This is a genomic window from Roseococcus sp., assembly GCF_965227005.1.
Classification (GTDB): domain Bacteria; phylum Pseudomonadota; class Alphaproteobacteria; order Acetobacterales; family Acetobacteraceae; genus Roseococcus.
This window is the reverse complement of sequence record NZ_CBDDFJ010000017.1, coordinates 392,999-433,398: the sequence shown is the minus strand read 5'-3', so window position 1 is coordinate 433,398 and position 40,400 is coordinate 392,999. Positions and strand designations below refer to the sequence as shown.

Here is a 40,400-nt window from a genome sequence, read left to right as displayed (position 1 = left end):
CCCCGCCTCGGCCGCGACGTTGCGCGGCATCGAGGAGAGCTGCGCGATCTTCCGCAGGCTGGGCGCCGAGGTCAGCGACGTCACCCTGCCATCGATGGGTGAGTTCAATGCGGCCGGCTGGGTGATCCTGCTGGCCGAGGCCTGGGCCGTCCACGAGGCATGGATGCGCGAGCGGCCCATGAAATACGGCGAGCTGCTGCGCGCGCGCCTCTCGCTCGCGAGCCTGCTTTCCGCGGGCGACTACATCCAGGCGCAGCGCAAGCGGCGGCAGCTGATCGAGCGCAGCTTCGCCGCCGCCGCCGGCTATGACCTTCTGGTCACGGCGGCCGCGCCGGCCGAGGCGCCGAAGATCACCGAGGTGTCGAAATGGTCCTCGCTGGAGCGGGCCAGCTTCACCATCCCCTTCAACGTGCTGGGATGGCCGGCGCTCTCGGTCTGCACCGGCCTCGGCCAGGGCGACCTGCCGACCTCGGTGCAGCTTATCGGCCAGCCCTGGACGGACGGCTTCGTGCTCGCGGCCGGCCATGCGCTGGAGCGCGAGAACGGCACGCGCTCGCGGCGCCCGCCCGGCGCCTGATGGAAACCTCCTACGACCTTCTTGTCGTCGGTCACGGCATCGTGGGGCTGGCGCATGCGCTGGCCGCCTCGCGGGCCGGGCTGCGCGTCGCGGTGATGGACCGCGACGCGCAGCCCAACGGCGCCTCGATCCGTAATTTCGGCTTCATCACCGTGACGGGGCAGGGGCCGCCGCACACCTGGCGCCGCGCGCGCCGCTCGCGCGACGTCTGGGCGCGGGTTTGCGAGGAGGCGGGCATCCCCGTCCTGCAACGCGGCCTGCTGATGGCCGCGCGACGGCCCGAGGCGCTGGCGGTCCTCGACGAATTCCGCGCGGGGCCGATGGGCGAGGGCTGCCGCATCCTCACCCCCGGCGAACTGCCCGCGCCCTTCTCGCGCGATCTGCTCGGCGCACTGCATTCGCCGCATGAGCTTCGCGTGGAAAGCCGCGAGGCCGTGCCCAGGCTCCGCGCCTGGCTGGCCGAGCGCCATGGCGTCACGCTGCTGCCGCGCGTGGCGGCGCTGACCGTGGAGAGCGGGCGCGTGGTCACGCCTCGGGCGGTCTTCACCGCGCCGCATATCGTGGTCTGCCCGGGGACGGATCTCGTCTCGCTCTTCCCGAAGAGCTTTTCCGCGCGCGAGACGACGCTGTGCAAGCTGCACATGCTGCGCCTTGCCGATCCGGGCTGGAAGCTTCCCGCCCCGGTGATGAGCGACCTCGGGCTGCATCGCTATCGCGGCTATCACGCGAGCCCGTCCCTGCCCGCGCTGCGCGCGCGGCTGAAGGCCGAGCAAGGCGCGCATCTGGACCACGGCGTGCACCTGATCGTGGTGCAGGCCGCCGATGGCAGCCTCGTCGTCGGCGACAGCCATCATTATGCGGACACGCCGGACCCTTTCCAGCCCGAGCATGTGGACGCGCTGATCCTGGACGAATTCGCGAAGGTGCTGGGCCCGCCGCCGCCCGCCATCGACCGCTGGATCGGCGTCTATCCCTCGGGCCCCGACGACGCCTTCTTCGAGACGCCGCTGCCCGGCGTGCGCCTCGTTTCCGTCACCTCGGGCACCGGCGCCTCCACGGCCTTCGGGCTGGCGGAAGAGGTGCTTGCCGACCTCATGGGACTGGAGGCTCCTGCATGATCCGCGCCGTGATCTTCGACTGGGCCGGGACCGTGCTCGATTTCGGCAGCCGCGCGCCCATGGCCGCCTTCCAGGAGGCCTTCCGCCAACTGGGCGTGGCCATCAGCATCGACGATGCGCGCGGGCCGATGGGCATGGCCAAGCGCGACCATATCCGCCTCGTCGGCACCGCGCCGCACATCAACGCGGCCTGGCGCGCGCGGCATGGGCACGACTTCGGCGCGGCCGATATCGAGGCGGTCTTCGGGATTTTCGAACCGCTGAACGTCGCCGCGGTGCAAACGGCGGAGCATTCCACGCTCATCGCCGGCGCGAAGGCGACGCTCGACTGGTGCGCGAGGCGTGGGATCCGCATCGGCTCCACGACGGGATACACGCGGCCGATCATGGAGCGCCTGGCGCCCCTTGCCGCGACGCAGGGATTCTCGCCGGAGGTGATGGTCTGCGCGGGCGATCTTCCGGCCGGGCGTCCGGCGCCGCTGCAGATGTGGTGGGCCATGGCCACGATGGGCATCTGGCCGGCCAGCGATGTGGTGAAATGCGACGACACGCCGCCGGGCATTGGCGAGGCGCGCCAGGCCGGCGCCTGGGCAGTGGGCTTCGCGTTGTCGGGGAATATCGCGGGGCTGTCCGAGGTCGAGATGGCGGGAGCGAGCGAGACGGAGAAGGCACAGATGCGGGCACGCGCGACGAAGGAGTTGCGCGCCGCCGGGGCGCATGTGGTGGTGGATTCCATCGCCGACCTGCCGAGGGCGATCGCGGAGATCGAGGAACGGCAGGCGAGGGGGGAGAAGCCCGGGTCGCTTGGCGCGTGATGCGCGCTCTGCCCGAGCCGGAAATGGCCTAGAAGGCCCGCAACGACGACATCGAGGACACGACGGCTTGGATACCCTCAAGGACATCCGGCTTCTCGCCAGGGTCTCGCGCACCGGCAGCCTCTCGGCGGCGGGGCGGGAGACCGGAATGTCCGCCGCCACGGTCTGGCGCCATCTGAATGCCCTGGAGGAGCGCCTCGGCTCGCCGCTGCTGTTACGCAGCAGCCGGGGCATCAAGCTGACGGATGCGGGGACGGCATTCCTGGAACGGGCCGAGACGATCGCGGATCAGTTCGACGAGGTCGTCGAGATCATGGGTTCCTTCCAATCGACGCCGCAGGGGCTGCTGCACCTGCATTCGACGGTCGCGGTGGGCATGAACCGCATCGCCCCGCAGCTCCCGCGCTTCCTGCGGCGATATCCGGAACTGCGCGTCAATCTCTGGATCTCGCAGGAAACGCCGAACCTCACCGAGCAGAAGATCGATCTCTCCGTGCGCTTCGGGCGGCAGCCGGATTCAAACCTGACCGCGCGGAAGCTGGCTTCCCTCCCGCGCCTCGTCGTGGCGAGCCCCGATTATCTGGAGCGGCGCGGCGATGTCGGCTCTCCCGAGGAACTTCTGAGGCACGACTGCCTCGTCTACCGCTACGGCCCGCTCGGGACCTCGTGGTCGTTCCTGAGCCGGCAGGGGCTCGTCGAGGTGCCCATCCCCGCGCTGCTGCAATCCAACACGGTCGAGCCCCTGCGCCTCGCCGCCCTCGAGGGGCTGGGGATCGCGCTGCTGCCGTCCTGGTGGGTCGAGGACGACATCGCCGCCGGCCGCCTGCGCGTCCTTCTGCCGGACTGGTCGGCGTCCGCGACGGATTTCGATTCCAACATCTATGCCGTCTGGCATCGGGGGCGGCAGTCCACGCCCAAGATGCGCGCGCTCATCGATTTCCTGGTCGAGGTCTTCGACGATACGACGACCACTCCGGCGGATTAGCCCGTCAGTTCCCGGGCTGCCCGTCCAGGCGCGCGAGCTCCTCGGCGAGAATCGACGCGCCGAGCGTGCAGCTCTGGATGCCGATCAGGCTGGTGAGCTTCAGCACCTCGAAGATCTCGTCCACGCTGGCGCCGAGGCGAAGCGCGTTGCGGTAATGCACGCGCAGGCCCGGATCGTAGAGATGCGTCGTCGAGGCATCGATCGCGATGTACAGGAACTCCCGATCCTTGGGGGCGAGCGTCCCTTTCTGCCAGGGATAGGAGGAATAGGCCCCATAGGCCTCGAAATAATCGGGATCGAGGCGAAGCAGCGTCTCCCACCGCTCGCTCCAATAGCCGCGATCGCGCAGGAAGGCCGCCTTGATCGCCTCCTGCCGCCCGGACAGCGCGCCGCCGCCCAGCAGGCCGAGCGGAAGGTCAGCGCGCTGCAGCTCGTCGGTCAGCGAGGTGATGCCGAGGCTGCAGCTGTGGATGCCGAGCACGGAGATGAGCTGGAGCACCTCCATGATCTCGGCGGAGGTGGCGCCGCATTGCAGCGCGGCGCGCATGTGCAGGCGGATCGCGGGGGCATGGAGATGCGTCACCGCGGCATTGGCCGCGAGGCCGACCAGCTCGCGCATCTTCGGGCTGAGCAGGCTCCGTCCGGCCGCCGCGGTGGAGAGCTGGAGATAGCTGCGGAAGAAGTCGGGATCGCGATCGAGCAGATGCTGGTGCGCCGCGTCCCACACGCCGTTCCGGTCGATGAAGTCGCGCTTCAGCCCGTCCTGCGCCGTCGGGGTTGGTGCTTCCTGCTGCATCGGGATTTTCCCTGTTCGAATGTCGCGACAGGTCTTCATACGCGCCGATGCGGGCGATCGCCTTTTCGATATCTGAAAAGCGGATTGTCGAATCGCGCCATTCCCCGAAGGCGGCCCCCGTGCTGCCTTCCTGAAGAGAAGAGGCCGTCGGGCCGAAGAATGCGGAGGAAATGCCATGAAATTCGGCTTGTTCTACGAGCATCAGCTTCCGAAGCCCTGGGGCGAGAATGCGGAACTGCGCCTGTATCAGGAGGCGTTGACTCAGGTCGAAACCGCCGACCGCGTCGGCATCGACATGATCTGGGAGGTGGAGCACCATTTCCTCGAGGAGTACTCGCATTCCTCGGCGCCGGAGGTCTTCCTGGGCGCCTGTTCGCAGCGCACCAAGCGCATCCGCCTCGGCCACGGCATCGCGCTCATGCCACCCAGGTACAACCATCCCGCCCGCGTCGCCGAGCGCCTGGCCACGCTGGATCTCGTCTCCAACGGCCGCGCCGAATGGGGCACGGGTGAATCCGCCTCGCTGATGGAGATGGAAGGCTTCGGCATCGACCCGGCCGAGAAGTCGGCCATGTGGGCGGAGGCGGTGGAGCAGTCGGCCAATATGCTGGCGATGACGCCCTATCCCGGCTTCAAGGGCGAATACTTCGAGATGCCCTGCCGCAACCTCGTGCCCAAGAGCGTGCAGAAGCCCCACCCGCCGATGTGGGTCGCCTGCTCCAAGCGCGAGACGATCCATCGCGCGGCCCGCAATGGCCTCGGCGCCCTGGCCTTCGCCTTCGTCGAGCCGGAAATGGCCGCGAAGTGGGTGGAGGAATATTACGACATCATCAAGTCGACCGAATGCGTGCCGCTGACGCACCGGGTCAATGCGAATGTCGCGCTGGTCTCGGGCATGATGTGCCATCCCGATGCGGAAGAGGCCGTCACGCGCGGCCTCGATGGCTTCAAGTTCTTCGGCTACTCGCTCGGCTTCATCGGCCTCTACGGCGCCATGAAGCCCGGCTACACCGACATCTGGTCGAGCTTCAACGAGGTGAAGCACACGCTGGAGGACAATGCCGGGCGGGGCGGCATTGGGACGCCCGACCAGGTCCGCAACCACCTGCTGCGCTACGAGAAGGCGGGCGTCGACCAGATCATCTTCGTCAAGCAGTCGGGCATGAACCAGCACCAGCACATCTGTGAATCGCTGGAGCTCTTCGGCGAGGCCGTGCTGCCGGAATTCCGTGCCCGCGACATCCTGCGCGAGGAGGCCAAGCAGCGCGAGCTCGCGCCCTATATCGAGGCGGCGCTGCAGCGGAAGAACTGGATGAAGCCGCTCGCCGAGCACGAGGTGCCGGTCTTCCTGGCCCCCGGCAAGCGGACGGCGGCGGTCGGCAATGCGCGCCGCGCCGCTTTCGCCGACCGCGCGCTGCCCATCCCGGCGGTCGATCCGCATGCGCCGAAAACGCCCGTGGCGGGCTGAACGGATCCTCGTTGGCGGGTCGCTTCCGGCCCGCTTCTGGAGCATCGAGTGACGACGATTTCAAGCGGCTTCACCACGACGGAGTCCTCAGGACGGCGGGCGATCCTCGGATCGCCCGCCAATCGTGCTTGGCGCGCCTCGAACCCACCCGTCGCGGAGGCTGTGACGCCATGACCCTTCAAACCAGATACCTGACGGTCGTCAGCCCGATCGCGCCCATCGACGCCGACGCGCTGCGCGTGCTGGAGATGGCGCGCGCTTCCGGCCGCCCGCCGATCCAGGACCAGACGCCCGAGGAAGCGCGCCAGGCCTATGCGCGCGGCCGCAAGGCCGTGGCCGCGGCGCCCCAGCCGGTGGCCCTCAGCCGTGACATCCGCATCGCGGGGCCCGATGGCTCGCTCGGGCTGCGTCTCTATCGCGCGCAGGGCTCCACGGAGGCCGAGATGCTGCCGGTGCTGCTGTATTTCCATGGCGGCGGCTGGGTGCTGGGCGATCTCGAATCCCACGACGCCGTCTGTCGTGGCCTTGCCAATGCAGGGCGCTGCGCCGTCGTTGCCGTGGACTATCGCCTGGCACCGGAACACCGGTTTCCGGCCGCGCTGGAGGACGGCATCGCCGCTTTGCGCTGGCTCCATGATCATTCGGTGGAGTTTCGCGTGGATCCGCGGCGCATCGCGGTCGGCGGCGACAGCGCGGGAGGCAATCTCGCGGCCGTGCTCGCGCTGCTGGGCCGCGACAGGGCGGTGCCGGCCTGCTGCTTCCAGGTGCTGATCTATCCCAGCACCGACCTGACGCTCGGGCATGAGGCCCATCGCCGTCCCATCGAGGATCTCGCTCTGACGGCCGAGGCCATGCGCTGGTTTCGCGCGCAGTACCTCGGCAGCGCGGCGGAGAGCCTCGACTGGCGCGCCTCGCCCTTGCATGCGCCGACCCTGCGTGGCGCGCCGCCGGCCTTCGTCGTGACGGTCGGGCATGATCCGCTTTCCGATGAAGGCGAAGCCTATGCCACCCGCCTGCGCGACGAGGGCGTTCCCGTCATCCACCGGCATCTGCCCGACCAGATCCACGGCTTCCTGGCCATGGGCGGCGTCATCCGGCGGGCGGGGGTGGTGATCGAGGAGATCGGCGCGAGCCTCGACGCCCATTGGGCATCTGACGCCGGGCCCTGACAGCCTACGACGATGAAAAGACTTGGGAGTGAACATGCCACAAGAACATAGCAATATCGGCCGCCGGGCCTTGCTCGCCGCCGCGGCCGTCACCGCCGCGACGGGCGGCCGGGCGGAGGCCCAGGGCCTCGCGGGGGGAAAGCCCGTCTCCATCATCCTGCCCTATGCGCCGAGCGGGGGTCAGGAAGTGCTCACGCGCCTGCTGAGCGAGACCTTCATGAAGCGCTTCGGCGGCACCTATGTCGCCGAGCACCGCCCCGGTGCGGGGACCACGCTGGCCGCGCGCCATGTCGCGCGGGCGCGGCCGGATGGGACGACGCTGTTCCTCGCGACCAACGTCACCTTCAGCCAGGCGCAGTTCGCCTATCGCAATCCGGGCTTCGAGCCGGATACCGACTTCACCCATATCAGCCTCCTGGCCGAGGCCCTCTACTTCATGGCCGTGACGCCGCAATGGGAGAGCATCGGGCAGCTGGTGGCCGAGGCCCGGCGCCGGCCGGGCGAGCTCGCCTTCACGAGCTGGGGCGTGGGTTCCGTCGCGCATCTTCTCGGCGTCGACTTCTGCCGTCGCGAGGGGATCGACATGATCCACGTGCCCTTCAACGGCACCGCGCCCGCCCTGACGGAGGTGATGGCCGGCCGCGCGGCGATGATCTTCTGCATCATGTCCACCTGCCGCCCGCACGTGGAAGGCGGGCGGCTGCGCGCCCTGGCCACGCCTTCGCCGCAGCGCATTCCTGACTTCCCCGAGGTGAAGACGATGGTGGAACTCGGCTATCCCGATTTCGTCACGCTTCCCTGGTTCAGCCTCTCGGCGCCGGCGGGCCTGCCCGCCGAGATGGCCTCGGCCCTGGAGGCGGCGACGATCGAGGCGCTGTCGAGCGATGAGGCGAAACTGCGCCTCTCGCAGCTGGGGCTGATCCCGGCGGCGCGGGGCGCCAATGACATGCGCGCGCGGATCCAGAGCGACCGCGTCGTCAACGAGCGGCTGATGCGGCAGGCCAATATCGAGCCGCAATGAGGCAGCGGACCGCCGTCGAGGGCGATGGCGGGCAGTGAGACGTCGAGGCGCCCGCGGTGCGATCCGCGGGCGAAAACAAAAGCGGGAAAAATCCCCAGGGAGGAACTGTCATGTCCATCACCACGGCCCGGATTTCACGCCGCGCAGCTTTGCTTTCGGCAGGCTCGGCGCTTGCGCTTCCCGCCATCGGCCACGCCCAGGCCTGGCCCGCGCGCCCCATTCGCATCGTCATTCCCTTCGGGGCGGGCGGCTCGGTCGATGTCGTCGGGCGCACCCTGGCGGCGAAGCTCAGCCAGATCTTCGGCCAGCCCGTGGTCGTGGATAACCGGCCCGGCGGGGCCACTTCCATCGGCGCGCTGCATGTCGCCCGCTCGGCGCCCGATGGCTACACGCTGTTCTACGGCACGCCGGCCACGCAGATCATCAATCCCTCCCTGCTGACGAACCTGACCTATGATCCCGACGGCGACCTGACCGCCACCGGGAGCGTCATGCGGGCGCCCAATCTCCTGGTGATCCATCCCTCGCTGGGGGTGCGCGACGTGCCCGGCCTCATCGCCAAGGCCAAGGAACGGCCCGGGGAGCTGGTCTATGTGAGCAGCTCGATCGGCTCGTCCAATCACCTGTCGGGCGAGATGCTCTGCAGCATGACGGGCATCCGCATGATGCACTCGCCGGCGAGCAACTTCGGTATCTATTCGGCGGACCTTCTGGCCGGCCGGAGCCATATGTGCTTCGGCACGATCTCCGACATGATGCGGCTGACGGCAGGGGGAGGATTGCTGCGTATCGCCGTGACCTCGGCCGAGCGCTCGCCGCTGCTGCCCGATGTGCCGACCGTCGCGGAAACGGTGCCGGGCTTCGAGGCGACCGCCTACAACTACATCGCCGTCCCCGCCGGGACGCCGCGGAACATCATCCTGGCCCTCAATGCGGGATTCAACCGCGCGCTCTCCGATCCGGCCGTGTTGGCGCATATGGCCGAGACCGGCTTGACCCCTATCGCCACCGACACGCCCGACGATGCGCAGACGACGATCATGCGCGAGCGGGCCCGCTGGAAGCGCGTCATCGAAGGCGCTGGGATCAGGCTCGATGGGTAGCCCCTCGGAGAACCGGCGCCGCCGCGTGAGCTTCTCTCCCTCAAAAGGACGACCGGCATGAACCATGTCCCCTTTGCCCAGGACACCTCCCGCCAGAGTGATTCCGCCCTGGTCGTCCAATGGCTGGAGGCCCTCGACGCCGCGCTTTCCGGCCCGGATGTCGCGGCGCTGGAGGCGCTTTTTGCCCAGGATGGCCATTGGCGCGACCTTCTGGCCTTCACCTGGTCCATCACGCCCTCCGCCGGGGCCGGACGGATCGCCCGCGCCCTGGCGCAGGCGCAGGACGAGATGCGGGCGCGGGGCTTCAGGCTGGCGGCGGGCCGCACGCCGCCGCGCCGCCTGCGCCGGCTGGGCGAGGAGGTGATCGAGGCGATCTTCCAGTTCGAGACGCTTCACGGCCGCTGCGATGGCGTCGTCCGGCTGAGGGCCGACGCCCCCTCGCAAGCCTGGGTCCTGCTGACCTCGCTCGAGGAACTGCGGGGCTTCGAGGAAAAGACCAACCGGCGGCGGCCCTCCGGTGAGGCCTATTCGCGGAACTTCGGCGGTGACAACTGGCTCGACCAGCGCCGCAAATCCGAGGCCTTTGCGGGGCGCGATCCGGCCGTCCTCGTGATCGGCGGGGGGCAGGCGGGCCTCGCGATCGCGGCGCGGCTCAGGCAATTGGAGGTCGATACCCTCGTCGTCGAGAGGAACGCGCGGATCGGCGACAACTGGCGCAACCGCTACCATTCCCTGGCCCTGCACAACCAGATCCAGGTCAATCATCTGCCCTATATGCCGTTCCCGCCGACCTGGCCGAAATATCTGCCCAAGGACATGCTGGCGAACTGGCTCGAGACCTATGCCTGGGCGCAGGAGCTCAATGTCTGGACCGGCACCGAGTTCGTCGGTGGACATTATAATGAGCAGGAAGGGCATTGGGACGTCCTGCTGCGCGGCGCGGACGGCACCGAGCGGCGCTTCTCGCCGCGGCATGTCATCTTCGCCAATGGCGTGAGCGGCATTCCCCGCACGCCCGCGCTGCCGGGGCTGGAGGAATTCACCGGGCAGGTCCTGCATTCGCACGGCTATCGCGAGGGCAGCGCCTGGCGCGGCCAGAAGGCCCTGGTCCTGGGGACGGGCAATAGCGGGCATGACGTGGCGCAGGATCTCCACAGCCATGGCGTGGACACCGCGATCATCCAGCGCGGCTCGACCACCGTCGTGAGCATCGACCCCAGCGCGAAGCTCAACTACGCCCTCTACGACGAGGACGCTCCGCTGGAGGATTGCGACATCATCGCGACCTCCTCGACCTATCCGCTTCTCATCAAGGGCTACCAGATGGCGGTCCAGCGGATGGTGGAATACGACAAGGACCTCATCGCCGGGCTGATCGGGAAGGGCTTTCAGTACGATCTCGGCGAGGACGGCACCGGCCACCAGATGAAGTATCGCCGCCGCGGCGGGGGCTATTATCTCGATGCCGGCTGCTCGGACCTGATCATCAAGGGCGAGATCGGGCTGCTGCAATTCGACCAGATCGAGCGCTTCTGCCCCGAAGGCGTGCGGATGAAGGACGGCTCCGTCCAATCCGCCGACCTTCTGGTTCTCGCCACCGGCTATCACACGCAACAGGAGCTCGTTCGCCAGCTCCTGGGCGACAGGGTGGCGGAGAAGATCGGCGAGGTCTGGGGCATCGGCGACGACGGCGAGATGGCGAATATGTGGAAGGCAACGGCCCAGCCGGGCCTGTGGTTCATGGCCGGCGCCCTGCCGCAATGCCGCATCTATTCCAAGTACCTCGCCCTCCAGATCAAGGCGATCGAAGAGGGGCTGATGCCGGTACCTTCGATGGAGGCGGCGTGATTTTCACGCGAGCTCTCCATTGGCGAGTTCGATGAGGTACTGGCCATAGGCGGTCTTTCCGAGAGCCTTTCCGCGGACGCGCAGTTCCTCGGCGGTGAGGAAGCCGCGCCGATAGGCGATCTCCTCGGGGCAGCCAACCTGCAGGCCCTGCCGCTCCTGCACGGTCTGCACGAAGGTCGCGGCCTGGAGCAGGCTGGCGGGCGTGCCGGCGTCCAGCCAGGCGCAGCCGCGCCCGAGCTGCTCGGCGCGCAGCGTGCCGTCGCGCATGTAGATCTCGTTGAGATCGGTGATCTCGAGCTCGCCGCGCGCGGATGGCACCACCTGCCGGGCGAGTTCCGTCACGCGCTTGTCGTAGAAATACACGCCGATCACCGCCCAGTCGGATTTGGGCTTGAGCGGCTTTTCCTCCAGCGAGATCACCCGCCCCGTCGCGTCGAATTCCGCCACGCCATAGCGCTCGGGATCGGCGACGCGATAGCCGAAGACCGTTGCCTCGCCCTCGGTTTCGGCCCGGCGTGCGGCACTCAGCAGCCGCTCGGAGAGGCCCTCGCCGTAGATGATGTTGTCGCCGAGCGCGAGCGCGCAGGCCTGCCCGCCGATCCAGTCCGCGCCGATCACGAAGGCCTGGGCCAGGCCGTCGGGCGAGGGCTGCTCGGCATAGGTCAGCGTCACGCCGAAGGCGCTGCCATCGCCCAGCAGGCGCTGGAAGCTGGGCAGGTCGGCCGGGGTGGAGATCAGCAGGATGTCGCGGATGCCCGCCAGCATCAGCGTGCCCAGCGGGTAATAGACCATCGGCTTGTCGTAGACGGGCAGCAGCTGCTTGCTCGCCGCCAGCGTCATCGGGTGCAGCCGCGTGCCCGAGCCGCCGGCCAGGATGATACCCTTCATGCGCCGTTCCCCAGTCGTTGTCCGGCATAGGCCTGGTCGCGGATCGGCCGCCACCAGGCCTCGTGGTCGAGATACCAGCGGATGGTGTGCTCCAGCCCGGTCTCGAAATCGTATCGCGGCTTCCAGCCAAGCGCGGCCTCGGCGCCCGGGGGGTCCATGGCGTAGCGGAAGTCGTGGCCGGGGCGGTCGCGCACGAAGGTGATGAGGCGCGAGCGCGGGCCGGCGGGGTCGGGGCGCAGGCGGTCGAGCACGGCGCAGATGCCGTGCACGACCTCCAGGTTGGTGCGCTCCTGGCGCGGGCCGATGCAATAGGTCTCGCCGGGCTGGCCGCGCAGCAAAGCGAGCACCAGGGCCTCGGCATGGTCCTCGACATGCAGCCAGTCGCGCACATTGGTGCCCTCGCCGTAGACGGGGAGCGGCTTGCCCTCCAGGGCGTTGAGGGTGACGAGCGGGATCAGCTTCTCGGGGAACTGCCAGGGGCCGTAGTTGTTCGTCGTGTTGGAGACGAAGGAGGGAAATCCATAGGTGTGGTTCCAGGCGCGGACCAGGTGGTCGGAGGCGGCCTTGGAGGCGGAATAGGGGCTGCGCGGGTCGTAGGGCGTCTGAGGGGTGAAGGGCGCGTCGCCGGGGTAGAGCGAGCCGAAGACCTCGTCGGTGGAGACGTGGTGGAAGCGGAAGGCGGATTTCGCCTCGCCCTGCAGGGTGTTCCAGTATTCGCGCGCGGCCTCGAGCAGCACCTGGGTGCCGACGACGTTGGTGCGGATGAACTCGGCGGGGCCGTCGATGGAGCGGTCGACATGGCTTTCGGCGGCGAGGTGCATCACGGCCGTGGGGCGGTGGGCGGCGAAGGCGGCGCGCATCGCCTCGGGGTCGCAGATATCGGCGCGGATGTGGAGGTGGCGCGGATCGGCGGCGTGCGGGGCCAGCGAGGCCGGGGTGGCCGCATAGGTCATCTTGTCGATGTTCACGACCGCATGATCCGTCGCCGTCAGAAGGCGGCGCACCACGGCCGAGCCGATGAAGCCAAAACCGCCCGTAATGAGAAGCGTCAAAGTGCCTCCGGTGAGACTGGCGTGAGAGAAAGCGGCGGGTTGCCGTCATCGTATAGGGGATCAGGAAACGGGCGGTAACGGGTTGGGAATATGTCATGCGTGTGGCCCGGGCGAGCCATGTCCCGGTTGGCGCGGGGCGCGGCTGCGCCTAAGAGCGTGCCGAACCCCAGCGGCCCGCCGATCCGTGTCCCGGAAAGGCAGCTCTTCTCCAAGGAATTCCGCCATGCAGGACACCGAAGTCGCGATCGGCCCGGTTACCCTCGGCAATCGCCTGCCCATCGCCCTCATCGCCGGGCCCTGCCAGATGGAAAGCCGCGCCCATGCGCTGGAGACGGCCTCCGCGCTCAAGGAGATCGCGGGGCGCCTGGGCTTCGGGCTGATCTACAAATCCTCCTACGACAAGGCCAACCGCACCTCGGCCAAGGCCGCGCGCGGCATCGGCCTGGACAAGGCGCTGGAGGTCTTCGCCGAGATCCGCGAGAGCCTCGGCCTGCCCGTGCTGACCGATGTGCATGACGCCGCCCAATGCGCCCCCGTCGCCGAGGCGGTGGACGTGCTGCAGATCCCCGCCTTCCTCTGCCGCCAGACGGACCTGCTGCTTGCCGCCGCCGCCACGGGCCGCGCGGTGAACATCAAGAAGGGCCAGTTCCTCGCGCCCTGGGACATGAAGAACGCGGCCGCCAAGGTCACCGGGGCGGGTAATCCGCGCGTGATGCTGACCGAGCGCGGCGCCTCCTTCGGCTACAACACCCTAGTCAGCGACATGCGCGCGCTGCCCATCATGGCGCGCGACACCGGCCTGCCCATCGTCTTCGACGCGACGCATTCGGTGCAGCAGCCCGGCGGGCAGGGCACCACCTCGGGCGGCCAGCGCGAATTCGTCGAGACGCTGGCCCGCGCGGCGGTGGCCGTGGGCGTGGCCGCGGTCTTCATCGAGACCCATGAGGATCCCGACAACGCGCCGTCGGACGGGCCGAACATGGTGCCGCTGAAGGAGTTCGAGGCGCTGGTGGGCCGCCTTCAGCAGATCGACCGTCTGGTGAAAGGCTGGGGCTGAGCTTCAGCCCCGGCCGCGATAACCGGGCACGTCCTGCGGGGGAATCCACACCCCCTCGGGCGCGGCGGAGGTCTGGTAGAAGACGTCGATGGGGATGCCCCCGCGCGGATACCAGTAGCCGCCGATCCGCAGCCAGGCGGGGTCCAGCAGCGCCACGAGTCGTCGCGCGATGTCGATCGTGCAGGCCTCGTGGAAGGAGCCGTGGTTGCGGAAGCTGCCCAGGAAGAGCTTCAGGCTCTTGCTCTCCACGATCCAGTCGCCCGGCACATAGTCGATCACCAAATGCGCGAAATCCGGCTGGCCCGTCAGCGGGCAAAGCGAGGTGAATTCGGGCGCGGCGAAGCGGATGCAATAGGCGAGGTCGGGATGCGGGTTGGGCACGCGCTCCAGCACCGCCTGGTCGGGCGAGGCGGGCAGGGGCGTGTGCGCGCCGAGCTGGGTGAGCCCGCCCGTTTCCGTCCTGGAGATCTCGGTCTTGCTGGTCATGCCTCGTCCTCTCCGTTCCAGCCGGCCTCGATGGCGGCGGCCTCCACCTCGAAGCGGCGCTCCAGGATCGCCCCGCGCATCCGCGCCATCAGGTCCTGGTAATACTGGATATTGTGCCAGGTCAGCAGGATGGGGCCGAGCATCTCGTCGCATTTCAGCAGGTGGTTCAGATAGGCGCGGCTGTGGTTGCGGCAGGCCGGGCAGGAACAGCCGGGATCGAGCGGGCGGTCGTCCTCGGCGTGCTTGGCGTTGCGCAGGTTGAGCTGGCCGCGCGAGGTATAGGCGCGCCCCATCCGGCCCGAGCGCGTGGGGATCACGCAGTCGAACATGTCGACGCCCCGGCGCACCGCGCCCAGCAGGTCCGAGGGCTTGCCCACGCCCATCAGGTAGCGTGGATGCGTCTCGGGCAGCATGGGCACGGTGAAGTCGAGCGTGGAGAACATCGCCTCCTGCCCCTCGCCGACGGCCAGGCCACCGATGGCATAGCCCTCGAAGCCGATGCCGCGCAGCGCCGCGGCGCTTTCCGCGCGCAGGTCCTCATAGGTGCTGCCCTGGACGATGCCGAAGAGGCCGTGGCCGTCGCGCGCCTCGAAGCAGGTGCGGCAGCGCGCGGCCCAGCGCATGGACAACCGCATGGACTTGGCCGCGACCTCATGCGTGGCGGGGAAGGGCGTGCATTCGTCGAAGCACATGGTGACGTCCGCGCCGAGCAGGCGCTGGATCTCCACGCTGCGCTCGGGCGTGAGGCGGTGCTTGGAGCCGTCCACATGCGACTGGAAGGTGACGCCGTCCTCGTCCAGCTTGCGCAGCCCGGCGAGGCTCATCACCTGGAAGCCGCCGGAATCCGTGAGGATCGGGCCCTTCCAGTCCATGAAGCGATGCAGCCCGCCGAGGCGCGCGATGCGCTCCGCCCCGGGGCGCAGCATGAGGTGATAGGTGTTGCCCAGCACCATCCGGGCGCTGGTGGAGCGCACGCCGTCGGCGGTCATCGCCTTCACCGTGCCGGCCGTGCCGACGGGCATGAAGACCGGCGTGGGCACCGTGCCATGCGCCGTGTGCAGCGTGCCCGCGCGCGCGCGGCCGTCCGTCTGCTGGTGGGACCATTGGAGCGTCATAGAGCGAGATCCGCCTCCTCGCGGAAGAGCAGCGACGCATCGCCATAGGAGAAGAAGCGGTAGCCATCGGCCACGGCATGGGCATAGGCGCGGCGCATCCGCCGCGTGCCCGCGAAGGCGGAAACCAGCATCAGCAAGGTGGATTTCGGCAGGTGAAAATTGGTCATCAGCAGATCGGCCGCGCGGAAGGGAAAGCCCGGCAGGATGTAGATGTCCGTGAGGCCGGAAAACACCGGGATGGGCGCATGGCGGTCCTCCACCCCACGCGCGGCGGTCTCCAGCAGCCGCAGCGCCGTGGTGCCGCAGCAGAGCACGCGCCGGCCCTCGGCGCGGGCCGCGTTGATGGTGGCCGCGGCCTCGGCGCCGAGCTCGCCCCATTCGTGGTGCATGACGTGGCGGTGAGGGTCCTCCTCGCGCACCGGCAGGAAGGTGCCCGCGCCCACATGCAGCGTGACCGTCGCCCGCTTCACGCCCCGCGCCTCCAGCGCCGCGATCATCGCCGGGGTGAAGTGCAGGCTGGCCGTGGGGGCGGCGACCGCGCCCGGCCGCGCGGCGAAGAGGGTCTGGTAATCCGCGCGGTCCTCGGCGCCGGGGCCTGACTCGCGTTGGATATAGGGAGGCAGGGGGATCTCGCCGGCCTGCTCCAGCGCGGCCATGAGGCGTGCAGGATCCGCGCCGAAATCCAGCCGCGCACTGCCGCCCTCGAACTTCTCCAGCACGCGCGCGGTGAGCTCGGCGCCCTCGATCGCGATCTCGTCGCCCACGCGCAGGCGGCGGGCGTTGCGGATGAGGGCGTGCCAGCTTCCGTCGCCCTCGGCACGGTTGAGCATGACCTCGATGCGCGCCTCGCCCCGCCGCGCGCGCAGCCGGGCGGGGATGACGCGGGTGTCGTTGACCACCATCACGTCGCCCGGCTCCAGGAAGGAGGCCAGGTCGCGCACGCCGCGATCCTCCAGCGTGTCGCCGCGCACGACGAGCATGCGGGCCGCGTCGCGCGGGCGCACGGGCGCCTGGGCGATGGAGGCCTCAGGGAGGGTGAAGTCGAAATCCTGGATCGAAAGGGACATGGGTCGCCGCGGTTAGCCCGTGGCGGCCCCCGGTGCAAATCAGGGGGCAAATCGGGAGTGCAGATCGCGGCTTGCCCCGGAGGGGAAGCTTCCCACCGCGACGCACGCGACAATTGCCGCCATCCGCCCGCGACAGGCCTGCCGGAACATCCCAGCAACAGTCAGGAATCCGCGATGCATCCCCATCGGATCAGGCTCGTGCGCGCGAGTTACGCCAAGGTCGCCCTGATGGGGCCGAGGACGGCGCGCCTCTTCTACGGCCGGCTCTTCGACCTCGATCCCTCGGTCGAGCGCCTGTTCAACCTCTCGCGCATGCGCTCCCAGGGCACGAAGTTCATGGCGGCCCTGTCCTTCGTGGTCGATCACCTCGACCGGCCGGAGCGCCTCCACCCCGTCGCGCGGGAGATGGCGCTGCGCCATCTGGGCCATGGCGCCCGGCGCGAGCACTACATCCCCCTCGGCGAGGCCCTGCTCTGGACCCTGGAGCAGGGCCTCGGCGCCGATTTCACGCCCGAGCTGCGCGGGGCCTGGGCCGAGGCCTATGTCATCCTCGCCTCGGTCATGACCGAGGCGGCCTATCCGGAGATGGCGGCATGACCCCCGCCGCGACACACGCGACAGACCCGACCCTCTGGCGACAACTGGCCGCGACGTGGCGGGTCCAACCTTGCCGTGGGGCAGTGGAGATTCGGGGCGTGGACGAGACGAGCATCGGGCTGATCCGCGCGAGCTTCGCGCAGGTCGTGGCCATCGCTTCGCCGGCGGCCATCCTCTTCCATGGCCATCTCTTCCGCATCGATCCCTCGACCGAGGCGGTCTTCCGACGGGCCGACATGCGGGCGCAGGGTGCCAGCTTCATCGCGGCCCTGGGCCTTGCCGTCGCCACGCTCGGCGAGCCCGAACGGCTGCGGCCCGTCGCGCGCGGCCTGGCCCGCCGGCTCGCGGCGCGCGGGCTGCGGGCGGAGCATTTCGCCTCGATCGGCGCGGCGCTGGACTGGATGCTGGAGGAATGCCTGGCGGAGGATTTCACCCCGGTGCTGCGCGCGGCCTGGAGCCAGGCCTATCGGGAAGTGACGGCGGCGATGACCGGGCGGGACTTCCGCGCCCTGGCCGCCTGAACGCCTTATACCGCCGGCGCATGGCGCGACCCGCGTAACGCGCGATTGCCGCATTGCCGCCGGGCGTGTGAGCATCCGCGGACCAGAGGCGTGTCCAGCAAGGCGAGTCCAAGAAAAATGTCGACCACCAGCCGCAACGCCGGCCTCCTGATCGCCTGCGCCGTCGCGGCCGCGGCCCTCGCCATGGGGCTGCGCCAGAGCTTCGGCCTCTTCCTCGCGCCCATGACCGCCGAGCGTGGTTGGACCACCTCCGGTTTCGCCCTCGCCATCGCCTTCCAGGTGCTGCTGAACGGCTTTGCCCAACCGATCGCGGGCCAGATTGCCGACCGCATCGGCGCGCGGCCCGTGGTGCTGGGCGGGGCGATCCTTTACGCGGCGGGCATCCTGGGCATGGCGCTGAGCGAGGGGCTGCCGCTCTTCACCTTCTTCGCAGGCGTCGTGATGGGCGTGGCCGTGGCCGCCGCCGGCATGCCGGTGATCAGCGCGGCGCTGACGCGCGGCCTGCCCGAGCATATGCGCGGCCGCGCGGTCGGCCTGGGCACCGCCGGCTCCAGCTTCGGCCAGTTCCTGGTCGTGCCGCTGAGCCAGCTCGGCATCAATTTCGCGGGGTGGCAGGGGGCGCTCTTCCTCATGGCGGGGATGGCGCTGCTGATGATCCCGCTCTCCCTGCCGCTCGGCGCCGCCCCCGCGCCGCCCAAGCCTGGCACGACCGAGCAGACAGCCGGCGAGGCGCTGCGCGCGGCCACGTCCTCGCCGAGCTTCTGGTGCCTCTTCGCCGGCTTCTTCGTTTGCGGCGTGCATGTGAGCTTCCTGGCCGTCCACCTTCCGGGCTTCGTGGCGACTTGCCATCTGCCCGCCTCGGTCGGCGCGGCCTCCATCGCGCTGATCGGGCTGTTCAACGTGGTGGGCTCGCTCACCGCCGGCGAGCTCTCGCAGCGCTGGAAGCGACGGGAGCTGCTGGTGGCCATCTATGCCTTGCGCGGCGTGCTGATGGCCGTCTTCCTCTTCGCCGAGAAGACCACGACCAATGTGCTGATCTTCTCCGGCTTCATGGGGCTGCTATGGCTGTCCACGGTCCCGCCGACGGTGGCGCTCTGCGCGCGCAACTGGGGCACGCGCTGGCTGGCGACCATCTTCGGCATCATCTTTCTGGGCCATCAGCTCGGCGGCTTCACCGGCGCCTTCCTCGGGGGATATATCTTCGACCTGACCGGCAATTACGACATGATGTGGAGCATCTCCATCGCTTTCGCGGCCTTCGCGGCCTTCATCCATCTGCCGATCAAGGACGGTCCCGCCATCGCGGGCCTGACGCCGCCGGCCCGGCAGGCTACATAGGGTCATGATGTTGCCAGGAGTTCCCATGCTGCGCCGACGTTCGCTGCTTCCCATCGTGTCCGGCCTGCTGGCCGCTCCCGCCTTGGCCCTGGCGCAGACCCGCCAGGGTCCGCCTCATGAATGGATGTTCGGCGGCTGGACCGGCGGTATCTTCCCCGTGGTGGACACCGACGGTCCGGCCTGCTTCGGCAATGCCACCGTCATCGTGACGCGCGACATCGTGATGCGCGTCTCCAGCCTCGACGTCGCCTTCCGCCAGCGGGCGATCGAGACGGTCGCCATCACGCCCGACGGGCTCGAATTCCGCCTGGTGCCGCTGGGTGGCGGACGGCCGATCCCCGAGACGGGCTTCGGCTGCGACGGCAATCCGAACCTGCTGCGCGTCGTGCGCCGTGGCGAGAACGAGGTCATCTTCCCCAATTGCGGCGAGTTCCCCGGACCGCTCCAGCGGTGCAAGGGCTGAACCGATGGCCCGCATCACGCTGATCCACGCGCTGCGCCATTCGCCGCCGCCGATCGAGGCCGCCTTCGCCCGGCTCTGGCCCGGCAACACGCTGATGAACCTGATGGATGACAGCCTCTCGGCCGATCTCGCCCGCCAGGGCAAGCTCACGCCCGAGATGACGCAGCGCTTCCGCACCCTCAGCGACTACGCGACGGGGACGGGGTCCGACGCCATCCTCTTCACCTGCTCCGCCTTCGGCCCCTGCATCGAGGCCGTGGCCGCCGAGCATGCGCCCATGCCCGTGCTCAAGCCGAACGAGGCGATGATCGAGGAGATCCTGGCCTCGGGGGCGAAGAAGGTCGGGCTTCTGGTCACCTTCCAGGGCACCATCCCCTCGATGACGCCGGAATTCCCTGCCGATATCGAGGTCGTGCCCTGCGTGGCCGAGGGCGCGCTGGCGGCGCTCGATGCCGGGGATGTCGCGACGCATGACCGGCTGGCCACCGAGGCCTCGCTCAAGCTCAAGGATTGCGACGTCATCGCGCTCGGCCAGTTCAGCCTGGCCCACGTGGCGCCGATGGTGGCCGCGGCGACGGGCAAGCGCGTCTTCACCACGCCCGACAGCGCGGTGCGCAAGCTGCAGAAGTTGCTGGCGTGAGCGGGCCCGCCCTCGGCGAGGCTGCGCCCGACTTCACCCTGGCCGCCTCGGGCGGCCGGACGGTCAGCGCGGCCGCGCTGAAGGGCGCGCCCTATCTGCTCTACTTCTATCCCAAGGCGAGCACGCCCGGCTGCACCACCCAGGCCTGCGGCATCCAGGAGGCGCTGCCGGCCCTGGGCAAGACCGGGCTGACGGTGATCGGCGTGAGCCCGGACGCCATGCCCGCCATCGAGAAATTCGCGAAGAAGCAGAACCTCACCTTCCCGCTGGCGAGCGACCCCGAGCACCAGCTGGCCGAGGCCTATGGCACCTGGGTCGAGAAGCAGTTCATGGGCCGCCGCTACATGGGCTTCGAACGGTCGAGCTTCCTCGTGGACAAGCACGGGAAGATCGCCGCCATCTGGCGCAAGGTGAAGCCCGACGCCCATGCGGCCCAGGTGCTGGAGGCCGCGAAGGCCCTGGGCTGACGGGCGCTACCCGGCCAGCAGCCCCAGCCGGCCGAGCACCGCGCGGTTCACCTCGATATTGCGCGCCACGCTGGCCCCATATTCCTCGGGGCCCAGATACTCGACCTCCATCTCGGCCGCGGTGAGGATGGCGAGATGGGTCGGGTCGTTCAGCGCCTTGTGGAAGGCCTCGTTCAGCGTCGCGACGACCTCGGGCGCCAATCCCTTCGGGCCGGCGAAGCCGTAGGAGCCGGTCTGCACGATGTCCACGCCCAGTTCCCGCAGGGTCGGCACATCGGGCAGCGAGGCCAGGCGGCGCGGCCCCCAGCAGCAGAGCGCGCGCATCTGGCCCTGGCGCGTGAACTCCGTCCAGCCGCTGCCCACCATCGCGGTCACGGTGCCGCTCAGCACGGCCGTGGGCGATTCGGTGCCGCCGCGGAAGGGCACGGCGGTCAATTGCACGCCGTAATGCTCGGCGATGCGCTCGGTGGTGATATGCGGCGCGCCGCCCACGCTCGTATGGGCGTAGCTGATCTCGCCGGGCTTTTCCTTCGCATGGGCCATGAACTCGGCGAGCGTGCGGAAGGGGCTGTCCGCCCGCACGGCGATGCCGAAGACATAGCCGGTCAGCTGGCTGATCCAGGTGAAGTCGCGCAGCGGATCATAGGGCGCGTTGCGCGTCGTCAGCGGGTAGCTGAACACGTTGGAGGGCATCTGGCCGAGCAGATGGCCGTCCGCCGCGCGGTCATTGGCGAGCGCGATGGCGCCCAGGATCGCCGAGGAGCCCGAGCGGTTCTCGATGACGATGGACTGCCCCAGATGCTGCGAGGCCGCCTGGCACAGCGCGCGCATCTGCACATCCGTGCCGCCGCCCGGCGCGAAGGGGATGATCATCCGCAGCGGACGGTTGGGAAAGCGGGCTTGGGCGTGGACGGCGGGCGCGGCGAGAAGCCCCGCGCCCGCCGCCGGAAGCATCCGGCGGCCGATCATCATTCTTCGTTTCCCCCTTGGTCGTCTTCGCTCAGTTGTATTGCTTGAGCGTCCGCCGGGCGATCGCCATGCGATGCACCTCCGAGGGGCCCTCATAGATCCGCATCACGCGCACCTGCTGCGCCATCAGCTGCAGCGGCAGCTCGCGCGTCATGCCCATGGCGCCGAAGGCCTGCATGGCGTGGTCGACGATCTCGGTCGCCATCTCGGTGGCGAAGACCTTGATCATCGAGGCCTCGTTGCGCACGTCTCCGCCCGCATCCAGCGTGGCCGCACCGGCCTGCACCATCAGCCGGCAGGCGTGGATCTTGGTGGCGGCATCGGCGATCCACCACTGGATCGCCTGGCGCTCGGAGAGCGGCACGCCGAAGGTGCTGCGCTGCTTCACCTGCACGCACATCATCTGCAGCGCGCGCTCGGAGATGCCGATGCAGCGCGCGCCCAGCTCCAGGCGGCGCACGTTCAGGCGCAGCTGCATGGGCTCGTAGCCCTGGCCGACCTTGCCGAGCACGTTGCGGTGGGGGACGCGGCAATCCTCGAAGACCAGCTCATAGGTGCGCCGGCCGCCGATCATCTTGATCTGCCGCTCGATGATGAAGCCGGGCGTGCCCTTGTCCACCAGGAAGGCGGTCACGCCATCGGCGCGCTTGCCGGGGCTGGTGCGCGCCATGACGATGATGAAGTCCGACGCCGGGACGCGGCTCACCCAGATCTTGCGGCCGTTGATGATCCAGTCGTCGCCGTCCTGCACGGCCTTGGTGAGCATGCCGGCCGGGTCGCCGCCGGCGCCGGGCTCGGAGATGGCGATGCAGGACTTCTTCTCGCCGGCCGCATAGGGGGCGAGGTAGTGCTCGCGCTGATAGTCGTCGGCGACGGCCAGCATCATGTGCAGATTGGGGCTGTCGGGCGGGAAGAGGAAGGGCGTGCAGGTGCGGCCCAGCTCCTCCTGGACGAGGATGAGCGCGGAGCTGGGCATATTCGCCCCGCCCAGATTCTCGGGCACGTCCAGGCCCCAGAGCCCCAGCTCCTTGCAGCGGGCGTGCAGCGGGGCCTCCTCCTCGGGCGTGAGGCTGAGCGCGCCGCCCTCGGATTCCCGTGCGAGCACGGCGGGCTCCAGCGGCATCAGCTCGCGATCGACGAACTTGCGCACCAGCTCCTGGAGCATGCGGTGCTCTTCGGGGATCTCGATCAGGGACATGGCGTGTTTCCTTGTGTCAGCGAGGGACCAGCAGGCCGTCGACCGCGACGGCGCCCTGGCCTTCGGCCCGGATGATGAGGGGGTTGATCTCGGCCTCTGCGACAGGACGGCCAGGCAGGGTGGCCAGCAGCGAGAAGGCGCGGATGGCCTGGGCCAGCGCCTCGACGTCGCCGCGTGGCAGGCCGCGGAAGCCCTGGATCAGCTGGAGTTCCGGCAGCTCGGCGATCATCGCGCGCGCCTCGCCGAGATCCACCGGCGCGAGGCGCACGGCGAAGCTGCGCTTGAGCTCCGCCATGACGCCGCCCATGCCCAGCAGGACGATGGGCCCGACCTCGGCATCCTCGCGATAGCCCAGGATGACCTCCTGGAGGCCGCGATGCATGGGCGCGACGAGCACGCCGTCGATCCGCGCCTGCGGGAAGGCCGCGCGGGCCTTGTCCAGCAGCTCGGTCACCGTGGCGCGGATGGCGGCCCGGCCCTCGACATTGAGGCGCACCAGCCCGGCATCCGTCTTGTGCAGGATGTCGGCCGAGACGACCTTCACGGCGACGGGACCGGCGAACTCGTCAACTTCCTCGGGCGAGGCGACGACCACCGCGCCGGGCGGCTCGATGCCCAGTTCGGCGAAGACGGCGCAGGCCTGCATCTCGTTCAGCGCGCCCCTGGGCGAAGCGGCCAGGCGACGCGCGGCGGCCTCGGTCTCGCCGGCGACCAGCCCGGCCCAGAGATCGCGCGGCGCGCGCCAGTTCAGATAGGCATGCACCGCGTCGGCGCAGGATTCCGGCGTGCGGAAGGCGGCGATGCCGGCCTCGTCCATGCGGCGCAGCGTGTCGTCGGCCTGGGGCGCGGCGAAGACGGCTAGCGGCCGGGGCGAAGGCAAGGCGGGCGCGATATGCGCGATCGAGCGATCGGCCGAAACCCGCGCGCCGGAGCCGAGCACCGCCACCACCGCATCGCTGTGGTCGGAGGCCACGAGCTCACGCAGCACGAGGCTGAACCGCTCGGGGCCGGACATGCCCATGGGCAGGTCGATCAGCGGCGCATCGGTGACCTCGATGGTCTGGGCGGCGAGGCGGGCGCGCATATCCTCGGGCGGGGGCAGCAGTTCGTCGCCCATCAGGCCGAGGCGGTCGATCACCATGGCCGCGCCGCCGCCGGTGGCGGTGAGTGCGGAGAGGCGGCGGCCGCGCGGGGGGCTGTGGCCGAGGATGAGGCGCGGCAGTTCCACCAGCGCCTCCAGCGTCTCGACGCGCAGAATGCCGTGGTCGCGGAAGAAGGTGGCGGCCAGCTCGTCGCCGCCGACCATGGCGCCGGTGTGCGACAGGGCGAGGCGCCGGCCCAGCTCCGAGCGGCCGAGCTTATAGGCGATGATGGACTTGCCGAGCGCATGTGCCCGCCGCGCGGCAGCGGCCAGGCGGTCGGCGTCGCGGAAGGTTTCCAGGAAGAGGAGGACGATCCGCGTCTCGGGATCCTCCACCATCATCTCCGCGATCTCGCCCACGCCCAGGTCGCACTCGTTGCCGACCGAGACCATGCGCGAGAAGCCGAGCCCGCGTGCGGCGCAGCGCGAGAAGAGCGCGCCCATCATGCTGCCGCTCTGCGACACCATGCCGAGCCAGCCGGGCCGCAACTCCTCGGCCTCGATGGCGACGTTGAGCGTCAGCGCCAGGCGGTCGGGCACGCTGAGCAGGCCGAGGCAGTTCGGCCCGACCAGCCGCAGCCCGCCGGCCCGCGCCGTCTCGACGATGCGCCGCTGGAGCGCGGCCCCTTCCTCGCCGGATTCCGCGAAGCCCGCGCTGAAGATGGTGGCGACCTTCACGCCGATCTCGCAGCAGCCCTCGACGGCGGCGAGGATGGCGGGGGCGGGCACCATGAGGAAGGCGTGGTCGATGTTGTCGCCGGCGTCGCGGATATCGGCGACGGCGGGCAGGCCCATGATCTCGCGGCGGCCGGGATTCACCGGGACGATGCGGCCGGCGAAGCCCTCGCGCTGCAACAGGCGCTGGGCGCGGGAGTTGTTCTTGGCCGGATCGGCCGAGGCGCCGATCAGGGCGACGCCGCGCGGCGCGAAGAGCGCCTGGGAGAGCCCCTGGGAGAGAGAGGACATCAGCTGCCGGTGAAGGCGGGAGCGCGGCGCTCGGACATGGCCTTCACGCCCTCCTTGAAGTCATTGGTCTCGCGCAGCCAGGTCTGCTGGGCCAGCTCATGGGCGGTGGCGCGCTCATAACCCTCGGACAGGCCCGCGCGCATGGTGGCGCGGGTGGCGGCGATGGCGAGCGGCGCGGCGCCGGCGATCTCCAGCGCCAGGGCCTGGGCGGCCTTCAGCACGCCGTCCTGCGGCACGATCTCGTCGGCCAGCCCCATGGCCAGGGCTTCCTCGCCCGTGAAGCGGCGGCCCGTATAGAAGAGCAGCGCAGTCTTCTGCGCGCCGATCAGCCGGGGCAGGGAGGCGGTGAGGCCGAAGCCGGGGTGGTAGCCAAGCCGGGTGAAGTTCGCGCTGAAGCGCGCCTCGGGGCAGGCGATGCGGAAATCCGCGACGACGGCGAGGCCGAGGCCCGCGCCCACGGCCGCGCCCTGCACGGCGGCGACGATGGGCTTCCTGGTCTGCAGCAGCCGCGCGCCCTCGGTGTAGATGGTGCGGCCGGAGGCATTGGCGTCGCCGGCCTTGCGCCCGCGCTGGGAGAAATCGGCGCCCGCGCAGAAATGCTTGCCTTCGCCCGCCAGCACGACGGCGCGGCAGGCCGGGTTCGCGTCGAGCGCTTCCAGCGCGTCGGCGATCTGCGCGGTCAGGGTCAGGTCGATGAAGTTGTTCGGGGGACGGCAGAGCCAGACCGTGGCGACGTGGCCCTCGATCTCGACACGCACTTCGGGCGGGTTGGTCTCGGTCATGGATTTTCCTCCTGACCTTCGTTGGCAGCGGAAGGCGCGGGACGCAACTCCCTCGACGGTGGATATTCGTCCACCAGCCCGATCCCATTGCCGATCTCTCTGGCGATCCCGGCAGGGCCTTGTAAAAGCCTGCGGGAGGCCCGCGGCCGTCCCCACCGAAAGGAACACCGATCTTGATCCTGCTGACAGGCGCCGCCGGCTTCATCGGTTCGAACTTCCTCGCGCGGCTCAACGAGGCGGGCATCACGGATGTCGTCATCTGCGATGCGCTCGGCACGGAAGGAAAATGGCGCAACCTGCGCCAGCGCGAGTTCCACGACTTCGTGCCCATCGAGAAGCTGGAGGCCTGGCTGGCCACCGCGCCCGCGCTGGAGGGCGTCGTGCATCTCGGCGCCAATTCGGACACCACGGCCGCCGATGGCGACGAGGTGATGGACCGCAATTTCGGCTTCTCGCTGATGCTGTGGAATCACTGCACGCGCACCGGCACGCCGCTGCTCTACGCCTCCTCAGCGGCCACCTACGGCAATGGCGATGGCGGCTTCAGTGACCAGGACACGCCCGGCCATCTCGCGACCCTGGAGCCGCTGAACCTCTATGGCTGGAGCAAGCATATCTTCGACCGCCGCGTGGCGCGCGATGTCGAGCAGGGGCGGCCCACGCCGCCGCGCTGGTATGGGATGAAGTTCTTCAACGTCTATGGGCCCAACGAGTACCACAAGGCGCATATGCGCAGCGCTGTCTTCAACGTGACGGGCACCGCGATGAAGGGCGAGGCCGCGCGCCTCTTCGCCTCCGACCGTCCCGACTATGTGGATGGCGGGCAGATGCGCGACTTCGTCTTCGTGGACGACATCTGCGACATCATGCTGTGGCTGCTGCGCGGATCGGCGCCTTCGGGTCTTTATAATCTCGGATCGGGCCAGGCCCGCAGCTGGGACGATCTCGCCAAGGCCGTCTTCGCGGCCCTTGGCCAGCCACCGGCCATCGAATACGTGCCCATGCCCGAGACGCTGCGCGGCAAGTACCAGTACTGGACCGAGGCCGACATGACCAAGCTGCGCCGCGCCGGCTACAACGCATCCACCACCTCGCTGGAGGAGGGGGTGGCGCGCTACGTCCGGGACTTCCTCGCGAAGGGCAATCGATACCGGTAGCGCCCCGGCCTGAGCGCCGGGGGCGGCTTACTGTTCGCCGACCGCCTCGGGATGCCGCAGATGCCACAGCCGCTCATGGGCGGCGACCAGCGTCTCGATGTTGCGGCGGCGGTTGATGTCGGGCGAGACGGGGCGGCGCGTCAGCATCATCTCGAGCACGCGCAGCAACTGCTCGGCCACCTCGAAATCGCCCTGATCGCAGGCCTGGTGGAAGGCGACCAGGATCTTGTCGGAAAGCCGTCTTCCCTGGCGTGGAGCGGAACCGGCCCGGGCGGCGTCTTCTCCGCCTTCGCTCCGGTCATCCTCGTCAGCCATGCGCTACTCCTTCGGGACCGACGCCGTGCCGGTTCGGCGAATCCAATGCGAGGTTTATGCGCTGAATCGACGCGCTTCGCCAAGAGTCACGAACCGGCTCGCACCGCGGCGCGCATCTGGCCTCCGACCGCCGCGGCGATCTGTTCCGGGGTCATTTCAGGGCGGAAGAGCGAACGGACGCGACCATCCGGCCCGACCAGATAGATGAAGCTGGAATGGTCCATCAGATAGTCGGTCATGTCGGGGCGCTGCGCGCGGGCGTAATAGACCCGGTAGCGACGCGCCACCGCCGCGATCTGCTCGGGCGTGCCCGTCAGCCCCTGCAGGCGCGGATGGAAGCGCGGGACGTAGTCGGCCAGGGCCGCGGGCGTGTCGCGCGCGGGGTCGATGGTGATGAGCAGCGGGGTCACCGCCTCGCCCTCCGGGCCCAGGAGATCGATCGCGGCGGCCATGGTGCCGAGTTCGGTCGGGCAGATATCGGGGCAATAGGTGAAGCCGAAATAGACGAGCAGCCAGCGGCCGGCATAGTCGCGCTCGGTGACGGCCTTGCCGGTCTGGTCCACCAGCTCGAAAGCGCCGCCGAGCGAGATGCCGCCGGGCATCTGCATCCCGCCGCCGCCGGCCGAGGGCACGGCCATTTCTTGGCCGAAGACCCCGGCCAGGCGGGCCGCGAAGGCCTCGCCCAGCGTTTCGTTCGGACCCTTGGTGGTCCAGGCGTAGCCCCAGATGCCCGCGACGAGCGCGAGGAGGAGCAGGGAGGAAATCCGGATGATGCGCAGCATGGTCGAAGGGGATTACGCCCCCCCGGCCATTGCTTCAATGGCGGCGTGCCGTCAGTGGCGTCCGTTCAGATCGATCTGCCCCTCGGGCTGGGGCGAGCTGAAGACGTCGCCCGCGAAAGCCTCTTCCCAGGAGCCTTCCGTCGAGGCCTTCGAATACTCGGTCGAACGGTTCTCGAAGAAGTTCGTATGCTCGATGGCGTTCAGCATCTCGTCGAGCCAGGGCAGGGGGTTCTTCTCGACGTGATAGAGCGGCTCCAAGCCCAGCTGCTGCAGGCGGCGATCGGCGATGAAGCGGATGTACTCCTTCGTCTCCGCCGCGCTCAGGCCCTGCACGGGGCCCATGCTGAAGGCGAGGTCGATGAAGGCGTCCTCGTGGTCCACGATGGTCGCGCAGATGAGGTAGAGGTCGCGCCGAAGTTCCTCGTTCCAGATCTCCGGATTCTCCTGCACGAAGGTGCGGAAGAGGCGGATGACGGAGAGGCAGTGTAGCGTCTCGTCGCGCACCGACCAGGTCACGATCTGACCCATGCCCTTCATCTTGTTGTGGCGCGGGAAGTTCATCAGGATCGCGAAGGAGGCGAAGAGCTGCAGGCCCTCGGTGAAGGCGCCGAAGGCGGCAAGCGTCTTGGCGATCTCGGTCTTGTTCTCGACCGAGAAGTTCTGCATGTAGTCGTACTTCTCCTTCATCTCCTTGTATTTGAGGAAGGCGGAGTACTCCATCTCGGGCATGCCGATGGTGTCGAGCAGGTGGCTATAGGCCGCGATATGGATCGTCTCGATATTCGAGAAGGCCGAGAGCATCATGAGCACTTCCGTCGGCTTGAAGACCTGGGAGTAATGCTTCATGTAGCAGTTGTTCACCTCGACATCCGCCTGGGTGAAGAAGCGGAAGATCTGCGTGACGAGGTTCTTCTCGGATTCCGTGAGGTTCTTCTGCCAGTCCTTCACGTCGTCCGCCATCGGGACTTCCTCGGGAAGCCAGTGGACGCGCTGCTGCATCAGCCAGGCGTCATAGGCCCAAGGGTAGCGGAAGGGCTTGTAGACGGGGTTGGCTGTCAGGAGGTCGAACTTGACGGGCAGTTCGTCGAGGGTGCCGTCGGCCATGGGGGCGCCTTGGGTTTGATGGGTTTAAGGCCAGGGGCTCTGCCCCTGGACCCCGGCAGGAAACTCAGTTTCCTGCACCTTCGATCCGGAAAGGGGCCAGGGCCGGAAGCCCTGGCGGGGAAGTGTGAGGGGGCAAAGCCCCGTCACGTTCTTACTGGCAGGCGAGGCATTCCTCGTAATCCGTCGAAGCCGGCGCCGGCGGCGTCAGCAGCTGCAGCGCGAGCTGCTCATCCGTGTAGCCGAGCCGCGGCTGCACCGCGACCTTCTCGCTGATCGTATCGGCCCGCGCCATCGACAGCGAGCGGCAGTAGTAGAGCGACTTCAGGCCCTTCTTCCACGCGGACATGTGGATCTGGTGCAGGTCGCGCTTGTGGACGTTCGCCGGCAGGAAGACGTTCACCGACTGCGACTGGCAGATGAAGGGCGTGCGGTCGGCCGCATGCTCGATCACCCAGCGCTGGTCCAGCTCGAAGGCGGTCTTGAAGGTCGCGCGCTCCTGGTCGTCCAGGAAGTCCAGATGCTGCACCGAGCCCTTGTTGACCGTGACCGTGGTCCAGGTGTCCTCGTCGTCGCGCCCGTGCTTCGCGAGTACCGCCTTCAGATAGGGGTTGCGCACGATGTAGGAGCCCGAGAGCGTCTTGTGGTTGTAGACGTTCGCTGCGATCGGCTCGATGCCCGGCGAGGCGCCGCCGCAGATGATCGAGATCGACGCGGTCGGCGCGATCGCCATCTTGTTGGAGAAGCGCTCCAGGAAGCCGTATTCGGCCGCGTCGGGGCAGGGCCCTCGCTCCTCCGCCAGAAGACGCGACGCCGCATCCGCCTGCTCGCGGATGTGCTTGAACATCTTCTTGTTCCACACCTTGGCGATCACGCTCTCGAAGGGAACGTTCAGCCCCTGCAGGAAGCTGTGGAAGCCCATCACGCCGAGGCCCACCGAACGCTCGCGCATCGCGGCGTAGCGTGCGCGGGACATGCTGTCGGGCGCGGTGTCGATGAAGTTCTGGAGCACGTTGTCCAGGAACCGCATGATGTCGGTGATGAAGCGCGGATCGTCCTTCCACTCCATCCAGGTCTCGAGATTGAGCGAGGAGAGGCAGCACACGGCGGTGCGCTGCTCGCCATGCTGGTCGAGGCCCGTAGGGAGCGTGATCTCGCTGCAGAGATTGGAGGTCTTCACCTCGAGGCCCGCGAGCTTGTGGTGCTCGGGGCGCGCGCTGTTCACGTGGTCGGAATAGACGATGTAGGGCTCGCCGGTCTCGATGCGCGCCGTCAGCAGCCGGATCCAGAGCGAGCGGGCCGAGAGCGAGCGCACCGGCGCGCCGTCCTTGGGGGAGGTCAGCGTCCAGAGCTCGTCGGCCTCGACGGCGCGCATGAAGGCGTCGCTGATGAGGATGCCGTGGTGGAGGTTCAGCGCCTTGCGGTTCGGATCGCCGCCGGTGGGGCGGCGGATCTCGATGAATTCCTCGATCTCGGGGTGGCTGATCGGCAGATAGACCGCCGCCGAGCCGCGCCGCAGCGAGCCCTGGCTGATGGCCAGCGTCAGGCTGTCCATGACGCGGATGAAGGGGACGATGCCGGAGGTCTTGCCGTTCTGGCCGACCTTCTCGCCCAGCGAGCGCAGATTGCCCCAGTACGAGCCGATGCCGCCGCCCTTGGAGGCGAGCCAGACATTCTCGTTCCACAGGCCGACGATGGATTCGAGGCTGTCATTGGCCTCGTTGAGGAAGCAGCTGATGGGGAGGCCGCGCGTGGTGCCGCCATTGGACAGCACGGGGGTGGCCGGCATGAACCAGAGCTTGCTGATATAGTCGTAGAGCCGCTGTGCATGGGCCGCGTCGTCGCCATAGGCCGAGGCCACCCGCGCGAAGAGGTCCTGGTAGCTTTCTCCGGGCAGGAGATAGCGGTCATCGAGCGTGGCGCGGCCGAAATCCGTGAGCAGGGAGTCACGGCTGCGATCCGTCTGCACCTGATGGTGCCCCTGAAGTTGAATGGCGTCGAACACGGTCAAATCCCCTCAATCCCCAGCGGCGGAACATGCCTCACTCGACCGGGGTTATCAACAGGCTCGCTAGATATAGGGAGCTATGGTCTGGGCACACACAACATGGAGTGGTGGGCGCGAATTTCACGAAGGCTTAGGAAGTCTGCGGTTGTTCTTGCTTCGTTCATATGGGCGCGAATCTAAGCCGGAGCAACCGGCTGTGTCATGGCAGCAACATGACAAGCGCGGAAGCTGGTGATTCGGTTATCCCCAGCTTCCACAGACTCCACAGCTTGGGGCTCGGCGGCCGCGCGGATACGCGATCTGGGGTCGGGGCGGGGAATCCGCCCCCAGACCGGCGCGTCGGGTCCCGCGGTCAGTCGATGGCTTGGAGACCGCACCAATCGGCGATGAAGGCGGCCATCGCCAGGGTCGTGGTCTTGAGATGCTCCAGATTGGTCCGCTCGTCGAAGGCATGGGCGCCCTCACCCTTGGGCCCGTAGCAGAGCGCGGGCATGTCGAAATACAGCCCGTAGAATCGGGTGTCGTTCACCGCCGTGGTGATCCGCGCGCTCATCTCCTGCCCGAAGGCGGCCCGATGCGCCTCGGCCAGGACGGTCTCGGCCTCGCTGCCGGGCTCCAGCACGTAGCCATCGGCGAGGAAGCCGTTCCACTGCACCTCGGGCGGGTTGTTGGCGAGGAAGTGGTCGGTCTTGGCGGCATCCGCCACGGCCTTCTCGACGGCGCGCTGCTGGGTCGCGATGTCCTGACCCGGCAGCAGACCGATCCGGCAGTCGATCTCGCACCAGGCCGGGGTCGAGCTCGCCCAGTCGCCGCCGCGGATCATGCCGGGATTGAACTTGATGGGATCCTGGATGCCGGAATACCACTTGTCCGTCTTGGCGGTCTCGTTCAGCTGGCGGGTGTGCTCCTGCAGCGCCTGGATGAGGTGGTAGCCGCTCATGATGGCGTTGCTGCCGGACTGCGCCACGGCCACATGGACCGGCACGCCGCGCACCCGGATCCTGAACCACAGCGTGCCGGTATGGGCGCGGGTGATCGTGCCGCCGGTGGGCTCGGGGATCAGGCAGGCCTCGGCGCGGTAGCCGCGCAGCAAGGTGGCGAGTGCGCCGTTGCCGGTGCTCTCCTCCTCGGTGACGGTCTGGAGATGGACGTCGGCGGCCGGGGCAAAGCCGGCGGCGCGCAGCGCCTCCATGGCGAAGCACATGGCCGAGACGCCCGACTTCATGTCATGCGCGCCGCGGCCGTACATCCAGCCGTCCTTCACCGTGCCGCCATAGGGCGGGAAGCTCCACATCTCGACCGGACCCTCGGGCACCACGTCGATATGACCCTGGATGATCAGGCTGCGGCCGGCGGGCGAGGCGCAGCGCTTGGTGGCCACGACCTGGAAGGATCCGGCGGGGTCGACCCCCACCATGGGGCTGGCCTTGGGATGGTCAAGCCAGTGGACATCGGCGATGGAGAAGCGGTCCACCGTGTAGCCGCGGCCGCCGAACCAGCGATACATGTGGTCCTGCAAGGGCGCCTCGCGACCGCGCAGCGAAGGATGGCGGACGATGTCGGCCAGGAAGCGGACCTGCTCCTCGAAATTGGCCTCGACGGCATCCGAGAGCTTCCGCAGCGTGGTCTTGTCGGGCATGGGGCCTCTTCCATCTCAGTCTTGGTCGTCGTGGCCCTTGTAACGCAATCCGCGGCGCGGCGCTGCGGGGCGGGCAAGATAATCGGCGGGAATGGGGCCGCGATTCCATCGCGGATGGGGATCGGCGCCGGCGCTGGACACCCCGACTCAGGCGAGGGCGAACTCTTCGGCGAAGCGGCGAGAATGCCCGCGCGCGGTGCCGGGGGCGGCGGGCGCGGGGCGGGCGCGCTGGGCTTCGGAGCGCGCGATGAGAACTTTGGCGCTCAGCAGCCGCGACCCCTCGTGGCCGGTCAGCAGCACGGCCGGCCCGCCGTCGATGCCGTGCTCGGCCAGCAGCGCGCGGCCCCGCCGGACCGCGGCGCCGGCGGCGGCGACCAGGACCGGATTGGCGCTGCCGACCAGATCCGCCGCGTTGTGCAGGCCGATCTCGCGGAGCACCGTCTCGACCGTCCGCAGGTCACCCGTGTCGCGGCCGTTCACGAAGCGGGCGATCTGCAGGGCCTGAAGCCAGGCGCTCTGGCGGTCGGGGCGGGTGCGCGCGACGGCGATCACCGCCAGGGTCGCGGGCCAGGCATCGAGATGCGCCGAGCCGCCATTCAGCAGGGTGCGATAGGCTCGGGTGAAGGGCTGGCCGGTGTGCTGGGCCACCAGGCGATCCGTGCTCCAGATGAGCTCGGCAAATTCGGCGTCGATCGGACGTGCCTCGTCCGGCAGGCCGGTCGGCAGCAGGTCTATGCCGAAGCCGTCCTCGCGCATTCGCTCGAGGACGGGCGAGGCGCCGTAGCACCAGCCGCAGAGGGGATCGAAGATGAATGTGGCAATTGTCATGCAATCTCCGGGGACAACAATCGCACATGTAAACCCTGGAAGATACTGCCAAGGAATTGAGGAAAAATAAGCTTAAAGTTGACAATATGTTCCTGGTGTTGCCCCGGCAGATGGCCCGCTTATCCCGGGCGTCGAGGTTCGGCCCGCCACCTGGCTGAAGCGCCTGGCTGATCACGCGCACGACGCGGCGGGCCGGGCTGGCATCCGCCGGCACCGGTGCGCGCCTTCGGCTTTCGAATGCGTCAGAGCAGCAGCGAAATGCCCGAGAGGAACAGCAGCCCCACCAGCACCAGGCGGAACCCCTGGGCGGGGATGACGTGATAGGCCTTGAGGCCGAGCCAGGTGCCGAGCCCCAGAGCGGGCAGGGCGGTCAGCAGGGCGATCCCGGTCTCGCGCGTCATGAAGCCGCCAAAGGCCATGCTGATCGCGGTGATGATCTGCATGACGGTCACGAAGGGCTGCAGCCGGGCGCGCGCCTCGTCCTTGGCGAGGCCCTGGAGGTCCACCCACATGGCGGGCAGCGCGCCGGAGAAGCCGCCGATCCCGCCCAGGATGCCCGAGAAGAAGCCGATGGCCTTGTCGATCCAATGATTCCCGGCGATGTGGCGCGGCTTCAGGCGCAGCGCCATGCGCGACAGCGCGTAGCCCCCATAGGCCACGAGCAGCCCGCCCACGATCATCCCGACCTGGTCGGGATCGGCGACCTGCAGCACGAGGATGCCGATCGGCACGCCCAGCACGCCGGCCAGGATCGGCATGATCAGCGGCCCCCATTTCGCCGAGCGGATCACCCTGGGCAGGCTGATGCACTGCACCACGAGGCTGCCCAGCACCAGGATCGGCGCCAGGGATTGGGGCGTCATGAAGTGGAGAAGGATGCCCGCGCCGATGAGGTTGAAGGCGAAGCCCGCGAGACCGGAGCAAAAGGCGGCCACGAAGAGCCCGAGGGGTAGGATGAGCAATTCGGCGGACATGATTCTTTCCAGATGCCGCCAGACTGGCCGGAACTTGTATCTTATACAAGACTAGGTCAGGCTTCCCGAAAGGGAGCCAACAGCCATGCCACACGAGACCCGCGGTGCCGATCTCCTCTGGTCCGCCCTGAAGCAGGGCGGCGTCAGCCGCGTCTTCAGCCTTTCCGGCAATCACATCATGCCGGTCTATGACGCCGCCTTCGGGGAAGGCATCGAGATCATCCATGTCCGCCACGAGGCCGCGGCCCTGCACATGGCCGATGCCTGGGCGCGGCTCACCGGCGAGGTCGGCGTGGCGCTGGTCACCGGCGGGCAGGGGCACACCAACGCCATCGCCGCCCTGCCGACGACGCTGGCCGGCGAGGTGCCCGTCCTTCTCCTCTCCGGCCATGCGCCGCTGAACGAGTTCGGCCTCGGGGCCTTCCAGGAGACGCCGCAGGTCGAGATGGCGGCGCCGCTCTGCAAGGCCGCCTGGCTCGCGCAAACCACCGAAGGCCTGCCCGCCGACATCGCGAAGGCCTTCCGCATCGCCCGTGCCGGCCGTCCGGGGCCGGTCCATATCTCCCTGCCGACCGACGTGCTGGAGGCCAAGGCCCTGCCGTCCCTGCCGGAGGAGGCGGCTTACCGCCCCGCCGCCATGCCGCTCTCGCCGGAGACCGCCACCGCCATCCTCGCCGCCATTGCCGTCGCGAAGCGGCCCTTCCTCGCCGCCGGCCCCGCGCTCAACACGCCCGATGGCCGCCGCGCCCGTGCCGCGCTGGAGGCCGCCCTCGGTTTGCCCATCGCGCTGATGGAAAGCCCGCGCGGCCTGGGCGATCCCTCGCTGGGCGCCTTCGCGGAGATGCTGGCCCAGGCCGATCTTGTGGTCCTGCTCGGCAAGCAGCTCGACTTCACGCTGCGCTTCGGCCGCGCCCCGGCCGTCGAGGCCAAGGCCCGCTGGATCGTCATCGATCCCGACCCCAGGCTCCAGGCCCGTGCGGCGCAGCTCCTGGCCGGCCGCATTGCCTTCGCTGCCCTGGCCGCGCCCCTGGAGGCGGTGGCCGCCCTGGCCGCCGCCGCCGCGCCGCATCCCGAGACGGGCTGGCGCGAAGCCCTGGCCGAAGCCATCGCCCATCGCCCCGCCGAATGGGGCCCCCTCGCTGAAAAATCCGGCGGGCCGATCCACCCGGCCACCCTCGGTGCTGCCCTGGCCCGTTTCGTCACGCCCGACACCGTCCTCGTCGCCGATGGTGGCGAGATCGGCCAGTGGATGCAGGCCTGCCTCCGCGCGCCAGAGCGCGTGATGAACAGCATCGCCGGCTCCATCGGCGCGGGCATCCCCTTCGCCATCGGCGCCCGCGCCGCGCGCCCCGCCGGACGCATCCTCGCGGTGATGGGCGACGGCACCTTCGGCTTTCACATGGCCGAGTTCGACACCGCCGTCCGTCACGAGCTGCCCTTCGTGCTCGTCGTCGGCAACGATGCGAAGTGGAACGCGGAATACCAGATCCAGAAGCGCGACTACGGCGCCAACCGCACCCATGGCTGCGAGCTGCTGCCGGGCACGCGTTACGACCAGGTCGTGCAGGCGCTCGGTGGGCATGGCGAGTTCGTGGAGAACGCGGAAGACCTGCCGGCGGCGCTGGAACGCGCCTTCGCCAGCGGCAAGCCGGCCTGCGTGAACGTGATGATCGAGGGGAAGGCGGCGCCCAACCTCAGGCGCGCGTGAGGCGCGACGGCGTCCGATGACGCTGGAGCGCCAGCCGCTCTACATCCGCGCCGAGGCGGAGCTGCGCGCGCGCATCGCGCGTGGCGACTACAAGCCCGGGCAATCCCTGCCCACGGAGCCCGTCCTCGCGGCCGATCTCGGCATCAGCCAGGGCACGCTGCGCCGGGCGCTGGCCGCGCTGGAGCGCCAGCGCCTCATCGAGCGCCGCCAGGGCATCGGCTCCCGCGTCGCCGAGGCCACCCCCGAGCGCGAGCTCTTCCACTTCTTCCGCGCCGAATCCCTCCATCGCGGCCGCGTCACCCCCACCAGCCTCAACCACAGCCTGGAAACCGCGCCCGCCGATGCCGCCGAGCGCCGCGCGCTGAAGCTGGAGAAGGACGCGCGGGTGCACCGCCTGATGCGCGAGCGCCGCATCCAGGGCAAAGCCATGATCGCCGAGCTGATCGCTTTGCCCGAGGCCCTCTTCCCCGGCTTCGCCGCGCCCTTGGGCGAGGAGCTGACCGACGAATTCTACGGCCTGTATCAGCGCCGCTTCGGCCTCACGATCCTGCGGGTCGAGGAGAAGCTGCGCGCCGTGGAGGCGCCGCCCGGCATCGCCCGCCTGCTGGGCCGCGAGGAAGGCTGGCCGCTGCTGCTCATCGAGCGCGTCGCCTTCGACGTGATGGACCGCCCCGTGGAGCGGCGGCGGTCGTGGCTGGAGACCTCGCGGATCCAATACGCGGTGGAGCTGCGTTGAGGTGCGTGCGACCGAATATAATAACGAAGAGCGGCAATGCTCGCCCTCATCAGGAGCTTTGGCGCGGCGGACTTCCCTAGCACGTGCTTGCATGCAAGCATTGGTGCATGCCAAGCATGACCCAGGACTTCGTCGGCCGAGTAGAGCGGCTGCCACTGCCGGCCTCAGAGGCAAATTCTCTGATGCCTCTCTACGAGGCAGTCAGTAATGGGCTGCATGCGATTGAGGATCGTCTCGAGACCGATGCACACCGGCTTGGGGCAGTCGAGGTCTTAGTCCTGCGCGAGGAGGAGGGCAAAGAGAACTCTCCTATCAGCGGGTTTCGCGTGATCGATAACGGGATCGGTTTGAACGCGGCGAACTTCGACTCATTTATGAGGCCAGACTCACGTCATAAGCAGCGCCGAGGCGGGAAGGGTGTCGGTCGCTTGGGATGGCTCAAAGTCTTCGACGGTATTCGGGTAGACTCGACATTTGAAGACGGAGCAGTCCTATCACATCGATCCTTTGACTTCCGCCTGAGTGAGGAGAATCAGGTCGAAGAGCATGCTGGACGCAAAGGACCGCCGGCCCAGCCGGGGACCATGGTGAACCTTATTGACTTTCGGCCTGCGTTCCTCGGGCGGTGCCCCGTGAAGCCTGAAACGATCAGGCAGCGGCTTATCGCTCACTTCTTGCCAATGGTTGTGTCGCCGAAGGGAGTGCCCATACGAGTCACAGATGGGCAGGAGACATTCTCTCTCTCAGACACCTATGCGGCGCTCGTACGAGGAGCCAAGCAGACGACCGTAACGGTTCAGTTAGATGGCTTAGACCATACCTTCGATGTGCAGCACATTCGCGTTTCGAAGGCGATGCGACCGGAAAAGGGCTTCAATCGGCTTTTCCTATGCGCCAATGGGCGAACAGTTGAGCAGCACCTTGTCGACGGTAGTCTCGGACTGGACCTTCTGCGTTCTGAGGATGTCTACGTGGGCTGCGTGTCGGGTGAGTTACTCGACCAACACGTCAATGCCGAGCGGACCGGCTTTACGTTGGACGCTGATCTGCTGAAGGAGCTTCGCAAGCTCCTTGTCGCCTCGGTGGCGGAGTTCCTGGAGGAATTTGTCAGTGAGATGAGAACTGCAAAGCGCGGGACGGCGCGTGCCCTCGTCCGCGAATACCCGCAGTTTCTATTCATTCACGAGGAAATGGATAATTTTGTTACTGGCCTGAAGGCTTCCACTCAATCCCGGGAAGACGTCTATATTGAGATGGCGCGGCAACGGTACCGGCGGAACGGTCAGGTCGCGGGATTGCAAAAGCAGCTCGCTCGCCAAGGCGAAGTGAACATTAGAGAAATCTCGGACCGCTACAATCGTATGGTTACCTTGGATCAGAAGGGCATGCTCGCGGAATACGTAGTACGTAGGAAGGCGGTCCTCGATCTCCTGGAAAAGCTACGCGAGTACGCCGACGAAGATACTCTGAGGGATCACCGCGAGGACGCACTTCACAGACTGGTCTGCCCAATGCGGACGGATAACTCACACCTCGCATATGAGGATCACAACCTCTGGCTCCTTGACGACCGATTGGCATTCTTCGCCTACTTCAACTCCGACAAAGAGTTGAGAAGCTTCACAGACAGCCAATCTGCGGAACGTCCGGATATCGCCTTCTTTTACGATACGGTGTCGTCTTGGATGGGCGAAGGCGAGGCGAGCAACACGGTTGTTCTGGTAGAATTTAAACGGCCCGGGCGTGACAATTATAATGGCAACGACAACCCTATCCGCCAGCTGACCGACTATGTAGAACGCCTCAGGGACTCGAGCAATTTACGCAATCACAAAGGTCGAATGAAGCCTATTCGGTTAAAGGATGCTGCTTTTCACTGCTACGTCGTCGCGGATCTCACTGACACGCTTTTGAAGGAAATGCGACCGTTCTCGATGCGCCAAACACCTGACGGTCTGGGTCGGTTCGGCTATATCGGCGAGGCTGGGAAGGAGTTCTTCGTAGAGATCGTTCCTTACGAAAAGCTTTGGCAGGATGCGCGCCAGCGCAGTGCCGTTTTCTTCGACAAATTGGGAATTACCGATCTTGATCCATCAGCGGCCCCTGACCCGATGGTTGAGGCCTCTCTAGGGGCGCGTGAGCCAAGAGAGGGTCTGGTGGCCGACGAGTTCGAGGCCACCTGACATATCCGATTTCGGCTGCCTGGGCCGCCCAATAATTGCTCCAGCCCCAAAGGGCGAACACTCGGAATCAATTCCTGGGCTGCACTCTTAATGCGCTAACTGGATCTTTGTAGCGTCGCCCCTGCGAACGGAAAAAGGTCTAGCCGGTCCCGGCCACGCAGCCTTTCATCGCCGCGCCGATCTCCTCGCGCGTGAGCCGGCCGATCTCGGCGATGAACACCAGCCGAACGCAAGGCAGCCCGGCCGGCGGCGGACCGGCCGCGGCCAGGGTCGCGCGGCCGCCGGCGAGCTGGAACACCATCTGCCGCCCCGGCTGCTCCACCGTCTCGAACAGCCCCTTGGCCCGCGCGAGCTTCGGCGCGAGCCGGCCGATCGCCGCCTGCAGCCGCGGCAGCGAGACCGGATGCTCCGAAGTCCAGCTCAGGGTTTCGAAGCGGTCGGCCTTCGGGCCGCGACGGCCAGGATCGCGCGGCGCGGGGAGGTGGTCGGGATCGTCGGGGAAGAGCAGGGCGGCGGGCACCTCGCCCTGCGGCGCGTCGACCAGCACCGCCGCCGGCTTGAGGGCGCGCACCGCCGCGCGCACCCGTTCGCAGGCCTCCGCATTGGCCAGATCGGTCTTGGTCAGCGCCACCACATCGGCCGCGCGAAGCTGCGAGCGCAGCAGCGCGTCCTCCAGCGTCCCGGGCGGCGCGGTCGCATCCACCACGCAGAGCACCGTCTCCAGCGGCGCCTCCCGCCAGATCACCGGGTCCATGAGGTTGCGGATGATGTCGGCGGGATCGGCCACGCCGCTCGGCTCGATCACGATGGCCTCCGGGCGCGGATCGCGCCGCAGCAGGTTGGCGATGGTGCGCAGCAGGTCGCCCTCCAGCGTGCAGCAGATGCAGCCATTCGGCAGGCTGACCACGCCGTCGGAAGCGCCGGCGATCAGCTCCGCATCGATGTTGATCGTACCGAAATCATTGACCACGGCGGCGATCCGCCGGCCCTGCGCATGGGCCAGCAGATGGTTCACCACCGTGGTCTTGCCCGCGCCGAGAAAGCCCGTGACGAGGAGGACGGGGACGGGCATGCGCGATCAGCCGTGCGGCCGGCGCACCGGCTTGCCCGGCCGCGCGGCCTCGTCCAGCACGCCGTCGGCGATCAGCGGATGACCGCTGACGATGAGATGGCGCACGCCCTCGGCCGGGCGGTTCATGGCGGTGAACTCGGCCTTGTCGGTCAGGGCCTCGTAGTCGAAGACCAGCACATCGGCATCCGCGCCCGGCTGGAGGCGGCCCTTGGCGGCCATGGCGGGCGTGCTCTTCTCCAGGATCTGCGCG

Annotated in this window: 39 protein-coding genes (1 of these 39 cut by a window edge); 20 read left to right on the top strand and 19 right to left on the bottom strand. The window is 68.3% G+C overall.

The annotated features are described in order from the left end of the window. From ACO057_RS08565 to ACO057_RS08550, 4 genes are all read left to right on the top strand, one after another. Positions 1 to 577 (top strand): amidase family protein (locus tag ACO057_RS08565; protein WP_421990600.1); only part of this gene is annotated, 577 nt, incomplete at its 5' end. After that, positions 577 to 1,695 (top strand): TIGR03364 family FAD-dependent oxidoreductase, encoded by a 1,119-nt coding sequence (locus ACO057_RS08560; RefSeq protein WP_421990598.1) that lies wholly within the window; start codon positions 577 to 579, stop codon positions 1,693 to 1,695. The genes ACO057_RS08565 and ACO057_RS08560, both read left to right, overlap by 1 nt. Next, positions 1,692 to 2,510 (top strand): phosphonoacetaldehyde hydrolase, encoded by an 819-nt coding sequence (phnX, locus tag ACO057_RS08555; protein WP_421990596.1) that lies wholly within the window; start codon positions 1,692 to 1,694, stop codon positions 2,508 to 2,510. Before ACO057_RS08560 ends, phnX begins: the two co-directional genes overlap by 4 nt. A gap of 67 nt (positions 2,511 to 2,577) precedes the next feature. Beyond that, entirely contained in the window at positions 2,578 to 3,495 is a 918-nt protein-coding gene (locus tag ACO057_RS08550; RefSeq protein WP_421990594.1) for a LysR family transcriptional regulator, read from the top strand. A 4-nt stretch (positions 3,496 to 3,499) separates the two neighbouring features. Here ACO057_RS08550 and ACO057_RS08545 read toward each other — a convergent pair whose 3' ends face one another. Continuing rightward, on the bottom strand, positions 3,500 to 4,291 hold the full coding sequence (locus ACO057_RS08545) for a carboxymuconolactone decarboxylase family protein (RefSeq protein WP_421990592.1): 792 nt from the start codon (positions 4,289 to 4,291) through the stop codon (positions 3,500 to 3,502). A gap of 175 nt (positions 4,292 to 4,466) precedes the next feature. Here ACO057_RS08545 and ACO057_RS08540 point away from each other — a divergent pair, with 175 nt between their 5' ends. The 5 genes from ACO057_RS08540 (at position 4,467) to ACO057_RS08520 (ending at position 10,900) form a co-directional block, all read left to right on the top strand. Next, positions 4,467 to 5,759 (top strand): LLM class flavin-dependent oxidoreductase, encoded by a 1,293-nt coding sequence (locus ACO057_RS08540; RefSeq protein WP_421990590.1) that lies wholly within the window; start codon positions 4,467 to 4,469, stop codon positions 5,757 to 5,759. Between the two features lie 170 nt (positions 5,760 to 5,929). Next, positions 5,930 to 6,928: an alpha/beta hydrolase gene (locus tag ACO057_RS08535; protein ID WP_421990588.1), complete on the top strand. Its 999-nt coding sequence runs from the start codon at positions 5,930 to 5,932 to the stop codon at positions 6,926 to 6,928. Positions 6,929 to 6,962: 34 nt separating this feature from the next. Next, positions 6,963 to 7,949, top strand: coding sequence for a Bug family tripartite tricarboxylate transporter substrate binding protein (locus ACO057_RS08530; protein WP_421990586.1), 987 nt, complete (start codon positions 6,963 to 6,965; stop codon positions 7,947 to 7,949). A 110-nt stretch (positions 7,950 to 8,059) separates the two neighbouring features. Beyond that, positions 8,060 to 9,052: a Bug family tripartite tricarboxylate transporter substrate binding protein gene (locus ACO057_RS08525; protein WP_421990584.1), complete on the top strand. Its 993-nt coding sequence runs from the start codon at positions 8,060 to 8,062 to the stop codon at positions 9,050 to 9,052. Between the two features lie 57 nt (positions 9,053 to 9,109). Beyond that, positions 9,110 to 10,900 (top strand): flavin-containing monooxygenase, encoded by a 1,791-nt coding sequence (locus ACO057_RS08520; RefSeq protein WP_421990582.1) that lies wholly within the window; start codon positions 9,110 to 9,112, stop codon positions 10,898 to 10,900. Positions 10,901 to 10,903: 3 nt separating this feature from the next. On the opposite strand, the gene rfbA is transcribed toward ACO057_RS08520, so the two are convergent. Together rfbA and rfbB are read right to left on the bottom strand one after the other, a co-directional pair. Next, on the bottom strand, positions 10,904 to 11,788 hold the full coding sequence (gene rfbA, locus ACO057_RS08515; RefSeq protein WP_421990580.1) for a glucose-1-phosphate thymidylyltransferase RfbA: 885 nt from the start codon (positions 11,786 to 11,788) through the stop codon (positions 10,904 to 10,906). Next, the gene (gene rfbB / locus ACO057_RS08510; RefSeq protein ID WP_421990578.1) at positions 11,785 to 12,840 is read right to left on the bottom strand and encodes a dTDP-glucose 4,6-dehydratase; all 1,056 of its coding nucleotides are present in this window, start codon (positions 12,838 to 12,840) and stop codon (positions 11,785 to 11,787) included. The genes rfbA and rfbB overlap by 4 nt, the downstream gene beginning before the upstream one ends. Before the next feature lie 223 nt (positions 12,841 to 13,063). Here rfbB and kdsA point away from each other — a divergent pair, with 223 nt between their 5' ends. After that, the gene (kdsA, locus tag ACO057_RS08505) at positions 13,064 to 13,897 is read left to right on the top strand and encodes a 3-deoxy-8-phosphooctulonate synthase (RefSeq protein WP_421990576.1); all 834 of its coding nucleotides are present in this window, start codon (positions 13,064 to 13,066) and stop codon (positions 13,895 to 13,897) included. A 3-nt stretch (positions 13,898 to 13,900) separates the two neighbouring features. Here kdsA and queF read toward each other — a convergent pair whose 3' ends face one another. The 3 genes from queF to queA are packed head-to-tail and all read right to left on the bottom strand — an operon-like array spanning position 13,901 to position 16,565. After that, positions 13,901 to 14,383, bottom strand: coding sequence for a preQ(1) synthase (gene queF, locus ACO057_RS08500; protein ID WP_421990574.1), 483 nt, complete (start codon positions 14,381 to 14,383; stop codon positions 13,901 to 13,903). Further along, positions 14,380 to 15,498: a tRNA guanosine(34) transglycosylase Tgt gene (gene tgt / locus ACO057_RS08495; protein ID WP_421990572.1), complete on the bottom strand. Its 1,119-nt coding sequence runs from the start codon at positions 15,496 to 15,498 to the stop codon at positions 14,380 to 14,382. The genes queF and tgt overlap by 4 nt, the downstream gene beginning before the upstream one ends. Further along, a complete protein-coding gene (gene queA, locus ACO057_RS08490; RefSeq protein ID WP_421990570.1) occupies positions 15,495 to 16,565 on the bottom strand; it encodes a tRNA preQ1(34) S-adenosylmethionine ribosyltransferase-isomerase QueA in 1,071 nt (356 codons plus the stop codon). The genes tgt and queA overlap by 4 nt, the downstream gene beginning before the upstream one ends. Before the next feature lie 174 nt (positions 16,566 to 16,739). On the opposite strand from queA, the gene ACO057_RS08485 reads away from it, so the two are divergent. The 6 genes from ACO057_RS08485 (at position 16,740) to bcp (ending at position 20,591) form a co-directional block, all read left to right on the top strand. Then, entirely contained in the window at positions 16,740 to 17,162 is a 423-nt protein-coding gene (locus ACO057_RS08485; protein ID WP_421990568.1) for a globin family protein, read from the top strand. A gap of 98 nt (positions 17,163 to 17,260) precedes the next feature. Next, positions 17,261 to 17,683, top strand: a complete 423-nt coding sequence (locus ACO057_RS08480) for a globin domain-containing protein (protein WP_421990566.1) — start codon at positions 17,261 to 17,263, stop codon at positions 17,681 to 17,683. A 117-nt stretch (positions 17,684 to 17,800) separates the two neighbouring features. Next, positions 17,801 to 19,021, top strand: coding sequence for an MFS transporter (locus ACO057_RS08475; RefSeq protein ID WP_421990564.1), 1,221 nt, complete (start codon positions 17,801 to 17,803; stop codon positions 19,019 to 19,021). A gap of 25 nt (positions 19,022 to 19,046) precedes the next feature. After that, complete coding sequence (locus tag ACO057_RS08470) at positions 19,047 to 19,484, top strand: hypothetical protein (protein ID WP_421990562.1); 438 nt, start codon at positions 19,047 to 19,049, stop codon at positions 19,482 to 19,484. 4 nt (positions 19,485 to 19,488) lie between these two features. Then, positions 19,489 to 20,124, top strand: a complete 636-nt coding sequence (locus ACO057_RS08465) for an aspartate/glutamate racemase family protein (protein ID WP_421990560.1) — start codon at positions 19,489 to 19,491, stop codon at positions 20,122 to 20,124. Then, the gene (bcp, locus tag ACO057_RS08460) at positions 20,121 to 20,591 is read left to right on the top strand and encodes a thioredoxin-dependent thiol peroxidase (RefSeq protein ID WP_421990558.1); all 471 of its coding nucleotides are present in this window, start codon (positions 20,121 to 20,123) and stop codon (positions 20,589 to 20,591) included. The genes ACO057_RS08465 and bcp overlap by 4 nt, the downstream gene beginning before the upstream one ends. 6 nt (positions 20,592 to 20,597) lie before the next feature. On the opposite strand, the gene ACO057_RS08455 is transcribed toward bcp, so the two are convergent. From ACO057_RS08455 to ACO057_RS08440, 4 genes are read right to left on the bottom strand one after another with little or no spacing between them, the layout of a single operon-like run. Then, a complete protein-coding gene (locus tag ACO057_RS08455) occupies positions 20,598 to 21,563 on the bottom strand; it encodes a Bug family tripartite tricarboxylate transporter substrate binding protein (protein ID WP_421990556.1) in 966 nt (321 codons plus the stop codon). 28 nt (positions 21,564 to 21,591) lie between these two features. Further along, the gene (locus ACO057_RS08450; protein ID WP_421990554.1) at positions 21,592 to 22,758 is read right to left on the bottom strand and encodes an acyl-CoA dehydrogenase family protein; all 1,167 of its coding nucleotides are present in this window, start codon (positions 22,756 to 22,758) and stop codon (positions 21,592 to 21,594) included. Positions 22,759 to 22,774: 16 nt separating this feature from the next. Beyond that, positions 22,775 to 24,865, bottom strand: a complete 2,091-nt coding sequence (locus tag ACO057_RS08445) for an acetate--CoA ligase family protein (protein ID WP_421990552.1) — start codon at positions 24,863 to 24,865, stop codon at positions 22,775 to 22,777. Next, positions 24,865 to 25,647, bottom strand: coding sequence for an enoyl-CoA hydratase/isomerase family protein (locus ACO057_RS08440; RefSeq protein ID WP_421990550.1), 783 nt, complete (start codon positions 25,645 to 25,647; stop codon positions 24,865 to 24,867). The genes ACO057_RS08445 and ACO057_RS08440 overlap by 1 nt, the downstream gene beginning before the upstream one ends. A gap of 173 nt (positions 25,648 to 25,820) precedes the next feature. Between ACO057_RS08440 and rfaD the strand changes: the two genes are divergently transcribed. Next, positions 25,821 to 26,804, top strand: a complete 984-nt coding sequence (rfaD, locus tag ACO057_RS08435) for an ADP-glyceromanno-heptose 6-epimerase (protein WP_421990548.1) — start codon at positions 25,821 to 25,823, stop codon at positions 26,802 to 26,804. Between the two features lie 27 nt (positions 26,805 to 26,831). Here rfaD and ACO057_RS08430 read toward each other — a convergent pair whose 3' ends face one another. The 7 genes from ACO057_RS08430 to ACO057_RS08400 all read right to left on the bottom strand — a co-directional run bounded on the left by ACO057_RS08430 (position 26,832) and on the right by ACO057_RS08400 (position 34,451). Next, positions 26,832 to 27,119: a hypothetical protein gene (locus ACO057_RS08430; protein ID WP_421990546.1), complete on the bottom strand. Its 288-nt coding sequence runs from the start codon at positions 27,117 to 27,119 to the stop codon at positions 26,832 to 26,834. A gap of 86 nt (positions 27,120 to 27,205) precedes the next feature. Further along, positions 27,206 to 27,901, bottom strand: a complete 696-nt coding sequence (locus ACO057_RS08425) for an SCO family protein (protein ID WP_421990544.1) — start codon at positions 27,899 to 27,901, stop codon at positions 27,206 to 27,208. Between the two features lie 51 nt (positions 27,902 to 27,952). Continuing rightward, positions 27,953 to 29,005, bottom strand: a complete 1,053-nt coding sequence (locus ACO057_RS08420) for a ribonucleotide-diphosphate reductase subunit beta (RefSeq protein WP_421990542.1) — start codon at positions 29,003 to 29,005, stop codon at positions 27,953 to 27,955. A 151-nt stretch (positions 29,006 to 29,156) separates the two neighbouring features. Beyond that, positions 29,157 to 31,007, bottom strand: coding sequence for a ribonucleoside-diphosphate reductase subunit alpha (locus ACO057_RS08415; RefSeq protein WP_421990540.1), 1,851 nt, complete (start codon positions 31,005 to 31,007; stop codon positions 29,157 to 29,159). A 355-nt stretch (positions 31,008 to 31,362) separates the two neighbouring features. Beyond that, complete coding sequence (locus ACO057_RS08410) at positions 31,363 to 32,649, bottom strand: ArgE/DapE family deacylase (RefSeq protein WP_421990538.1); 1,287 nt, start codon at positions 32,647 to 32,649, stop codon at positions 31,363 to 31,365. A 147-nt stretch (positions 32,650 to 32,796) separates the two neighbouring features. After that, entirely contained in the window at positions 32,797 to 33,477 is a 681-nt protein-coding gene (locus ACO057_RS08405; RefSeq protein WP_421990536.1) for a hypothetical protein, read from the bottom strand. A 242-nt stretch (positions 33,478 to 33,719) separates the two neighbouring features. Continuing rightward, entirely contained in the window at positions 33,720 to 34,451 is a 732-nt protein-coding gene (locus tag ACO057_RS08400; protein WP_421990534.1) for a sulfite exporter TauE/SafE family protein, read from the bottom strand. An 85-nt stretch (positions 34,452 to 34,536) separates the two neighbouring features. Here ACO057_RS08400 and ACO057_RS08395 point away from each other — a divergent pair, with 85 nt between their 5' ends. The 3 genes from ACO057_RS08395 to ACO057_RS08385 all read left to right on the top strand — a co-directional run bounded on the left by ACO057_RS08395 (position 34,537) and on the right by ACO057_RS08385 (position 39,078). Next, positions 34,537 to 36,159 (top strand): thiamine pyrophosphate-binding protein, encoded by a 1,623-nt coding sequence (locus tag ACO057_RS08395; protein WP_421990532.1) that lies wholly within the window; start codon positions 34,537 to 34,539, stop codon positions 36,157 to 36,159. 16 nt (positions 36,160 to 36,175) lie between these two features. Beyond that, on the top strand, positions 36,176 to 36,895 hold the full coding sequence (locus ACO057_RS08390) for a GntR family transcriptional regulator (RefSeq protein WP_421990530.1): 720 nt from the start codon (positions 36,176 to 36,178) through the stop codon (positions 36,893 to 36,895). Between the two features lie 116 nt (positions 36,896 to 37,011). Further along, positions 37,012 to 39,078, top strand: a complete 2,067-nt coding sequence (locus ACO057_RS08385; protein ID WP_421990528.1) for a hypothetical protein — start codon at positions 37,012 to 37,014, stop codon at positions 39,076 to 39,078. Between the two features lie 139 nt (positions 39,079 to 39,217). Here the strand turns inward: ACO057_RS08385 and ACO057_RS08380 are convergent, their stop codons facing one another. Then, entirely contained in the window at positions 39,218 to 40,150 is a 933-nt protein-coding gene (locus ACO057_RS08380; protein WP_421990526.1) for a CobW family GTP-binding protein, read from the bottom strand. 6 nt (positions 40,151 to 40,156) lie between these two features. Then, positions 40,157 to 40,400 carry the end of an amidohydrolase family protein gene (locus ACO057_RS08375; protein WP_421990524.1) on the bottom strand. The gene runs 1,241 nt beyond the window's last position, so only the last 244 of its 1,485 coding nucleotides appear in the window; its start codon lies beyond the right edge, outside the window; it ends in the stop codon at positions 40,157 to 40,159.

Coding starts and splice junctions, on each gene's coding strand:
- ACO057_RS08395 (WP_421990532.1), top strand. CDS start 34,537: ATGCCACACGAGACCCGCGGTGCCGATCTCCTCTGGTCCGCCCTGAAG.
- ACO057_RS08545 (WP_421990592.1), bottom strand. CDS start 4,291: ATGCAGCAGGAAGCACCAACCCCGACGGCGCAGGACGGGCTGAAGCGC.
- ACO057_RS08470 (WP_421990562.1), top strand. CDS start 19,047: ATGCTGCGCCGACGTTCGCTGCTTCCCATCGTGTCCGGCCTGCTGGCC.
- ACO057_RS08475 (WP_421990564.1), top strand. CDS start 17,801: ATGTCGACCACCAGCCGCAACGCCGGCCTCCTGATCGCCTGCGCCGTC.
- queF (WP_421990574.1), bottom strand. CDS start 14,383: ATGACCAGCAAGACCGAGATCTCCAGGACGGAAACGGGCGGGCTCACC.
- tgt (WP_421990572.1), bottom strand. CDS start 15,498: ATGACGCTCCAATGGTCCCACCAGCAGACGGACGGCCGCGCGCGCGCG.
- ACO057_RS08520 (WP_421990582.1), top strand. CDS start 9,110: ATGAACCATGTCCCCTTTGCCCAGGACACCTCCCGCCAGAGTGATTCC.
- ACO057_RS08430 (WP_421990546.1), bottom strand. CDS start 27,119: ATGGCTGACGAGGATGACCGGAGCGAAGGCGGAGAAGACGCCGCCCGG.
- ACO057_RS08560 (WP_421990598.1), top strand. CDS start 577: ATGGAAACCTCCTACGACCTTCTTGTCGTCGGTCACGGCATCGTGGGG.
- kdsA (WP_421990576.1), top strand. CDS start 13,064: ATGCAGGACACCGAAGTCGCGATCGGCCCGGTTACCCTCGGCAATCGC.
- rfbA (WP_421990580.1), bottom strand. CDS start 11,788: ATGAAGGGTATCATCCTGGCCGGCGGCTCGGGCACGCGGCTGCACCCG.
- ACO057_RS08420 (WP_421990542.1), bottom strand. CDS start 29,005: ATGGCCGACGGCACCCTCGACGAACTGCCCGTCAAGTTCGACCTCCTG.
- ACO057_RS08485 (WP_421990568.1), top strand. CDS start 16,740: ATGCATCCCCATCGGATCAGGCTCGTGCGCGCGAGTTACGCCAAGGTC.
- phnX (WP_421990596.1), top strand. CDS start 1,692: ATGATCCGCGCCGTGATCTTCGACTGGGCCGGGACCGTGCTCGATTTC.
- ACO057_RS08535 (WP_421990588.1), top strand. CDS start 5,930: ATGACCCTTCAAACCAGATACCTGACGGTCGTCAGCCCGATCGCGCCC.
- ACO057_RS08380 (WP_421990526.1), bottom strand. CDS start 40,150: ATGCCCGTCCCCGTCCTCCTCGTCACGGGCTTTCTCGGCGCGGGCAAG.
- ACO057_RS08450 (WP_421990554.1), bottom strand. CDS start 22,758: ATGTCCCTGATCGAGATCCCCGAAGAGCACCGCATGCTCCAGGAGCTG.
- queA (WP_421990570.1), bottom strand. CDS start 16,565: ATGTCCCTTTCGATCCAGGATTTCGACTTCACCCTCCCTGAGGCCTCC.
- ACO057_RS08440 (WP_421990550.1), bottom strand. CDS start 25,647: ATGACCGAGACCAACCCGCCCGAAGTGCGTGTCGAGATCGAGGGCCAC.
- ACO057_RS08445 (WP_421990552.1), bottom strand. CDS start 24,865: ATGTCCTCTCTCTCCCAGGGGCTCTCCCAGGCGCTCTTCGCGCCGCGC.
- ACO057_RS08455 (WP_421990556.1), bottom strand. CDS start 21,563: ATGATGATCGGCCGCCGGATGCTTCCGGCGGCGGGCGCGGGGCTTCTC.
- ACO057_RS08405 (WP_421990536.1), bottom strand. CDS start 33,477: ATGACAATTGCCACATTCATCTTCGATCCCCTCTGCGGCTGGTGCTAC.
- ACO057_RS08530 (WP_421990586.1), top strand. CDS start 6,963: ATGCCACAAGAACATAGCAATATCGGCCGCCGGGCCTTGCTCGCCGCC.
- ACO057_RS08400 (WP_421990534.1), bottom strand. CDS start 34,451: ATGTCCGCCGAATTGCTCATCCTACCCCTCGGGCTCTTCGTGGCCGCC.
- ACO057_RS08385 (WP_421990528.1), top strand. CDS start 37,012: ATGACCCAGGACTTCGTCGGCCGAGTAGAGCGGCTGCCACTGCCGGCC.
- ACO057_RS08410 (WP_421990538.1), bottom strand. CDS start 32,649: ATGCCCGACAAGACCACGCTGCGGAAGCTCTCGGATGCCGTCGAGGCC.
- ACO057_RS08540 (WP_421990590.1), top strand. CDS start 4,467: ATGAAATTCGGCTTGTTCTACGAGCATCAGCTTCCGAAGCCCTGGGGC.
- ACO057_RS08525 (WP_421990584.1), top strand. CDS start 8,060: ATGTCCATCACCACGGCCCGGATTTCACGCCGCGCAGCTTTGCTTTCG.
- ACO057_RS08465 (WP_421990560.1), top strand. CDS start 19,489: ATGGCCCGCATCACGCTGATCCACGCGCTGCGCCATTCGCCGCCGCCG.
- ACO057_RS08425 (WP_421990544.1), bottom strand. CDS start 27,901: ATGCTGCGCATCATCCGGATTTCCTCCCTGCTCCTCCTCGCGCTCGTC.
- ACO057_RS08390 (WP_421990530.1), top strand. CDS start 36,176: ATGACGCTGGAGCGCCAGCCGCTCTACATCCGCGCCGAGGCGGAGCTG.